Below are 57,671 nucleotides of genomic sequence, written 5' to 3' on the forward strand. Positions count from 1 at the left end.
TCGGCGTCAACGGCGAGAAATTCGAAGTGCGCCTGGGCGAAAACCAGGAACTCACCATCCGCAGCGGCGCCGGCAACGACACCATCAATGTCGCCTCCAACGTCACCGTCAACATCGTCGTCGACGGCGGCGCGGGCGACGACAAGATCGCCACCGGCGCGGGCAACGACCGCATCGACGGCGGTGTGGGCAACGACGAGATCACCAGCGGCGCCGGCCGCGACGACGTGTTCGGCAACAGCGGCGACGATCGCCTCGATGCCGGCGCCGGCGACGACGTGGTCTACGGCGGCGACGGTGCCGATCGACTGGCCGGCGGCGAAGGCGTGGATTTCCTCGAAGGCGGGCAGGGCAACGACACGCTCGAAGGCGGCGCCGGCAAGGACATGCTGTCGGGCGGCATCGGCGACGATACCTTGCGCGGCGGCGAAGGCGACGACGCGGTCTACACCGGCGCCGGCAAGGACAGCATCGACAATCAGTCCGGCAACGACACCGTGTACGCGCAGACCGCGAGCGACGTGATCAACGCCGCGACCGGCGCCAAGAACACTGTGATCAACGTCGAGATCAGCTCCAGCAAGGGCGTGACCATCGAAGGCTCCGACGCGTTCAAGCAGCGCGTCGGCGCCGAGATCGATTTCCTGCGCAGCTCGCCCAACGGCCAGCAGATGCTGACCCAGTTCGATCAGGCCGCCGCGCGCGGCAACAGCGTCACCATCAAGGAACTGGCCAACGAGCAGAACGGCTACGCCCAGACCTTCAGCAACGACGCCGACATCGTGAACGGCAAGCCCGGCGCCGGCGGCGACGTGCAGATCAGCTACAACCCCTCGTTCCACATGGACGCCTTCCCGGCCCCGGTGGTGGTGCTGTACCACGAGATGTCGCATGCCTATAACGGCGTGACCGGCACCTTCCAGCCCGGCACCTACCGCGGCACCGGCCCGGACAACGGTCAGGTCCCGAACGCCGAGCGTCAGGCGGTGGGCCTGGAAACCAGCGCGCCGGCCTACGACTTCGACGGCGACCCGAGCACGCCCAAGACCACCGCCAATCCGGATCATCTGACCGAGAATGGCCTGCGCGGCGAGCTGGGGTTGCCGGATCGGCCTAGTTATTCGTTGTAAGCGTTCCGGTCGGTTGCACGGCCTTCTTATATCGCCATGCATGAAGCGCACGGTGGCCGTCGTGGGTCAGCGTGCGTCTTTGTGGGCGGAAAGATCGCCGATCGGCCGGTTTGACACTGTTCCTGGGCTGGCGTATCACCTGTCCAGACTTGCATGCGCAGGAAGCCGTCATGTCCTCTGAAACGGAAACCCGCTCCGCCGCGGCCGCGGCCAGCGCCAGTGGCGCCTCTTCGGCGTCCGCCGGTACGACCGCAGGCGCGGCCCCGGCCGGCGCCGCGCCCAGCCCGCCGCCGGTGGCCATCAACGGTCTGGTCGCGCCCGCGGGCGCGGCGACCAGTTCGTGGACGACGCCGGACGGCAAACCGGTCAATTCGCAGGAGCTGTTCCGCGCCGGCGACGTGGCGATCAGCCGCGAGCGCACCATCGGCACCGACGGCAACGGCAACAACTACGTGACCCTGGACCAGGTGGTGCTGACCACCGGCAACGGCAACGACGACGTCCAGGCTACTCAGCGCAGCAACGGCCTGTTGGACGTGACCGTCAACGGTCAGAAGTACGAAATCAATCTGGGCCAGTACCAGTCGTCGCCGCCGGGACAGCCGCCGCAGGAGTTCGCGGTGCGCACCGGCGATGGCGACGACATCGTCAACGCGCCCAGCGTATCGGTGAACATGGCGGTCAAGGCCGGGGCCGGCAACGACCGCATCACCACCGGGTCGGGCCTGGACGGCGTCGATGGCGGCGCGGGCGACGATGTGATCGCCACCGGCGCCGGTCGCGACGACGTGTTCGGCGGCAGCGGCAACGATCGCATCGACGGCGGCGCGGGCGACGACGTGCTGTACGGCGGCGACGGCCGCGACAGCGTGATCGGCGGCGACGGCAACGATTATCTGGAAGGCGGCCGCGGCGACGACACGCTCGAAGGCCGCGCGGGCAACGACATCCTGTCCGGCGGCATGGACAACGACACCCTGCGCGGCGGCGCCGGCGACGATCGCGTCTACACCGGCGCGGGCCGCGACACGGTCGACAACACCGCCGGCCGCGACACGGTCTATGGCCAGGCCGCGACCGACACCCTCAGCGCCGCGACCGGCGCGCAGAACACCGTGGTCGAAACCGCGCCCAGGGCCGGCTGGAGCGTCAAGGTCGACGGCACGCCCGAATTCCGTCAGCGCGTGGAAGCCGACCTCGACCTGATGCGCAGTTCGCCACAGGGCCAGCAGTTGCTCGAGGCGCTGGACAAGGCGGCGACCGAGAAAGGCAACAGCGTCACCCTCACCGAACTGCGCAACGAGCAGAACGGCTACGCCGGTTTCCGCGACCCCGCCAGCGGCCAGGTCGTCGGTTTCGATCCGGCGAAGAACTACGCCACGCCCAGTGGCCCTGGCGCGGGCACCGACGCGGAAGTCGTGTACAACCCGTCGTTCCACAACGCGGAATTCCCGACCCCGGTCGGCGTGCTGCAGCACGAGCTCTCGCATGCCTACAACGCGGTCACCGGCACCTTGCAGCCCGGCATCTACATGGGCACCGGCCTGGATGCGCCGACCCTGGACGCGAGCGGCAACGTCATCGGCGGCATCAACAATCTCGAACGTCAGGCCGTGGGTCTGCCGACCACCGCGACCGCGGGCGTGGCCAATCCCGCCTACGCCACCGAGAACGCGCTGCGCCAGGAATTCGGCCAGCCCGACCGCCTGAGTTACGCGCTGCCGTCGTTCTCGGCCTCGCCCGGTTCGGCCGCGTCGCTGCAGTCCAATCCCAGTGCCTTCGTCGATCAGATGCTCGAAGCCTCGCGCTCGGGCGACCGCGAAGCGTTCAGCCGGCTGACCCAGCAGGCCGCCGGGGCCGAACCCGGCGTGCAGCTGCGCCGCGAAGCGAGCGAGACGGTGGATAAGCAGGAACGCGCGGCGGTGCCGCAGATGGCCGAACCGCCGCCGATGCAGGAACCGCACTCGGTCGTCGCACGCGGGCCGGGCAGATGAGCGAGCGCGACGTCATGAACCATGGATCCTCGCTTCACCTCGCGACCGGCGAACCGCATCGCGCGCGCGCGCGGCCAACGCGCGCGCTGCTCGCCGCCGCGACCGCCGTGATCGCGGTGGGATGCGCGCACGCCAAACCACAATCTTCACCGGAGCCGAGCATGAGTTCCCCCGTTTCCACCCAGACTGTTGCGAACCAGCCCGCTCCCATCCAGGCCGCCGACCTGGCCCGAACCACGGTGCGCGGCCAGGCCGCGACGGTCGAAGTCGAGATGGGCTTCGACGCCGCCACCGGTACGGTGGACGTGCGCTATCGGCTGCGCAATAACGACCCGGCCAAGCCATTGGCGGTGTTCGATCGCGGCAACCGTCATGAAGTAAGCATCGGCCGTCAGACCCTGGGCGCGATCGCGGCACCGACCTGGAAAGGCATGGGCGAAGAGGTCGAGCTGTTCCATGTGGCCGCGCCGCTGCCCAATCCCAGGCCGATCTCGCCACCGTCGCCGCTGGCGCTGGAAGTGGCGGCCGGCGGCGAGCTGCGCGGCGCGTTCAAGTTCGCGTTGCTCAGCGGCGCGCCCAAGCGCTTGCGCTGGTGCCTCGGGGTATTGCCGTGGCAGGCATCGTATTTCGATTCGCCGAGCTCGACCGACGCGGGAAAAATCTGGCGCGCATCGTTCGCCGTCGCGAACGAGCAGGAAACGCTGTGCACGCCCTGGTACGACGTGGCCAAGGGCGCGTTCGCGCCGTAACGGCGCGAGCGGGTGCGGGCCGCTGCGATTCGTTCGAAGCGGCCGCGTGATCTGGCGGGTCATCGGGCTTACGCGAACGCCGCGAGATTATTATTGGCGGCGTTTCAGCCTCGACATTCGAAGCGGCATGGCCCGCATGATTCGACATCGCGATCCAGAGCCGTCGTCGCCGACGTTCCGGTCGTTAGTGAACGTCTTTCGACGAGCCGCGAGGCTTACTTCAGCAAGCCCTCAAGCTCCGCTTCGCTGAAACCGATCGTCGTCTGCGCACCGGTGTCGGCGAGGATCTTCTTCGCGATCAGCTCGGTGGTCGGCGCCAGCACGCTGAAGTGATCCGCGCGCGGCACCACGAAGAATTGCGCCTTCGGGTTCTTGCTGCTCTCGCGCAGCAGTTCGACCTGGTCGGTGTTGGCGTCGTGATCGCCTTCGAACACGAACACCGGGCCGTGGATGGAACCGAGCCAGTAACCCGGCGAGCGCAGGCGGATTTCGCGTTCGTCGCTCAGCGACACCGGCAGCATGTCCTGGCCGTAGCCCGACACGTCGGCGACCGGTCCGAACGAGAACACGTCGCGGAAGCGCGGATCGATCTCCGCCACCAGCAGCACCAGGGTGCCGCCGGTGCTGTGGCCGCCCAGATAGATGCGTTGCGGGTCGACGTAATCGAGCTTGGCCAGGTGGTCGGCGGCGGCGAGGATGTCCTGCACTTCGCCGTAGAAACCTTCGCGCTCGCCCGGGTTGTCGTTGCCGCCGCGCAGCGAGGGATACATGGTCACGATGCCGGCGGCGCGGAACGCGGCCGCGCTCTGATCGTTCTCGCGCGGCTGCGGCGACCAGAAATCGCCGATGGTGTTGGAGTCGCCGCCGCTGATCCAGATGATCGCCGGATGCTTGCCCGGCGTGGCCGGTCGCGGCGTCAGGTAGGCGGCGAGCTTGCCGGCCGGCGCGTCGTAGTGGATGAGGTCGAGCACGCCGGATGGCGGCGCCGGTGGCGCTTCGCCGCCGCTGCTGTGGGTGATCAGCTTGGTCGCGACGCCGGTGCGGGCTTCGGCCAGGGTCTTGCCGGCGGCATCCGCGCTCGCTGCGGCCTGGGCGGCGTCGCCGGCCGGCCTCGAGCAGGCCGCGCAGGCCAGGGCGAGCGTCAACAGCGCGAGGTGTGTGCAACGGATCATGGCGAGGTCGTCCCTGAGTGGTCTGCGATGACGCTCAGCGTAACCGCTTGGCTTGCGCGATGCTGGGCGTCGGGTCTTCACGCGTAGGCCAGGCCGGCCGTCATGCATGCGAACGCGCTGGCTTCGCATCATTTCGGCGCGGTCCAGTTCTGCCAACCTGTGCTCTTCGCCCTTGCCGCCTCGGCGCGCTCGCATGCGGCGTAAGTTCTTTTTCGCCACGGCTTGGCGATCGCGTTGCAAGAAAGAGACGGCGCGGAAAACGAAGGCGCAAAAAAAACGGCGGCCGAAGCCGCCGTTTTTCATATTCGCGATCGTGTTTCGACCGCAACGGCGGCCGCGTCGCTGCCGGCGCGCTTACTCGACCGACACTTCCACCCGCCGCGCTTCCTCGGGCTTGCCGCCGCCTTCGGTCACCGCCGGTTTGTCCAGCACGATGCGATCGGCCACGATGCCTTGCGACTCGAACCACTGTTGCACGGCTTGCGCACGCTTTTTGGCCAGTTCGGCGTTGGTCGCGGCGCTGCCGGTTTCGTCGTGGAAGCCGGAGATGCGCGCCTTTTCGTCGGGCAATGACTTGAGCGTCGCGAGCACATTGGCCAGATCAACTGAGGCATTCGCCGGCAAGGCGGACGAGCCCACGTCGAAATACAACCTGGCATTCCGTGTGGTCGCTATTTCGGCCAGAGTGCCACCAGCCGCCGGTTCGGTCGCTTCCGTGGCGGCGGCGTCATCCTTCGATGTCCCGACCATGCCGGTCTCGGTCGGAGCCGCTTCCGGAGCACTCGACGCCACCATGGCGGTCGCGCCGGCGGCGTGAGCCGCGTTCGCCGTTTCGCTGGTCGCCGACACCGGCAACAACGGCACCAGCAACAAGGCGACGATGTTGATGATCTTGATCAGCGGATTGATCGCAGGACCCGCCGTGTCCTTGTACGGATCGCCGACGGTGTCGCCGGTGACCGCGGCCTTGTGCGCCTCGGAACCCTTGCCGCCGTGATGACCGTCCTCGATGTACTTCTTGGCGTTGTCCCAGGCGCCGCCGCCGGTGGTCATCGAGATCGCGACGAAGATGCCGGTGACGATGGTGCCGATCAGCAAGCCGCCCAGCGCCTTCGGCCCGAGCAGCAGGCCGACCACCACCGGTACCGCGACCGGCAGCAGCGAGGGCACGATCATTTCCTTGATCGCCGACTTGGTCAGCATGTCCACGGCTTTGTCGTACTGCGGCTTGCCGGTGCCGTCCATGATCCCGGGAATGTCGCGGAACTGACGGCGCACCTCCTCGACCACCGCGCCGGCGGCGCGGCCGACCGCTTCCATCGCCATCGCGCCGAACAGATACGGAATCAGGCCGCCGATCAACAGGCCGATGATGACCATGTGGTCGGACAGATCGAAGTTGAACAACACGCCCGGATGCGCGGCTTGCAGGTTATGCGTGTAGTCGGCGAACAGCACCAGCGCGGCCAGCGCGGCCGAACCGATCGCGTAGCCCTTGGTCACCGCCTTGGTGGTGTTGCCGACCGCGTCGAGCGGATCGGTGATCGCGCGGATTTCCGGCGGCAGCTCGGCCATCTCGGCGATGCCGCCGGCGTTGTCGGTGATCGGGCCGTAGGCGTCCAGCGCCACGATCATGCCGGCCATCGACAGCATCGAGGTCGCGGCGATCGCGATGCCGTACAAACCGGCCAGATAATGCGAACCCCAGATCGCGATGCACACCGCGATCACCGGCAGCGCGGTCGACTTCATCGACACGCCCAGGCCGGCGATGATGTTGGTGCCGTGACCGGTGGTCGAGGCCTGCGCCACGTGCTTGACCGGCGCGTACTGGGTACCGGTGTAGTACTCGGTGATCCACACGATCACGCCGGTCAGGATCAGGCCGATCAACGCGCAGCCGTACACGTTCAAGGCGCCGAAGCTGGCGTCGCGCATCAGTTGCGTGGTGATCGGGTAGAACGCGATCGCGGCGAGCACCGCCGAGACGATCACGCCCTTGTACAGCGCGCCCATGATCGAGCCGCCTTCCTTCACCTTGACGAAGAACGCGCCGATGATCGAGGCGATGATCGACACGCCGCCGAGCACCAGCGGATACAGCACGCCGTTGGCGCCGACCGTGCTGGCCATCAGGCCGCCGAGCAACATCGTCGCGATCACCGTGACCGCATAGGTTTCGAACAGGTCCGCGGCCATGCCGGCGCAGTCGCCGACGTTGTCGCCGACGTTGTCGGCGATCACCGCCGGGTTGCGCGGGTCGTCCTCGGGAATGCCGGCTTCGACCTTGCCGACCAGGTCGGCGCCGACGTCGGCGCCCTTGGTGAAGATGCCGCCGCCCAGTCGGGCGAAGATCGAAATCAGCGAGGAACCGAACGCCAGGCCGACCAGCGCGTGCAGGGCTTTCTCGCTGCTGACGCCTAGCTTGCCCAGCGCCAGCCAGTAACCGGCCACGCCGAGCAATCCCAGGCCGACCACCAGCATGCCGGTGATCGCGCCGCCGCGGAACGCCACGTCCATCGCCGGGCCCATGCCCTTGCGCGCGGCTTCGGCGGTGCGCACGTTGGCGCGCACCGACACGTTCATGCCGATGTAGCCGGCCGCGCCCGACAGCACCGCGCCGATCAGAAAGCCGATCGCGGTATGCCAGTTGAGGAAGATGCCGATCAGTACGAACAACACCGCGCCGGCGATGGCGATGGTGGTGTATTGACGATTGAGATAGGCGCGTGCGCCTTCCTGGATCGCGCCGGCGATCTCCTGCATGCGTGCGTTGCCGGCGGGTTGAGCGCTGATCCAGCGCGCGGACACGATGCCATACAGGATCGCGATGACGGCGCAGCCAAGCGCCATGATCAAACCGTACTTCTCCAGCATGAACCCCTCCCCAAGGTAGAAAGTGGACATCACAGGACAACGGATCGAGTTGTAAGTCGCGAGTCGTTCGTTGGCCGATGTGCCGCGGAATCGCGTCTGCGCGCTGCGTTGTGTTGCATTGCAGCGACGCCGTGGTGCGAGCACGGCGATGCGGCGACTATGGCATAGGCGCCGGGCCGGCGTCAGCGGCCGCGGCCGGGCTGCGACGCGCGTCCGCAGGCCGCGGCCGGGCTTGCGACCCAAGTCACGGATCGCATGCGGCGGGTTTCAGGATCGATACGTTTCGAGCCGGGCGAGTGGGGCGACGCCGCAAGCGCGATGCGTGGCTGAATACGCGTGTCGCGCTGACGATGCGTTCGCGCGCAGTGAGCGAGTGAGCCCGAGCGAGCGAACTCGAACGAGCGACCGGCGCTGGCGCGCCGGCGTCATGACCGGCATACCCGAGCGGCGCCGTCCGGGGTGAAGTGATGGTTCAGCCGATGCGTGCGAGTCTGCCCCGGCCTTGTAGTCAGGAGCCGACGATGCGAACCGTCCCCGTCTTGGCCTGCGCCTTGCTCGCGCTGGCCCCCATGCTGGCCTCGGCGGCCGCCGATCCGGTCCCCGAGATCAAGCGCGATGCCGCGATCGCCGCCCAGCCGGTCGGCGGCGTGCATACGCTGCGGCAGATTCCCGAAGCCTGCGCGCGCATCGAGGGCCAGTTCACCGGCCAGGCCGAACCGGCGTACAAATTCGCGGTCGTGCGTACCAGCCCGAACTGCCAGCCGCGCGCGCGCTTCGTCGATGCGGCCAAGGCCAAGCCGTCCGAAGCCGCCGGCTGGAAATTCAACGATCTGATCCGGGTGCCCAGCGCGGCCTGTCCGCAGCAGCAGGCGGTGGTGCGGATCTGGCGCAAGCCGGCCGCGGCCGCGGTGCCGCCGAGCCTGGACGCGCAGGGCAAATCGCGGCTGTACCTGCAGGACGAAAAGGAAAAGGCCGCGGCCAACAAGCTCGCGGCGATCCCGATGTTCGCCGCGGCCATGTCGGTCGAGGGCAAGCCCTGCGGCGGTTGAACCGCTGGGGGCGATCGATCCGCATCCGTGTTGGATAACGAGTCCGCCGGATAACGAAAAAGGGCCGCGATGCGGCCCTTTTTCTTGTCTCGCTGACGGCGAGTTGCGCGGCGATTACTTGGCCGCGCGGCAATCCTTGAGGATCACCAGACGCTCGGCGTCTTCGTAGTAATCGAAGGTGCCGGTGAGGTTGATGCGGTCGTTGGTGCGCAGCGACAGTGCATAACCCTTCTGGTCGGAGGCCAGCTTGCACATCACCCGGGTCTGATAGAGCAGGGTGCGGCTCTGGGTCAGGCCGGGAATCAGCGACGGGTTCATGTCGTAGAACACGCGCAGGATGCCGCCTTCGGTGGTCACGCCCTTGTTCACGCCCTTGAGCGTGTAGACGCGGCCCTTGTAACGGGTGTCGACGACGGCGACGTTTTCCTTGGCCTGCTGCTCGACCTCGGTGGCCAGCGCGGTGGCCGACATCGCGATCGGCTTGGCCGCCGCGGCCGCGGCGCGCGGCGGCGCGGTCTTGCCCGGCTTGAGCTGGGTCAGCATGCCGCACATGGCCTTCTTGATCTCGCCGGCGTTGCCGAACGAGCCCTTGCGGGTCTTGAGCACCATGCTGACTTCGCCGTCGGCGGTCGCGCTGATGCTGATCGGCAGCGGACGATGCACGGCGCTGGCCGGTTCCTCGACCAGCAGCGAGCCGCCCTGCAGGTCCTCGTCGAGGATCTGCATGCTGTTGCCGATGGCGATGTTGCGCATCTGGCCGATCGCGCTGGCGGTGCTCAGGCCGGCGACCTTCACCGAGGTGGAATACTCGCCGCCGGTGATGGGGTTGCCCTTCTTGGTGAAGTTGTCGTCGCATTGGTCGGCGAAGGCCGACAGCGACGGAACGAGCAGCAGCAGCGGTAAGAACTTGCCTTTCATCGAGCACTCCCTGAGTGATGAAACTTTGCGTCCGTGCGCCCCTGTGTCGCATGAACGCTTGCGGCGGCAGATTGCCGCAATCTCAGTGGCTATTCAATGTGTAGACGGTGACGCCGCGCGCGCAGCGGCACGATTACCGGACGCAGCGCACAGTGTGACGGGGTGCTCGGCCTGGGAGGTCGGCGATGCCGCGTCGGGAAAGACGGATTCGTCGCGCCAGCCGCGGCGGTTGCTGCGCGGTTTGCCGATCCGGTCGTGATCGATCCGCCGCGCCGGGTTCGACTCAGCAATCGGGATCTCGATCGTAACGGCGCTGCATTTCGTCCGGCTCGATTTTTTCGATGCTGTGGCCGATGTTCCAGCGATGGCCGAACGGGTCGATCACGGTGCCCGAGCGCTCGCCGTAGAAATGATCGCGCGGCGCCATCGCCAGTTGCGCGCCGGCGGCGACCGCGCGCGCGACCACGTCGTCGGCGTCGTCGACATGCAGGTGCAGGGTGTGGCTGTGGCCGCGCGCGGGTTCGGGGCGGCGGATATCGACCTCGGGGAATTCCTCGCACAGCATCAAGGTGGTGCCGCCCAGGTCGAGTTCGACATGGCCGATGCGGCCGCCGGGTTCGACCAGGCGGAACTTCTCGCTGGCATCGAACACCTTGCAGTAGAACTCGACCGCGGCCTGGGCGTCGGCGACGCACAGGTAGGAGAACAATTCGTGGACGGCCATGGCGGGGCTCGGTTGGGTTGTGGTGGTGAGTCTGCGTCGGCGATCAAACGCCGGATTGGACGGAATTTACCTGTGCTGCATCGGGAGCGCCGATGCTGTCAGGCCGGGCCCGTCACGATGCGCGGTTTAAGCCACCGGCAAATGATGCGCACTCGCCGCGGCGGCGGCCAGATACTCGCGCGGGCTCACTCCGGTGAACTCGCGGAATTCGCGGATCAGATGCGATTGATCGAAATAGCCCGCATCCAGCGCGAGTTGCGCCCAGCCCGGCCGCGGCGTCGCCGACAACGCCGTCAGCAGGCGCTTGAAACGCAGCACGCGCGCATAGCGCTTGGGCGCCAGACCGGCGACCTCGCGAAAGCGGGCGATGAAGTGACGATGGCTGCGGCCGCTGCCTTGCGCGAGCGCGGCGATGCCAGCGGCGCCGATCGGTTCGTGTTGCAGTCGGTGCAGGGCGTCGGCGATCTGCGGATCCAGCCCATGCAGGGGCCGCAGGCGCGCGCGCAGGAAACGTTCGAACACGGAGCGGCGTCGGACCGGGTCGGCGGTCGCGGCCAGACGTTCGTACAAATCATCGGCCTGCGCGCCGCACAGATCGCGCAGATCGGTATGCGCGCCTTCCAGTTCGGCCGCGGACACGCCGAACAAGGCCAGCGCGGCGCCCGGCCGCAACACCGCGCCAACCGAAGCGGCCGGCAAGGAAGTGTCCTTGATGCAATACGAAGCCCGCGCCCCGCCCACCACCGCAGGCGAATACACCCGCCCGACCCGATCGGCCGCATCCGCATACAAGCGCAGCGGCGGACCATCCAGCCGTATCGCCAGATGCATCGCGCCGCTGGGCAGCGAGTGCTCGCGCGCATGCGCGGGCGCCGCGGCCGGACGCGCGCTGACCCAGACCTGTTCGATCCAGGGCCGCAGTTCCGGCAGCGACGGCGCGTCGGCGGACATGGCCCGGGCTCAGCCCTCGAACGGCGGCAGCTTGGGCTTGACCGCGACGTTCTTGAGCGCGACGTACTTCGGCAGGCCATCGCGCCCGTACGGCGGCGGCGCCTCGCCGCGGATCAGCGGCTCCAGATAGCGCCGCGCGGCCGCGGTGATGCCGTAGCCGTCCTTGCGCAGAAACCCGGCCGGCATCTTCTTCTCGTGATTGGCCACCTTGTCCAGCGGCGCGGCCTCGATCTTCCAGCGATACGGCGAATCGGAGGTGCGCACGATCACCGGCATCACCGAGTTCATGCCCTTGAGCGCGTACTCGACCGCGGCCTTGCCGACCGCGCGCGCCTGTTCGACGTCGGTCTTGGAGGCGACGTGCCGGGCCGAACGCTGCAGATAATCGGGCAGCGCCCAATGCACCTTGTAGCCCAGCGCGTCCTTGACCCGCCCGGCCAGATGCGAGGCGACCCCGCCGAGTTGGGTATGGCCGAACGAATCCTTGCCGCCGCCGGCATCGGCGACGAAGCGGCCGTCGGTGGTCTGGATGCCCTCGCTGGCGACCACCACGCAGTAACCCACGCGTTCGACCGTGGCTTTGACCTTGGCGAAGAAATCGGCTTCGTTGTAAGGGCGCTCGGGAAACAGGATCAGGTGCGGCGCGGCGTCCGCGCCGTCGCCGGCCAGGCCGGCCGCGGCCGCGAGCCAGCCGGCATGGCGGCCCATCGCCTCGTAGACAAACACCTTGGTCGAGGTCTCGGCCATCGCCGCCACGTCCAGCGCGGCCTCGCGCACCGACACCGCGGTGTACTTGGCGGCCGAGCCGAAGCCCGGGCAGCAGTCGGTCACCGCCAGGTCGTTGTCGACCGTCTTGGGCACGCCGATGCAGGTCAGCGGATAGCCGAACTCGGCCGCCAGGCGCGACACCTTGAGCGCGGTGTCGGCCGAATCGTTGCCGCCGTTGTAGAGGAACCAGCGCACGTCGTGGGCCTTGAGCACGGCCAGCAGGCGCTCGTAGCGGGCGCGGTCGGCGTCCAGCGACTTCAGCTTGACCCGGCACGAGCCGAACGCGCCGCCGGGGGTGTGGCCCAGGGCCGCGATCGCCGCGGCCGACTCCTTGGAGGTGTCGATCAGCTCCTCGCGCAGCGCGCCGAGGATGCCGTTGCGGGCCGCCAATACCTTGATTCCGCGCGCCCGCGCGGTCTCGATCACCGCCGAGGCGGTGGCGTTGATGACGGCGGTCACACCGCCCGATTGCGCATACAGCAGGTTTCCAGCGGGTTTTGCGGAGGACTTCGCGGTCGGCATGGGGATTCCAGGATTTGCGCCGGTTTGCGGTAAGCTGACCGCACTATTCCCGGCGGGTGAATGGCGGCTGTGAGTGTAGCGCCGCCCCGCGGACGGGCCAGCGACGGGGTCGGCGATCGCCGATCCGGGGCGCGGCCCGGCGGGCCGCCCCGGCGCAGTGCGCGCGGGTGCGACGGTTTCATGTTGTCTCAGGAGCGATGTTGATGCGATTGGTATTACTGGGCGCGCCCGGTTCCGGCAAGGGCACGCAAGCCACGCGGCTCAAGGAGCATCTGCAGGTGCCGCATATTTCCACCGGCGATCTGTTGCGCGCCGAAGTGGCCGCCGGCAGCAAGCTGGGCCTGGAAGCCAAGGCGGTGATGGACGCCGGCAATCTGGTCAGCGACGAAATCCTGCTGGGCATGCTCGAGGACCGCTTCTCGCGTCCCGACACCGCCGGCGGTTTCATTCTCGACGGCTACCCGCGCAACCTGGCCCAGGCCGATGCGATGGACGCGCTGCTCAAGAAGATCGGCCAGCCGATGGACTTCGCCGTGCAGCTGGAAGTGCCGATCGAGCTGCTGGTCGAGCGCATCGCCGGCCGCGCCGCCGAGCAGGGCCGCAAGGACGACAGTCCCGAAGCCGTGCGCACCCGTCTGAAGGTGTACGACGAGGTCACCGCGCCGGTCATCGAGTACTACCGCCAGCACGGCCGCCTGACCGTGGTCGACGGCGTGGGTTCGCTGGACGAAGTGTTCACCCGCATCATCGAGGCGCTGGAGCCGGCGCCGACGGTGGGTTGAGTTATTCGTAGTGGTTTGTGCTCCCTCTCCCGCCTGCGGGAGAGGGCCGGGGTGAGGGCTCACACGCCCGTACTCCTGTCGTGAGCGGGGAATCTGAGGCTGTCGAGCAGGGCTTGTGCGCGGTTGCAACTGCCGTCGTTGACCGATCCTCGCGTGCCCTCACCCCAGCCCTCTCAGCTCTGCACTTCCTTCGGTCGCCGCAAGCGGAAGAGGGGGCGCTGGTGCCAGCGGGAGCCGCTTTGTTGAACACCCGCCTCCTCTTTCGGAATCTCGGATCTTGAAGCTCCATATCTTGGGCATCGCCGGCACCTTCATGGGCGGCGTCGCCGCGCTCGCGCGCGAACTCGGGCATGAGGTCGAAGGCAGCGACCAGGCGGTGTACCCGCCGATGTCGACCCAGCTCGAACAACTCGGCATCGCGCTGCAGCAAGGCTACAAGCCCGAACACATTTCCGCCGATTGCGATCAGATCGTGGTCGGCAACGCGCTCTCGCGCGGCAACGCCGCGGTCGAGCAGGTGCTCGACGACGGGCGCAAATACACCTCCGGCGCGCAGTGGTTGTCCGAACAGGTGTTGCCCGGGCGCGACACGCTCGCGGTCGCCGGCACCCACGGCAAGACCACGACCACTTCGATCCTGACCTGGCTGCTGCAGGCCGCCGGCCGCGAGCCCGGTTTTCTGATCGGTGGCGTCGCCGAGGATTTCGGCGTGTCCGCGCGCATCGGCGGCGGCCGCGAGTTCGTGGTCGAGGCCGACGAATACGACACCGCGTTCTTCGACAAGCGCAGCAAGTTCGTCCACTACCGGCCGCTGGTGGCGATCCTCAACAACCTCGAATACGACCACGCCGATATCTTCCCCGACGTGGCCGCGATCCAGCGCCAGTTCCACCACTTGGTGCGGACCGTGCCGCGCCGCGGCCGCCTGATCGTCAACGGCGAAGACGAGCGCCTGAGCGAAGTGCTGGCGATGGGCTGCTGGACGCCGGTCGAACGCTTCGGCCTGGAAGGCAAGGCCGGTTACGAATGGACCGCGCGGCTGCTGGCCGACGACGGCAGCGCGTTCGTGGTGATCCATCGCGGCCGCGACATCGGCGAAGTGCGCTGGCCCTTGCTTGGTCGCCACAACGTCATGAATGCATTGGCCGCGCTCGCCGCGGCCAACGCGGTCGGGGTCGACGTCGCTTCGGTGCTGCCGGCGCTGGCCGGGTTCCGCAGCGTCAAGCGCCGGCTCGAAGTGATCGGCGAAACCGGCGGGATCACCGTGTACGACGACTTCGCCCATCATCCGACCGCGATCGCGACCACGCTTGCCGGTTTGCGCGCGCGCGTGGGCGACGCGCGCATCGTGGTGGCGATGGAGCCGCGCAGCAATTCGATGCGGCTGGGCGCGCATTCCGACGCGCTCGCGCCGTCGCTCGACGGTGCCGATGTCGTCGTGTTCCTGCATCGGCCCGAACTGGCCTGGGACGCGGGCAAGGTCCTCGCCGGCCTGCGCGGCGAAGGCGTGACCGTGGCCGACGCCGATGGCTTGATCGCCGCGTTGCGCGAACGCGTGCGCGCCGGCGACCACGTCGTGTTCATGTCCAACGGCGGCTTCGATGGTGCGCCTCGGCGGTTTTTTGCTGAGGCCGGGATTGGGGATTCGTGATTCGGGATTGGCAAAAGCGGGATTGGTGAGGGCGGGATTTGCTTCGGCTTGGGTGATGCGTTGAAGCGTGGGGCGATGCGTTCAACGCCATCATGCGATCGCGATTTTGTTTATCGGCTTTATCGCCGTGCCGCTGGCGCGAGCCGAGCTCGCGTTTCTACAGCACCGATAAAGCGCTCGAAACACCGGCCTGGGGCCGGGTACACTGCGGCCATGTCGTCCGAGCCCGCCGTCGCCGAATCGCTGGGATTGTTCCCGCTGCACACCGTGCTGCTGCCGGGCGGCTCGCTGAGCCTGCGCGTATTCGAACGCCGTTATCTCGATCTGGTGCGCGAATGCGGCCGGGTCGGTCGCGGCTTCGGGGTCTGCCTGATCATCGATGGCGAAGAAGTCGGTGCGCCGGCCGCCGCAGCAGCGTTCGGCACCGAAGCGGTGATCGAGGATTTCGGCACCGGCGACGACGGCCTGTTGACCTTGCGGGTGCGCGGCGCGCGACGCTTCCACGCCGACCGCGTGCGGGTACGCGACAACGGCTTGCAGGTCGCGGACGTGCGTTGGTGCGAGCCCGATCCTGACGAAGTCGTGCGGCCCGAGCATTCGCTGCTGGTGACCTTGCTGGAGCGTTTGTTCGAACAGGCCGGCGGCGAGCACAGCAAGGCCGCGCATTCGCGTTTCGACGACGCGGCCTGGGTCGGTTGGCGGCTGGCCGAACTGTTGCCGTTGTCGTTATCGCAGCGGCAGATGCTGCTGCAACTGGACGATCCGCATGCGCGGCTGGATCAGGTGTTGGCGTTGTTGCCTTGAGTGGTTGGGGTTGGCGCTGCGGCTGCATCAAAAGCAAAGCAAAACAAAAGCAAAAGCGAATCCCCCCTGGCTCCCCTTTTCCAAAGGGGGGAACCCGTCTTGTGGTTTTTGGGGGACGGATGCGGCGAAGCTTCGAATAGAGGCTTATTCGAATGGGATGAGCCGCTAGGCGGTGACTCATGCCGGATCGATCGCAACGAACTCAATAGCCTGCAATTTCAAGCCTGCAATCGGCCGAACTGATCCGGCCGAGAGAGAGCGATCAAACCAACCCGACGCGGTGCCCCTTGCCCAAAGGTTTTCCCCCCTTTGGAAAAGGGGGGCAGGGGGGATTCGCTTTTACTCCACGCCCCAACGCATCCCGCATCCATTCACTGCCCCGACACAGCCCCCGGCCCCCGATACTGCGATTGCATCCGCAGCACCTCCACCCCGTTCTTCGGATGCGCCTGCTGGATCATGGTGAAACCGGTCAGCGCCCTGCGCACCTGCGCATGCGCATTGCCGTCGTCGGGCTGCGGCAACCACAGCGCGGCCGCGTCGAACGGCTTGTTGAGCTTCAAGGTCTGAGTCGTGCCGATCCACAGCGGCGTCCCGTCGGACAGCACCGCCGGCGCCGGCCACAGGCGCAGCGCGTACTGAACATCCGGGGTCGGCCCGTCGCGCAGCATCAGCAGGGTTTCGGCCTGCGCGTCGAGGGTCGCCGGCAGCACCACCTGATCGCGCGCCGCGGTGTCGTCGTCGAGCAAGGCGATCGTTGCCAGCCAGTCGGCCTGCGGTTGCACGCGCCAGCCATTGGCTTCCAGGGTCGCGCGCAACGGCGGCAAGGGCCCGGCGATCTGCAGGTCCAGCGGCCAGCGCCGGCGCGCATCGCTTTCGTTGCGTTGCGCGGGCAAGGTGGTCCAATCGTGTTTCCACCACGCATCGGCGTTCAACACCGTGGTCGGCGTGGCCGAGGCGAACTTGGCCAGCAGCGCATCGGCCGAGCGCGGCGCATGCCACAGCGCGGCGGCGACGAACACGCTGTAGAACAGCCACGCCAGCGGCCGCATCCAGAACGAACGCGCGACGTGGCGGCGATAGGCGATGCCCAGCACCAGCAGCCAGACGATGCCGAACAAGGTGCCGCCGACCAGATCGCTGGGCCAGTGCGCGCCCAGATACAACCGCGAAAATCCGACGAGGGTGGTGACCACGCCCGCCAGCAGGTACGGCCACACCCGCTGCCGTCCCGGCAATTCGCGCGCGATCAGCACCGCGAAGAAACCGAACACGATCGTGGTCATGGTGACCGCGACCGACGGGAAGCCGAAACCGGCCGGCGCGGTCGGCGGACGCGGCATGTCGATCGCCGCCTCCAGCAACGAGGTCAGCACCAGCCCGAACACGATCGCGCCGACCCAGTGCGCCGCGGCCATCCAGCGCCGACGCCAGGCCAGATACGCCAGCACCGCCAGCGAGGCCGGGGCCAGCACCTGCGCGTCGCCGAGGCAGGCCAGCGCGGCCATCAATCGGTCGGCGAGCGGATTGCGCAAGGTCCACATGAACTCGTGGATGGTGTGATCGATCTGCAGCGGCCCGCCGCTGGCGAGCAAGGTCGCCAGCAGGGTGAACCAGATCCAGCTGATCGCGAGCAGACACACCGCCAACATCACCAGCGAGGCCGATTCGGGGCGGTTGGGATCGATCAGCGCGCCGGCGTAGCGGCCCAGGTGCGGATGCGCGCGGGTCCAGCGCAGCGCGCGCGCGAGCAGGTTGTTGGCGTGCGAGGCGAACCAGCGCCAGGTGTAGAGCACCGTCGCCCAGACCAGCGCCACCGCGATCAGCAGCGCGCCGAGCACCAGCGCGAGCCGGTCGGCGACCGCCGCGACCGCGTCGTAGGACGCGCCCAGCACCCAGCCCGGCGCGAGGAACAACGCCGACCAGCCCACGCAGGCGACGAAGCTGGGCAAGGCGTAGCGGCGTATCGGCATGCGCAACATGCCGGCGATGGCCGGCACGAACGGCCGGATCGCGCCGACGAAGCGGGCGATCAGGATGCTCTTGCTGCCGTGGCGGTGGAAGATGGTTTCGCCGCGGTCGAGCCATTGCGGATAGCGCGCGAACGGCCAGCGTTGACGCAGCTGCGGCCCCCAGCGACGACCGATCCAATAGCTCAGGCCGTCGCCGGCGAACGCGCCGAGGGTCGAGCAGGCCAGCGCATACGGGCCGTTGATATGGCCCAGGCCGACCAGGGTGCCGACCGCGAACAGCAGCGGCAGCGCCGGCACCACGATGCCGAGGATGATGAGCGCGTCGCAGAAGGCGATCAGGAAGATCACCACGCCCGCGGCGATCGGATGGGCCGCGATCCATGCGGTCGCGCTTTCAAGCCAGGCTGAGTCCATCGGGCGATTATAGGCAGCGCTCTCTGTGGCGCGGGTGACTGGATGGTGCCGGGAATCGGGAATAGGGAGTCGGGAATAGTGGAAGCCGGATGCACCGGCTGGCTTGCGTCAACGAGCCCATGGGCTTTTGCTGTTCCCGATTCCCGATTCCCGATTCCCGATTCCCGATTCCCCGCGAAGTACACTTCCCCCAATGTCCCCCGAAGTTACCGAAGTGGCCGCGCTCAAGGCCGACAGTTTTGGCCGGATCGCGTTGATGCGCGACGGCGATGGCCTGTTCGTGCGCCGCGACCTGGCCCATGTGCCGTGGTGGTTACGCTTGCCGGCGTGGTGGCTGGCGCGGCGCGAGGCGCGCGCGCTGCAGCGCGTGGACGGGCTGGAGGCGACGCCGCAGCTGTTGCGCTGGGACGGTCGCCGGCTCGATCGCAGCTATCTCGACGGCGCGGCCATGTACCAGCGCCCGCCGCGCGGCGATCTGGCCTATTTCCGCCAGGCGCGGCGCCTGCTGCAGCGCCTGCATCGGCGCGGTCTGGCGCACAACGATCTGGCCAAGGAGGCCAACTGGCTGGTGCTGATCGATGGCACCCCGGCGATCATCGATTTCCAGCTCGCCACCCGCGGCGATCCGCGCTCGCGCTGGATGCGCCTGCTCGCGCGCGAAGACCTGCGTCACCTGCTCAAGCACAAGCGCACCTACTGCCCGCAGGCGCTGACCCCGGTCGAACGGCGCGTGCTCAAGCGCCACTCCTGGCTGCGCGAGGCCTGGTTCGCGACCGGCAAGCCGGTCTACCGCTTCGTGACCCGGCGCATCCTGCATTGGGAAGACAACGAGGGGCAGGGGCCGAAGCCTTGAGAGCCGGGAATGGGGAATCGGGAATCGTTGAAGAGGCGCTGCGATCTGGGGCGCGACGATTGGGATTAGGATTGGGTTTGTGCTTTTGCTTTTGCCGTACCGATTCCCTATTCCCGATTCCCCATTCACGGCCATGTCCATGACCAGCCTCTCAGGCAAGACCCTCTTCATCACCGGCGCTTCGCGCGGCATCGGCCGCGAGATCGCGCTGCGCGCCGCGCGCGACGGCGCCAACATCGCGATCGCGGCCAAGTCCTCGGTCGCCAATCCCAAGCTGCCGGGCACCATCCACAGCGTCGCGGCCGAAGTCGAAGCTGCCGGCGGCCGCGCGCTGGCGCTCAAGTGCGATATCCGCGAGGAAGACGAAGTCAAGGCCGCGGTCGCCGCGACCGTCGATGCGTTCGGTGGGCTCGACATCCTGGTCAACAACGCCAGCGCGATCTGGCTGCGCGGCGCGCTGGACACGCCGATGAAGCGGTTCGACCTGATGCAGCAGGTCAATGCGCGCGGCAGCTTCCTGTGCGCACAGGCCTGCCTGCCGTACCTGCAGCAGGCCGCCAACCCGCACATCCTGACCCTGGCGCCGCCGCCGAGCCTTGACGTGAAGTGGTGGGCGCCGCATACCGGTTACACCTTGGCGAAGATGGGCATGAGCTTCGTGACCCTGGGTCTGGCCGGCGAGTTCGGTCCGCGCGGGATCGCGGTCAATGCGTTGTGGCCGAAGACCATCATCGCCACCGACGCCTTGAATCTGATTCCGGGCGTTGCGCTGGATCGCTGCCGCAAGCCGGAAATCGTCGCCGATGCGGTGCATGCGGTGTTGGTGCGACCGGCGCAGGATTTTTATGGGCGCTTCCTGATCGACGAGGAAGTGTTGACGCAGGCGGGTGTCACGGACTTCAGCAAATACGCGGTCGATCCGAGCAAGTCGTTGTTGCCGGATTTGTTCCTGGGTTAAGTGGTCGGTCGTGATCGACTGGTAAAGCGCAGGACCCATGTCCTGTGGCGCGCCTGCATGAGCTGGCCTATGGCGCCGTAGCCCCCTGTAGGAGCGGCGCAAGCCGCGACCGCGCCACCGCAGCTACGCCGCAAGCTTCGTCGAATCCGTAATGTCGCGGTCGCGGCTTGCGCCGCTCCTACATCCAGGCCACGCCGCTTTTGCTTGCGCCGGAAGTCACGCAGTTCACCCAGCGCTGCGACGCTTGGAACTCGCGAGAACAACAGCACACCCGAAGGGCGGCGCACATGGATGTGCGCCGTGCGCCACCGGGACAGGATGTCCCGTGTGGCGCATGCCCGCGTCTGAACCGATCGCGCGGGCCCTTGATTCACAACAAAGCATTTTTCTTTGGTTACCTTTCTTTTGTTGCTTTAGACAAAAGAAAGTGACCCGCCGCTTCAGCGGCGGAACGCTTTTGATCCTGCTTGCAGCTTAAAAAGCTTCAAAGCTTTGAAGCTCTAGAGCTTTTGAAGCCAAAGGCAAGATCAACAGCTTTCGTCCGCAAGCGGCCGAGTTACTTTCTTTTGTCAAAAGCGACAAAAGAAAGGTAACCAAAGAAAAACGCTTTTCTTTGAATCAAGAGCCCGCAAGTGCGGTGCTGACGCAGGCACGCGCCACACGGGACATCCTTGTCCCGGTGGCGCGCGACGCGCATCCATGCGCGTCGCCCTTCGGGTGTCCTGTTGCTAACGCGAGTTACAGGCTTCGCAGCGCTGGATGAACTGCGTGGCTTCGGGCTCAAGCCAAGCTATGTGGCAACAGCAACAGCAACAGCAACGGCAACGGCAACGGCAACGGCACGAGTCAAGTCGAATCGGCAGGCCTCGGCGCAAGCCCGTCCCACTTTTGCGGCAGGAAGCTTCAACCTCCGCCGCGACGATCCAATAACCGCGCAAGCACCATCGGCCCGATCACTTGCCGGGCTGCTTCAACGCATCCGCCAACGAATACAACAGATCCACATAGAACCGTTCCCCTTCCTCCAACCCCGCCACCTTCGACCCCTTCAGCGGCTCCACCACCATGTACTCGTTAGGCGCATGCGCCCCGCTGCCATGCCCCAGGCCGCCGGCGATCATCGGCAGTCCCAGGGTCTGTGTGAACACGTAATACGGCGCGCTGCCGCCGATGCGCGGCGCCACCGGCGGGGTCTGTCCGTACTTGCGATATACGCCCAATGCCGCGCGCGTCAGCGGCGCGTCCACCGAGGTCTGCGCTGGCGGATAACCCGACAGCTTGCGTATCTCGATATCGTCGAAGCCCTTCGCATCGAGTTGTTTGCGGATCAAGGCCAGCGCCTGATCCGGAGTCTGGTCCGGCACCAGGCGCGAGTCGACCTTGGCCACCGCGCGATGCGGCAGGATGGTCTTGACGCCTTCGCCGGTGTAACCCGCCACCAGCCCGTCGATATTGAGCGTGGTGTCGAACAACTCCGCCGCGGCCGCGTCGCGGAAACCGCGACCGTTCTTCCAGCGCGCCGCGCCCAGCGATTCGAGTTGCTTGGCCTGCTCGCTCTCGCGGCCGCGCACGATGCCGTTGAACAGACGCTGCTCCTCCGCGTTCGGCGCGCGGATCGCATCGCGATAGCCAGGCACCGCGATCTCGCCGTCGGGCGTGGTCAAGGTCGCCAGCGCCTGCACCAGGCGCCAACTGGGCGAATCGAGCTTGGCGGCGAGCGAGCCATGCACTTCGGCGCGCTGCGGGCCGCCGCTCTTGGCATTGCCCTTGGCTTCCAGCTCCATGTAGAGGATGCCCTTGACCCCGAGGAACATCGACGCCTGTCCGTCGCGATCCTGGGTGTTCATCGGGAAGAACACGCCGTCGGCCTTGCGCAGTTGCGCCTCGTACTTGGCGACCACTTCCGGATAGTGCGGCGAGCCGAGTTCTTCCTCACCCTCGGCCAATACGATCAGATTCACCGGCGGTTTGCCGCGCACCTTGATGATCGCGTCGAGCGCGTTGAGGAACGCGCGCTGCGGTCCTTTCTGGTTGGTCGCGCCGCGCGCCATCAGCACCTTGCCGAGCGCGGGATCGTCGACCAGGGTGCCGGCGAAGGCGTCGACCTTCCAGCCGGTCGGCTCGATCGGCTGCACGTCGTACATCATGTAGACCACCAGCGTGTGCTCGGCGCCGGCATCGTAATAACCGTAGACGCCCGGATGGCCCGAGGTCGGCACCAGCGCGGTGTCTCGAAAGCCCAGGGTCTGCAGATCCGTGCGCAGCAGCTCGGCCATCTGCGCGATGCCCTGGTTCTGCGCGCTGATCGACGGCTGCCGTACCCAGCGCTGCAACTGGGCGAGGTCGGCGTCGCGGTGCTGGTGCAGGTATGCGTAGACGTCGGCGTAGTCGCCGGCGAAGGCCGCCACGCTGGAGGCGTCGAAGGCGGCGGTTTCGGTGATTTCGATCCTGGGCGGCGCGGCCGTCGCCGATGCGATCGGCAGCAGGATCAGGGCGAGCGCGGCGGACAACAGCGAAGCGGTGCGGCGACTGCGTGAACTCATGGCGTTTCCCTCGTCGTAGGCAAGCTTGAAACGGGCAAGGCGCGTAGCGCCGATGGGCCAGATCCGGCGGGTTCGTAGCGACCCGCGGCCCCGGCCATCGGCGTGGACCGATCATGACCGCAACCGCGGCGGCGCGGCGCGTCGTACTGCCCGCATCGCGCAGCGGCGGCGGACACTGCACGCGCCGCGGCGATCGGCGACAATGGCCGTTCCGCTCCCACTGCCGTTGCCGCCCCCATGGACACCGCCTCGCTGTACGCGCTTTCCGAGCGCTATTACCTGCCCGTCTACCGCCCGCGCCGGATCGTGCTCGATCACGGCAAGGGTTCGCGGATCTGGGATCTGGACGGCCGCGAGTACGTGGACTTCGGCGCCGGCATCGCGGTCAACGCGCTCGGCCACGCGCATCCGGTGCTGATCGCGGCGCTGACCGAACAGGCCGGCAAGCTGTGGCATACCAGCAACGTGTTCATCAGCGAACCGCCGCTGCGCCTGGCCGAACAACTGGTGTCGGCCTCGGGTTTCGCCGAGCGCGTGTTCCTGTGCAATTCCGGCGCCGAAGCCAACGAGGCGGCGATCAAGCTGGCGCGCAAATGGGCCACCGCGCAGGGGCGTGAGCCCGAGCGCCGGGCGATTCTGAGCTTCCGCGGCAGTTTCCACGGCCGCACCCTGGCCGCGGTCACCGCCACCGCGCAGCCCAAGTACCACGAAGGTTTCGAACCGCTGCCGCCGGGTTTTCGCTACAGCGATTTCAACGACCTGGTCGCGGCCGAAGCGGCGATGGCCGATGGCGCGGTCTGCGCGGTGCTGGTCGAGCCGGTGCAGGGCGAGGGCGGGGTGACTCCGGCCACCGATGCCTTCCTGCGCGGCCTGCGCGAGTTGTGCGATCGCCACGGCGCGCTGTTGATCCTCGATGAAATCCAATGCGGCATGGGCCGCACCGGCGAGTTGTTCGCCTGCCATGCCTATGGCGTGACGCCCGATGCGGTGACCCTGGCCAAGGCGTTGGGCAGCGGATTCCCGATCGGCGCGATGCTGGTCGGCCCCAAGGCCGCGCAGTCGATGCAGTTCGGCGCGCACGGCACCACCTTCGGCGGCAATCCGCTGGCGGCGGCGGTGGCTGGCGCGGCCTTGCGCGAATTGCGTTCGCCTGAGTTGATGGCCAACGTCGAGCGTCAGGCGCAGGCGATCCGCGTCGGCCTGGCCGCGCTGGACGCCGAATTGAACCTGTTCGTGGAAGTGCGCGGCCGCGGCCTGATGATCGGCGCGCAGTTGCGCGAAGAACATGCGGGCAAGGCCGGCGAAATTCTCGATCGCTGCGTCGAACACGGCCTGCTGACCCTGCAGGCCGGTCCGGACGTGCTGCGTTTCGTCCCCGCGCTCAATATCGGCGATGCCGATGTGGCCGAGGGGCTGGCGCGTCTGCGCGCGGCGTTGCTGCAGTTTCTCGGCCGCTGAGCGCGGCGCACGCGGCGGCACTGGCGATGAGCGAATGCGAGTGCGTGTTCTGCGACATCATCGCCGGCCGGGTGCCGGCGAGTTTCGTGTATCGCGACGATCGCGTCGCTGCGTTCATGGATCTGCGTCAGGCCGTGCCCGGCCACGTGTTGATCGTGCCGCTGCGGCATATTCCCGATCTGTACGCCCTCGATGAAGCGACGGCCGGGCATCTGATGGCGATCGCGGTGCGCGTCGCCAAGGCTCTGGCCGCCGATCAGCGACCGGCCGGACTGAACCTGTGGCAGTCCAATGGCGAGGCGGGCGGCCAGGAAGTTCCGCACGTGCATCTGCATGTGCAGCCGCGCCGCGTGGGCGACGGAATTCTGCATCTGTATCGCCACGGCTTGCCGGCGCCCAGCGATCGCCCGAGCCTGGACGCACTCGCCGAGCGTATCGCCGCGCGGCTTTGATCCGTGGCGGTTGAGGCGAGCGGCGCCTGAGACAAGCGACTTTCGCGATCACGGACAGGCCGGCAGCGTCGGCCCCGCATGCGGCGCTGCTGCCTTTCGACACCTTTTGAGTCGTTGCGCGACGCCCCGCATCGCCAACAGGGGCTTTACGCGGGCTTTTGGATCAAACGATAATAATTCTCGTTTGCTTCAACTTCGGAGTCCCCCCGCATGTCCCGCAGCCGCCCGCTACCGGCGCCCTTGGCCCTGGCCATCGCTTTTTCCCTGAGCGCGCCCGCGTGGGCGGCAGTCCCCGCCGAGGCCCCCGAGCCCCAGGCCACCACCCTCGATCACATCGTCGTCCAGGGCCAATCGATCGGTTACAAGGCCGACAATGCCACCACCGCGACCAAGACCGACACGCCGATTTCCGAAACCCCGCAGGCGATCACCGTGGTCACCGGCGAGCGCATACGCGATCAGGGCGCGCAGAATGTCCAGGACGCGCTCAACTACGCCGCCGGCGTGCGCTCGGATGCATACGGCCTGGACTCGCGCACCGACTCGGTGCTGATCCGCGGCAGTTCGCCGCAGGAATATCTCGACGGCCTGCGCAGCTCGTTCAACTACTACACCAGCACCGCGCGCACCGATCCTTTCATGCTCGAGCGCATCGAAGTGCTGCGCGGCCCGGCGTCGATGCTGTTCGGCCAAGGCAGCACCGCCGGCGTGGTCAATCTGGTCAGCAAGCGCCCGCAGGCGCAGACGCGGCGCGAGATCGGCGTGCAGCTCGGCAGCTTCGACCGCCGCCAGGTCAACGCCGATTTCACCGGTGCGCTGAGCGAGGACGGCACTTGGCTATACCGCGTCGTCGGCGTTTACCGCGACAGCGAAACCCAGGTCGATCACGTCGACGACGACCGCCGCCTGATCGCGCCCTCGCTGACCTGGAAGCCGAGCGAAGACACCTCGCTGACGCTGCAACTGCGCTGGCAGCAGGACCGCACCGGCTCGACCTCGCAGTTCTTCGGCTGGAGCGGTTCGATCGCGTCCAATCCGAACGGCCGCGTCCCGTCCCATCGCTTCATCGGCAACCCGGGCGACCACTACGACACCGACCGCACCACTGCGGGCTGGCTGTTCGAGCATCGCTTCAACGAAAACTGGACGATTCGCCAGTCCTTCCGCGCCGCGCGCAACAAGGTCGACTACGCCAGCGCGTATGGCGACCCCTTCACCGATCCGTTGAATCCCTTCGTCGATCCGCAGCAGCGGCTCATCCGCCGCGAAGGCTGGTACGCCAACACCGATGTGCGGATGCAGAACATCGACCAGCACGTCGAGGGCCACTTCAACACCGGCGCGGTCTCGCATCAGATGCTGCTGGGCCTGGATGCGGCGCGCTTCAAGCAAGAGGAGCAGCAACTGTTCGAGAGCGCGGAAGACCGCGGCGGCACCATGCCGGCGATCGATATCTTCAACCCGGTCTATCTGTCGCACACGCCGCCGCCGTTCGGTCCGGCGGTCAAGAGCAGCCAGCGTCAGGTCGGCGTGTATCTGCAGGATCAAATGCACATCGGCGAGCATTGGATCGTCGTTGCCGGTCTGCGCCACGATCGCGCCAAGAACGGTCTGGTCGGCGCCGGCAGCGAAGATTCCAGCGCCACCACCAAGCGTCTGGGCGTGATGTTCCACGACTGGGCCGGCTGGTCGCCGTACCTGAGCTACAGCGAATCCTTCACTCCGGTGACCGGCACCCACGCGATCACCGGCGCGCGTTACAGGCCGCAGAAAGGCGAGCAGATCGAAGCCGGTGTCAAGTTCGAACCGGCCGCGCGCGATTTGAGCTTCACCGCGGCGACCTACGAGCTGCGCGAAGAAAACCGCCTGGTGTCCGACCCGGACCATCCCAACACCAATATCCAGGCCGGCAAGACCAAGGTCAGCGGTTTCGAGTTGGAGTTGACCGGCAAGCTGACCTCCAGCTTCGACCTCACCGCGCACTACAACTATCTCGACAACGACAAGCAACTGGAAAGCACCCCGCGGCATCAGGCCGCGGTGTGGGGCAAGCAACGCTTCAGCATCGGCGGCCGCGACGGTTTCGCCGCCGGCTTGGGCGTGCGTTACATGAGCGCGTTCGACAGCCTGCCGGCGCCGACCACGCCGTCGGTGACCCTGGCCGATGCGATGATGTCCTACGACACCGGCGCCTGGCGTTGGGCGCTCAACGTCAACAATCTGACCGACAAGCGCTATTTCAGCATCTGCATGGGGCGCGGCGACTGCTGGTTCGGCTCGCGGCGCACCGTCGGCTTGAGCGCTACGTTCACGTTCTGATCGCGCCTGGATCGAAACGCACAGGGCCGGCGAATTCGCCGGCCCTTTCGTTTGCGCGATCGCGATAACGCGACCGAATTGCTTACAGGGTGGCGAAGGTCGCCCGCGCCGCCTCGATGGTCTGGGCGATCTCGGCCTCGCCATGCGCGCTCGACATGAACCCGGCCTCGAACGCCGACGGCGCCAGATACACGCCGCGTTCGAGCATGCCGTGGAAGAAACGATTGAAGCGCTGCGTATCCGAGCCCATCGCATCGGCGAAGCTTTCCACTGGCCCGTCGCGGAAGTACAAGCCGAACATGCCCGGCGCCCGAGTGGTGTGGAACGCGATGCCGGCTTCGCGCGCGGCCGCTTCCAGGCCGTCGCACAAGGCATGCGTGCTGCGTTCCAGCGCATCGTGGAAACCGGGTTGCTGGATCAGCTCCAGCGTCGCCAATCCCGCGGCCATCGCCACCGGATTGCCGCTGAGCGTGCCGGCCTGATAGATCGGCCCGCTTGGCGCGACCTGGCTCATCAGATCGCGCCGGCCACCGTACGCGCCGACCGGCATGCCGCCGCCGATGATCTTGCCGAACGTGCTCAGGTCCGGGGTTATGCCATAACGCTGCTGCGCGCCGCCGAGCGCGACCCGGAACCCGGTCATCACTTCGTCGAAGATCAGCAGCACGCCGTGCTTCGTGCACAGCGCGCGCAGATGCTGCAGATAACCGTCCTTCGGCAGGATGCAGTTGGCGTTGCCGACGATCGGTTCGATGATCAGGCCGGCGATCTCGCTGCCGGCTTCGTCGAACAACCCAGTTGCCGCGTCGAAATCGTTGTAGGGCAGGGTCAGGGTCAGGTCGGCCAGCGCCGCCGGCACGCCCGGCGAATTGGGAAGGCCCAGAGTCAGCGCGCCGCTGCCGGCCTTGACCAGAAAACTGTCGCCGTGGCCGTGGTAGCAGCCCTCGAACTTGACGATGCGGCTGCGCCCGGTCGCGCCGCGCGCCACCCGGATCGCCGACAAGGTCGCTTCGGTGCCCGAATTGACCATGCGCACCATCTCGCAGCTCGGCACGATCCGGGTGATCGCTTCGGCCATCGTCACTTCTAGCGCGTTGGGCACGCCGAAGCTCAGACCGTTGCGCATGGTCTTCTCGACCGCGTCCAGCACTTGCGGATGCGCATGGCCGGCGATCATCGGGCCCCACGAGCCTACGTAATCGATATAGCCATGACCGTCGACGTCGTACAGATAAGCGCCTTGCGCGCGCTGCGCGAAGAACGGCTCGCCGCCGACCGACTTGAACGCGCGCACCGGCGAATTGACGCCGCCGGGCAACAGTTCGCTGGCGCGGGTGAAGAGTTCGTGGGAGCGGGGGTTATTCATTGGGAAATTCTTCGGATCGGGCTTCATCGAAGCAGGAGAGGTAGGCGCGCACCGCGGCGGCCGGATCGGGCGCATCGAACACGCCGCTGATCACGGCCAGCAGATCGGCGCCGGCGTCGACCAGCGAGCGCGCATTGTCCGGGGTGATTCCGCCGATCGCCACCCGCGGCAGGCGCAGGATCGCCGATTGCTGCAGCAGTTCCGGCGTGGCGCGGCGCGCATTGGGTTTGGTCGGCGAAGCGAAGAACGCGCCGAAAGCGACATAACTGGCGCCGGTCGCGGCCGCCGCGCGGGCCAGATCGAAGCGGTCGTAGCACGATGCGCCGATCAGGGCGCGATCGCCCATCGCCGCGCGCGCCGCGGCCAGTTCGCCGTCGTCTTCGCCCAGATGCGCGCCGTCGGCGCCGATCTGCGCGGCCAGACGCCAGTCGTCGTTGACGATCAGCGGCACGCCGTGGCGGCGGCAGATCGGCAACAACGCCAGCGCCTGCTCGCGGCGCAGATGCGGATCGGCCGCCTTGTTGCGGTACTGCAGCCATTGGGCGCCGGCGACCAGCACCGTTTCGACTCGCGCCATCAGGCGCAAGGTGTCGGTGTCGTCGGGCGTTATCACGTACAGGCCGCGCCGCGGCCATGGTGAATTCATGCGTCTGCTTCCGTCGGAGAGGGCGGGATGGGACAATGCCGTCCCGCAAAACCATTATCCGCCCATGTCCGAGATCGCCGCGACCACCGCTTACCGCACCTGGATGTGCGTCGTGTGCGGCTTTATTTACGACGAAGCCCTGGGGCTGCCGGAAGAGGGCTTGGCCCCGGGCACCCGCTGGGCGGACGTCCCGGACACTTGGACCTGCCCGGACTGCGGCGTGACCAAGGACGACTTCGAGATGATGGAAGTCTGAAGCGGATGAGGGCCGCCGTGGCCCGAGTGGCCGCGGCGGACCTGTATGGAACCACGGACCGGCATTGCCCGTCCGCTCACTCGATCCCGGGCCCGAACTTCAGTTCCGCCCCATCCTTGAGCTTCAACCTGGCCGCCTGGCCGGCATTGAGCTCCAGCACGTACTTCGCCGGCGCATCGCTGGGATAGGGCGGACAGCCGTTGCCGCCCGAGCACGGCGGGACGTCGCGCTGTTGCGACACCAGCCGGCGCTTGCCGTCGAAGTAGAGGATGTCCAGCGGGATATGGGTGTTCTTCATCCAATAGGCCTGCGGCTCCTCGCGCTCATGCACGAACACCATGCCGTGGTCGGCCGCCATTTCGTCGCGGAACATCAGCCCGCGCGCCCGCGATTCGTCGTCCTTGGCCACTTCCACCGTATAACGCTGGCCGCCGATCTCGACCCAGGCCTCGTTGCCTGACCCGCAGCCGGACAAGGCCAAGCCGCAACCCAGGATCAGCACGCGCAGCTTCGACATGGAGCGGTTCCTTGGAGAGCCGGACAAAGAGCTTGCGAACATCCGACAGCGTCCCCGCATCGTCAAGGCCGAAGCGCGCGAAATTATTTTCGGTCACCCCTTCCCAAGCCCTATTCAGATCTGCATAATGCGCGGCCCCGCTGACCGGTTGATTGGCCGGCGGGGACGCGCAAAAGCAGCGGTTTCGGCAGGTGTTGACGGTCTGAAACATTGCTGTAAGATGCGCGGCCCGCTGACCGGTTTGTAGGTTGGCGGGACGCGCGGAAAGCGGCGGTTTCGACAAGTGTTGACGAGTCGAAAACATGCTGTAAGATGCGCGGCCCGGTGAGGTGGAATGCTTCGGAAACGAAGGGTTTCGGCGAGTTGGGAAGCAGCAAGAAGTTCGCGGACAGGTGTTGACGTTCACGAAAACTGCTGTATAGTGTGCGGCTCCCTCGGGCACTTCGGTGACGAGACGGAACAAGGCGCTGAGGCCGGTTCCTAAAGATCTTTGACAGTGTGCGCAGGTGACTTGTGCGGGCGTCTGGCGGGTGGATAGTTGTCCATCTTGCAGACGTTCGTAACAGAGTCCAACGATTTAAGAAGCATGCAAATGCAATTGAGTAATTGGCCTGGAACGAAGTCTGCACTCAAAGCATTGATGAAGGCCGCAAGGCTGGAATCGAAACATTTAAGTGAAGAGTTTGATCCTGGCTCAGAGTGAACGCTGGCGGCAGGCCTAACACATGCAAGTCGAACGGCAGCACAGAGGAGCTTGCTCCTTGGGTGGCGAGTGGCGGACGGGTGAGGAATACGTCGGAATCTGCCTATTTGTGGGGGATAACGTAGGGAAACTTACGCTAATACCGCATACGACCTACGGGTGAAAGCGGAGGACCTTCGGGCTTCGCGCAGATAGATGAGCCGACGTCGGATTAGCTAGTTGGCGGGGTAAAGGCCCACCAAGGCGACGATCCGTAGCTGGTCTGAGAGGATGATCAGCCACACTGGAACTGAGACACGGTCCAGACTCCTACGGGAGGCAGCAGTGGGGAATATTGGACAATGGGCGCAAGCCTGATCCAGCCATGCCGCGTGTGTGAAGAAGGCCTTCGGGTTGTAAAGCACTTTTGTCCGGAAAGAAAAGCCTTGGGTTAATACCCTGAGGTCATGACGGTACCGGAAGAATAAGCACCGGCTAACTTCGTGCCAGCAGCCGCGGTAATACGAAGGGTGCAAGCGTTACTCGGAATTACTGGGCGTAAAGCGTGCGTAGGTGGTTTGTTAAGTCTGATGTGAAAGCCCTGGGCTCAACCTGGGAATGGCATTGGAAACTGGCTGACTAGAGTGCGGTAGAGGGTAGTGGAATTCCCGGTGTAGCAGTGAAATGCGTAGATATCGGGAGGAACATCTGTGGCGAAGGCGACTACCTGGACCAGCACTGACACTGAGGCACGAAAGCGTGGGGAGCAAACAGGATTAGATACCCTGGTAGTCCACGCCCTAAACGATGCGAACTGGATGTTGGGAGCAACTTGGCTCTCAGTATCGAAGCTAACGCGTTAAGTTCGCCGCCTGGGAAGTACGGTCGCAAGACTGAAACTCAAAGGAATTGACGGGGGCCCGCACAAGCGGTGGAGTATGTGGTTTAATTCGATGCAACGCGAAGAACCTTACCTGGCCTTGACATCCACGGAACTTTCTAGAGATAGATTGGTGCCTTCGGGAACCGTGAGACAGGTGCTGCATGGCTGTCGTCAGCTCGTGTCGTGAGATGTTGGGTTAAGTCCCGCAACGAGCGCAACCCTTGTCCTTAGTTGCCAGCACGTAATGGTGGGAACTCTAAGGAGACCGCCGGTGACAAACCGGAGGAAGGTGGGGATGACGTCAAGTCATCATGGCCCTTACGGCCAGGGCTACACACGTACTACAATGGTAGGGACAGAGGGCTGCAAACCCGCGAGGGCAAGCCAATCCCAGAAACCCTATCTCAGTCCGGATCGGAGTCTGCAACTCGACTCCGTGAAGTCGGAATCGCTAGTAATCGCAGATCAGCATTGCTGCGGTGAATACGTTCCCGGGCCTTGTACACACCGCCCGTCACACCATGGGAGTTTGTTGCACCAGAAGCAGGTAGCTTAACCTTCGGGAGGGCGCTTGCCACGGTGTGGCCGATGACTGGGGTGAAGTCGTAACAAGGTAGCCGTATCGGAAGGTGCGGCTGGATCACCTCCTTTAGAGACATAAAGACAGCCAATTGCCTGTCCAGACGTCCGCACAAGTGACCTGCATTCAGAGTTCCCGATCGCCACAGGGCGATTGAGGAGTCGTCCCGTTTCGATGGGGCTTTAGCTCAGCTGGGAGAGCACCTGCTTTGCAAGCAGGGGGTCGTCGGTTCGATCCCGACAAGCTCCACCACCTAGCCAGTAGCAGTTTTGGGTCTGTAGCTCAGGTGGTTAGAGCGCGCCCCTGATAAGGGCGAGGCCGGTGGTTCGAGTCCTCCCAGACCCACCACCCTGGTGAAGAGTTAAGGCAAACGACAAGACTTCTGAATTGCGCACACACATAAAGATTTGAAACTGGAAAGGCGCTGAAGCCTTTCAAGTGTTCTTTGAAAAACTGGAATGTAGCGAGCGTTTTGAGACGGAATGTCCATGACGTGTCGTGAGGCTAAGGCGAGTGTCGAAAGACACTTTATTAATTGAGTCGTTATATTCGAGTCCGGGCTTTGTACCCCTGGACCCGTGTAATTCCGAGGCAACTTGGGGTTATATGGTCAAGCGAATAAGCGCACACGGTGGATGCCTTGGCGGTCAGAGGCGATGAAGGACGTGATAGCCTGCGAAAAGCGCGGGGGAGCTGGCAATAAGCTTTGATCCCGTGATGTCCGAATGGGGAAACCCACCTAGCAATAGGTATCCTGCAGTGAATACATAGCTGCTGGAAGCGAACCCGGAGAACTGAAATATCTAAGTACCCGGAGGAAAAGAAATCAACCGAGATTCCCTAAGTAGTGACGAGCGAACGGGGACTAGCCCTTAAGTTGCATCAGCTTCAGCAAAACGAGTTGGAAAGCTCGGCCATAGAAGGTGACAGCCCTGTATGTGAAGGGGCTGATGCGATGAAATCGAGTAGGGCGGGGCACGAGAAACCCTGTCTGAACATGGGGGGACCATCCTCCAAGGCTAAATACTCCTGACCGACCGATAGTGAACCAGTACCGTGAGGGAAAGGCGAAAAGAACCCTGGTGAAGGGAGTGAAATAGACCCTGAAACCGTGTGCGTACAAGCAGTAGGAGCTCGCAAGAGTGACTGCGTACCTTTTGTATAATGGGTCAGCGACTTACTGTTCGTGGCAAGCTTAACCGTATAGGGGAGGCGAAGGGAAACCGAGTCTGATAAGGGCGCATAGTCGCGGGCAGTAGACCCGAAACCGGGTGATCTAGTCATGCCCAGGGTGAAGGTTGAGTAACATCAACTGGAGGCCCGAACCCACGTCTGTTGCAAAAGACGGGGATGAGGTGTGATTAGGAGTGAAAAGCTAATCGAACCCGGAGATAGCTGGTTCTCCTCGAAAGCTATTTAGGTAGCGCCTCGGACGAATACTGCTGGGGGTAGAGCACTGTTATGGCTAGGGGGTCATTGCGACTTACCAAACCATGGCAAACTCCGAATACCAGCACGTACTATCCGGGAGACACACGGCGGGTGCTAACGTCCGTCGTGAAAAGGGAAACAACCCAGACCCACAGCTAAGGTCCCAAATTTATCGCTAAGTGGTGAACGATGTGGAAAGGCACAGACAGCCAGGAGGTTGGCTTAGAAGCAGCCACCCTTTAAAGAAAGCGTAATAGCTCACTGGTCGAGTCGGTCTGCGCGGAAGATTTAACGGGGCTAAGCGATAAACCGAAGCTTGGGGTGCATCACTTTGTGATGCGCGGTAGAGGAGCGTTCCGTAAGCCGTTGAAGGTGGATTGAGAAGTCTGCTGGAGGTATCGGAAGTGCGAATGCTGACATGAGTAACGATAATGCGGGTGAAAAGCCCGCACGCCGAAAGCCCAAGGTTTCCTTGCGCAACGTTAATCGACGCAGGGTGAGTCGGCCCCTAAGGCGAGGCTGAAAAGCGTAGTCGATGGGAAGCAGGTTAATATTCCTGCACCTCGCGTAAGTGCGATGGAGGGACGGAGAAGGTTAGGCAGGCCAGGCGTTGGTTGTCCTGGTGAGAGAGTTGAGGCGGTTCCCTTTGGCAAATCCGGGGGAGCAACGTTGAGACTAAGGACCGGCCCATTCGGGCTAGGCTGCCGATATCACGCTTCCAGGAAAAGCTCCTAAGCTTCAGCTTACGCAGACCGTACCGTAAACCGACACAGGTGGGCAGGATGAGAATTCTAAGGCGCTTGAGAGAACTCGGGTGAAGGAACTAGGCAAAATAGCACCGTAACTTCGGGAGAAGGTGCGCCCTCCACGGTTAATAGCTGAGGGGGGCCGCAGTGACCAGGCCGCTGCGACTGTTTATCAAAAACACAGCACTCTGCAAACACGAAAGTGGACGTATAGGGTGTGACGCCTGCCCGGTGCTGGAAGGTTAATTGATGGGGTCAGCCGCAAGGCGAAGCTCTTGATCGAAGCCCCAGTAAACGGCGGCCGTAACTATAACGGTCCTAAGGTAGCGAAATTCCTTGTCGGGTAAGTTCCGACCTGCACGAATGGCGTAACGACAGCGGCGCTGTCTCCACCCGAGACTCAGTGAAATTGAAATCGCTGTGAAGATGCAGCGTTCCCGCGGCAAGACGGAAAGACCCCGTGAACCTTTACTATAGCTTTACACTGAACGTTGAGTTCGTCTGTGTAGGATAGGTGGGAGGCTATGAAACCATGGCGCTAGCTGTGGTGGAGCCATCCTTGAAATACCACCCTGTCGTGCTTGACGTTCTAACCTAGGCCCGTTATCCGGGTCAGGGACCGTGTATGGTGGGTAGTTTGACTGGGGCGGTCTCCTCCCAAAGTGTAACGGAGGAGCACGAAGGTACGCTCAGCGCGGTCGGACATCGCGCACTGTGTGCAAAGGCATAAGCGTGCTTGACTGCAAGATCGACGGATCAAGCAGGTACGAAAGTAGGTCTTAGTGATCCGGTGGTTCTGTATGGAAGGGCCATCGCTCAACGGATAAAAGGTACTCCGGGGATAACAGGCTGATACCGCCCAAGAGTTCATATCGACGGCGGTGTTTGGCACCTCGATGTCGGCTCATCACATCCTGGGGCTGTAGTCGGTCCCAAGGGTATGGCTGTTCGCCATTTAAAGTGGTACGCGAGCTGGGTTCAGAACGTCGTGAGACAGTTCGGTCCCTATCTGTCGTGGGCGTTGGAGATTTGAGAGGGGCTGCTCCTAGTACGAGAGGACCGGAGTGGACGAACCTCTGGTGTTCCGGTTGTCACGCCAGTGGCACTGCCGGGTAGCTATGTTCGGAAGCGATAACCGCTGAAAGCATCTAAGCGGGAAGCGCGCCTCAAGATGAGATCTCCCGGGACTTTAAGTCCCCTAAAGGAACCATCAAGACTAGGTGGTTGATAGGCAGGGTGTGTAAGTGCGGCAACGCATTGAGCTAACCTGTACTAATGATCCGTGTGGCTTGACCATATAACCTCAAGTTGCCTTGGCTTCATTGACACGTTAAGACGTTCCATCCAAAATACTGTTCGCTACATTCCAACTTATTCGCCGACAACGGGGTCCATTCCGTTGAAAGCACACCCACGTGAGCGTGAGCGCAACTTCAATCCACCGAAGCCTGCGACCCTCCACCCTCTCCCTGGTGATAATAGCTGTGTGGCACCACCCGATCCCATCCCGAACTCGGAAGTGAAACGCACATGCGCCGATGGTAGTGTGGCCTAAGCCATGCAAGAGTAGGTCATCGCCAGGGGCTTTACCCTAAAACGCCGCAACCACTGGTTGCGGCGTTTTTCTTTGCGCCAAACAAAAGCATGCCAGGCCCGCGGCTGGATTGCGAAGTTAATGCGCTGATAATCGATCGACGTGTCGTTCGGATAATCGATGCCGCCACGGCCCCGACCTGTAGGAGCGGCGCGAGCCGCGACCTGAATACCCACATCCGACGTAAGCGGGGCCTGCGGTCGCCGTTTGCGAAACGCCTACTGCGAGCGGATGCCGGAACGACGCAGACGGCCAGCTGCGCAATACATCCGCTTGGACAGATAACCGGTGTGCGACCACCGGGACGGCTTTGCCGAGACTGGCGATTTCCGGCTCGCATCAAATGCGCGGTCGCGCGGTCGCGGCGTGCGACGCGCCTACTAGGGCTACCGAGGCTGCGCGCCCATTGGCGCGTGGCGCTGATCAGGTCTGGCGGACAACCGATATCTGCTCGCTGGCGCCAAAAAATCTATGCGGAAAACAAGTTGCCGCATGATCTCTGGCAAGGCCTGGACCGGTCGCCGCCGCGTTGACAACGGGCCGGCCACCGCCGGAACGGCGCAATCGATGCGATAGCGCGCTGACAAAATCCAGGCGATGTCCGGTCACCAGTCCGGATCAGGCCAGTGAGCAAGGAATAGCCATGGAAGATATCTCGTTGCAAAGGCGCATGCCCCTGACGTTTCTGGAGGCATGCATGTTCACCCTCATCATCGGTCTGTGTCCGGCGGCATCGGCCCGGGCCGCGGAAGCGCAGCCACTGGTGACCTTGGCTTCGCTGGATTGCATGGCTTATGGATTGACGCCGCCGAACGCGCAAAATCAGCTGGCGCCGTCCCTGCCGTTCTATCAGCCTCGCGTTCCCAGGGCGCAGATCGACAGCGTAGTGAGCAAACCGATCGCCTCGCCGACCGGAAATTCGAAATTCCCGCAGTTCAACCACTTCAAGCTGTGGAGCATCTGGTTCGAACCGGAGGAGCAGGCGGCGGCGTTGCGACCGGTGATGTCGTGGAATATCGGCGAATACACCGGGTTCAACCCGTCCGGTCCGTTAAGCCAGGTCCAACGGGGCTTCATCGACAGCTACGGCCGTTCGGGGTTGCAGCTCGACGATGGACGTCTGGGCATGTGGATGAACTCGCTCGATCCGGATTTTCGTCGCTTCAGCGGTACCCCCGCGAATGTAAACGACGGGCACGGCTCGATGAACGCCGGTTGCTGGTATTACCCGCCCTCTCCGCTTGCCAAGTTGTTTCCCACCGTGGCGCACCAGTTCGATGTGGCATTCGATGTCGGTGTTCACCATGACGGATCGAGCAAGAACGACTGGCTCCCGAACGGAACGATCACCGATGGATCCGCGCAAGCCTACTTCCAGCTGATTGCCAGGAATCGGCAGCCTTACTATTGCGAGCCGCCGCCGCCGCGTGCGCCCGGTGAGCCTGTCCCACCGCCGAAGGTGTGCGACTTCTCGATGACGGTGGAGTTCTATACGCGCGATCCGCAGTACGCAACCAAACAATACGTGCATGGCGACACTTCGGGAACGCTGACGCATCCGATCGCGCAGACCGGTCTGATGGAGCCCAAGGATCAAGCGCACTGGATCCGGCGCATGGACAACTCCATGGTCTACAAAACCAGCGCACCGTTTCATTCGCGCGTGCATTTCCGAATGTCGTCGAGCCAGTTCCGTGCAGTCCTCGAAGCGGTCGCGAGTCATCGCGCCGACCCCAACGATCGGTTGCCGGAAATATCGCTGAACCCGCTCGATTACGACATCACCCTGTTGAACGTGAACGGCGAAATCCACGACAGCAACGCTGTACCGGGCCACGCTCAGCTCGGCATGAGCGTGAGCAATATTCGTATCACCTCGGTACTGGACCATTCGGCGGCGGGCGCGCCGGCCGGTTACATCGGCGATGGTTCGGCCGTGGTGTTTCGCAATAGCGACAATTCGATTCAGCTGTTCCAGGGCGAGATCGGTCAGGGCGCGGCCGACAAGGTCGTGCTTTCAGCGGGGCCGGCGCTCGGCGAGCCGGTGGGTTACTTCGCCGCCGCGGCGCCACGCGTGGTCTATCGCGATACCCATCGCGCGATCCGCGAGATCTTTCGCCACAATGGCCAGTGGACCGAGTGGAATCTATCGGCCGCGCTCGGCGCCGCGGACGCGTATTCCGATCCGCGCACGTTCGTCGACAGTGCGAACATGCCGCATGTGGTGTATCGCGACATGGCCGGCGATATCCACGAACTGTATATGGATGCCGGCGGCTGGCATCGCGCGAACCTCTCCACCGAGAGCGTGCCGGCGCGTCCGCGGCCGGCCTTGGGCGCGATGGCTTACGTCGCCAGCGGTTCGCCGCGGATCGTGTTCCACACGGTCGATAACGGCATCGGCGAGCTGTATTACTGGAACGGCGAGTGGCGGCAATGGGACATGACGCCGCTGGCCGGGCCGGGAGCGAGCGTGCGCTCCGACCCACAGGGGTTCGCCGATACCAATGGTCTGCCGCGTGTGGTCTATCTGGATTCGGCCGGAGATCTTCACGAGTTGCGGATCAACAACGGCGCGTGGACCCATACCGATCTGTCGCTGCTGACCGGCGCACCGAAAGGGCTCGGCAACCCGATGGGATTCGTCGCCGGCAACGCGGCGCGTGTGGTGTACCGAGGCGAAGACGGACGCATCCTTGAGCTGGTCGACTGGAACGGCCAATGGCTGCTCAACGACTTGAGCGCCACGCGCGGCGCGTTGAAAGCGAATGCCGATCCGATGGGCTTCGTCGACGCGAATGGAGTGGCGCGGATCGTATATCGCGGCGACGAGGACATGCAGGCACAGGCGAGCGACGACAACATGCTGCATGAGCTGTTCTACAGCGGCGGGCAATGGTTGCATCGCGACCTGTAAGCGCAGTTCGAAACGCGCAGCGGGCGCCGATCCATATCTGGCGGCGCCCGGATTTGCGATATCGCGACGATCCACCGACTTTGGTCGGATGCAGCGAGCCCGCGACGCGGTTACACTCGCCATCGGTCGCGCATGGCGACCCGCGCGGTCGGGCGATTGCTCCCCGGCCGACCGATCCGAGATCGCAAGGAGAGGTCCAGATGAAGTTCACAACCATCGGCAAGGTTCAGCACTAAGTCCGATTCCGCGGTCCAGGGCGATGCCCGGGCCGTGTCAGGCAGGTCGTTCGTGTCTGGGGTCTGTTATGGCCCTGGATAGCGCGCATTCGCCCGCCGCCTCTCTCTCCCGATTCGTTGATCCGGCGCATTGCTGCGCCCGTTCGCTCTCGTGCGTCATCGCATGCGCCTTGCCGGCGCGCGCGGATGGCTCGCGCCGCGGGAGTTTCCAAGTTCAAACAAGGCTGATCGCCATGATGATTTTTCGTTGGTTCGAATCGTTGATCGACCCGTTCCGGCCCGCGCCGGACACCATGCCGCCGCGTTCGGTGGCGGCGTTCTATTGGCATTTCATCCGCCAAGCGTGGCCGGTGTTCGTGGTCCTGACCGTGGTCGGGTTCTTCGTCGCCATCGTCGAGGTGGTGATGTTCGACTACCTGGGCAAGGTCGTGGATCTGGTCAACACCACGCCGGCGCAGGCGCTGTTTGCCCGGCACGGCAGCGAGCTGCTGTGGATGGCGGCGGTGATGCTGATCGCGCGTCCGATCTGCCTGGGGCTGCACGACCTGCTGCTCAATCAGGCCGTGCATCCCAGCATGACCAACCTGGTGCGATGGCAGACGCATCGCTACATGCTCAAGCAGAGTCTGAGCTTCTTCCAGAACGACTTCGCCGGCCGGGTCGCGAACCGGATCATGCAGACCGGTCCGTCGTTGCGCGAATCCACCACCCAGGCGTTCGACGCGATCTGGTACGTGATCGTGTACTCGGCGTCGGCGGTGTATCTGTTCGCTCAGGCCGATGCCTGGCTGATGGTGCCGTTGCTGGTGTGGATCGTGTTGTTCATCGGCTTGATGCGTTACTTCGTGCCGCGGGTCAAGGAACGTTCGTGGCGCGCATCGGATGCGCGTTCCAAGCTGATGGGACGCATCGTCGACGGCTACAGCAACATCACCACGTTGAAGTTGTTCGCGCACTCGCGGCGCGAAGAGCAATACGTGGCCGAAGCGATGGTCGAACAGACCCAGCGTTCGCGCGACATGACCCGCATGACCACGTCGATGGGCGTCAGCATCAGCGTGCTCAACGGCTTGTTGATCGTCGGCACCTGCGGCCTGTCGTTGTGGTTGTGGCATCGCGGCGCGATCACGGTCGGCGCGATCGCCTTGGCGACCGGCCTGGTGATTCGCATCCACAACATGTCGGGTTGGATCATGTGGACGGTGAACGGCATCTTCGAGGACATCGGCACGGTGCAGGACGGCATCGAAACGATTTCGCGGCCGTTGACCGTGACCGATCGCGTCGATGCGCAGCCGTTGCAGGTCGAACGCGGCAGCGTGCGCTTTGAGAACGTGCATTTCCATTACGGCCAGGACAGCGGCCTGATCGCGGATCTGGATCTGGAGGTGAAGCCGGGCGAGAAGATCGGCCTGGTCGGGCCGTCGGGCGCGGGCAAGTCGACGCTGATGAATATCCTGCTGCGGCTGTACGATCTGGAAAGCGGTCGCATCCTGGTCGATGGGCAGGACATCGCCGGCGTCACTCAGGAAAGCCTGCGTTCGCAGATCGGCGTGGTCACTCAGGATACCTCGCTGCTGCACCGCTCGATCCGCGACAACCTGCTGTACGGCCGGCCGGAGGCCAGCGATGCGGAGATGTTCGAGGCCGTGCGCAAGGCGCGTGCGGATGAGTTCATTCCGCGCCTGGTCGATGGCGAAGGCCGGGTGGGTTATGACGCGCTGGTCGGCGAACGCGGGGTCAAGTTGTCGGGCGGCCAGAGGCAGCGCATCGCGATCGCGCGGGTGCTGTTGAAGAACGCGCCGATCCTGATCCTGGATGAGGCGACCTCGGCGCTGGATTCGGAAGCCGAGGCGGCGATCCAGGAGAGTCTGGAAACGCTGATGGCCGGCAAGACGGTTATTGCGATCGCGCATCGCTTGTCGACCATCGCGCGGATGGACCGATTGGTGGTGATGGATCGCGGCCACATCATCGAGACCGGGACGCATGAGCAGTTGATCGCGCGCGATGGGTTGTATGCGCGGCTGTGGAAGCGGCAGACGGGGGGATTTGTCGCCGTGGATGCGTAAGAGATTGTGTTGAAGAAAGCGGGCGGGGCTTTGGCCTCGCCCGTTTTTTTGTGAACGAGTCGGTGTGATGTTGGTTGTTGAGTAATCGCGATGGCGGGATTGCGTCGTCGGTTTGAATTCGCGGTCGCGGCTCGCGCCGCTCCTACAGGGGGCGAATGTTGGTGCGCGGTGGTTAGAACAGCGAGCCGGTGGTGCCGCGGCCGTCGGGATCGGCTTGGTCGCGGCGTTTGCGGACCCACCCGCCTACGCCGGAAGGTTGGTGCGAAGGTGTCGCCGGTTTGGGTTTCGGCGCGCTGCGTTCGCGCGCCTGACGATGCGCGGTTTCGGCCATCGCCTTGAACTGGCGTTCGCGCTGCAGCCACAGTTCGTCCATGCTCGGGTCGGCGTGCGCGGGGTCGCCGACGTCGGCTTCGGTGGCTTGATCGGGAATGTGCTGGAACGGAATGCGCATCGGCGCGGCGCCTTGCTCGAGCGCGTGCTGCATGGTGCCGAAGTACAGGCGGTTGTGGCCGTAGCGTTGATTGACCTGATCGAGCACGCGGGTCAGCGCTTGATTGCGGTGACGATCGGGAAACAGTGACGCGGTGTCGGCGGTGCTCGGCTGCAGGTCGGTCAGCGAGACGGCCACCGACAGCGGCGGGTAGCGGTGTACCTGCCAGCGGCCGTCGGCGGCGCGCATCAAGGGTTCGATCGCGTCGGCCATCAGTTGCAGCAGGGTCGGGGTGTCGTCGAGCGGCGCGAACGACAGGTCGCGGCTGAAGCGTTGCTCCTTGCCGACGAAACGGATGTGCAGGCTCATGCCGCGCGCCTGGCAACGCTCGCCGCGCAGCCGCATCGCGGCCTTGGCGAGCAGCTTGAACATCACCGAACGCATGCCTTGCGCGCTGCGCATCTGCGGGTCGAGCACGTGCGAGTGGCCGACCGAGGCCACTGTCTTGCGCTGCCGCGACGGCGGTTCGATGCCGCGCAGCTGCGCCCAGAAACGCTCGCCTTCGATGCCGCCCCAGATCGCGCGCAGATGCTCGCGCGGCGCGGCGGCCAGTTTCGCGACTGTGTCGATGCCGGCGTCGATCAACCGTTGCAGCATCGACGGGCCGATCCCGCACAGGTCGTGCAATTGCAGGCCGTGCAGCGCGTGCGGCAGGTCGGAAAGCTCGATCACGGTCAGGCCGTCGACTTTCTGGATGTCGGAGGCGGTCTTGGCCAGGAAGGTGTTGGGCGCGATGCCGATCGAACACAGGATCGGGCTGAGCTCGCGATCGACCAGGGTCTGCTTGATCTTGCGCGCGATCGCGATGGCCTGATCGCGCTGACGTTCGCGGCCGATCAGGCGGCAGGCGACTTCATCGATCGACAGCGGCTTGCCGTCGATCGGGATGCAGTCCTCGATCGCGGCGATCAGCCGGTGATGCAGTTCGACGTAACGCGCCGGCCGCGCCTGCACGATCATGATGTCGGGGCAGCGCTCGAGCGCTTCGTGCACCGGCGTGCCGGTCTTGACGCCGACGCGCTTGGCTTCGGGGCTGGCGGCGATGCAGCAGGTCGTCGCCGCCATCACCGGCACCACGCCGACCGGGCGGCCGCGCAACTCCTTGTGGTCGAATTGCTCGACCGAGGCGAAGTAGGAGTTGAAGTCGACGAACAGGCAGCGCAGGGTCATGGCGGCGGGCCACGCATGGGGACTCAGTATCGCGCCGCGCGATCGCGGGCGGGTGAACCGGCGCCTGAACTGATCCTGGAACCGATCCGCCGAGCCTGCCGGCGGATCGTCGCGTCGACTGAGATCGCGTGTCGCCTCGGTCGCTTACAGCACGATCGGCGGTTCGCCGCCGACGATCACGATGTCGGCCGGGCGGCGCGCGAACAGGCCGACGCTGACCACGCCGGGGATCTGGTTGATCGCCGATTCCATCGTCACCGGATCGACGATGGCGAGGTTGTGGATGTCGAGGATGTAGTTGCCGTTGTCGGTGACCACGCCGGCGCCGTTGGCGTCCTGGCGCCACACCGGCTGGCCGCGGGTCATGCCGAGGATCTCGCGCGCGACCAGGCTGCGCGCCATCGGCACGACTTCCACCGGCAGCGGAAACTTGCCGAGCACGTCGACGCGCTTGGCCGGATCGACGATGCACACGAACTTGGCGCTGGCCTCGGCGATGATCTTCTCGCGGGTCAGCGCGGCGCCGCCGCCCTTGATCAGGCGCTTGTGCGGATCGCATTCGTCGGCGCCGTCGACGTACAGCGCCAGCGGACCGGTGGCGTTGAGGTCGAGCACTTCGATGCCGAGCGCCTGCAGGCGCGCGCTGCTCTGTTCGGAGCTGGACACCGCGCCCTTGATGCGATGTTTCACCCGGCCCAGCGCCTCGATGAAGAACGCGACGGTGGAACCGGTACCGACGCCGACGATCATGCCGTCTTCGATGTAATCGATGGCTTTTTCGCCGGCCAGGCGTTTGGCTTCAGTCATTGGGGCGGGAATCGGGAATTGGGAATGGGGAATCGGTAAGAGCGAGAAGCGGTAAAAGCAAAAGCGGGTGTGGGATCTGAGTGAGATTGGGATGGAGCGCAGGCCGCTTTTAACGATTCCCGATTCTCCATTCCCGATTCCCGGCCCCACCGGCTATTCCATCGCCAACAACACCTTCCACTGCGCCGCCGAGACCGGCAGCACCGACAGGCGGTTGCCGCGGCGGGTCAGGGCGAAGTCTTCGCCTAGCTGCTCGCTGCGGGCCTTGATTTCGTCGAGCGAAATCGTGCGCTTGAGTTTGCGTTCGAAGGCGACGTCGACCAGCAGCCAGCGCGGTTCTTCGCGGGTGCTCTTGGGGTCGTGGTAGTCGGACTTGGGATCGAACTGGGTCGGGTCGGGATAGGCTTCGCTGGAAATCGTGGCGATGCCGACAATGCCGGGCACGGCGGTGTTGGAGTGATAGAACAGCACGCCATCGCCGGTCTTCATGCCGTCGCGCATGTAGTTGCGCGCTTGGTAGTTGCGCACGCCGTTCCACGGTTCGACGCCGACGCGCTGCAGGTCGTCGATGGAGAAGGTGTCCGGTTCGGACTTCATCAGCCAGTAGCGGCGGCGTGCGGTCATGCGGGACTCTGTGGGAACGTGGAGAGGATCAGGCGAACACGGCGGAGCGGCAGTCCAGGGTGTCGGCCTCGGTGCAGACCGCGTCCAGGGCGACGTCCCAGTCGGCGGCGTCGAGGCGATCCACGCGCTGGGTCTCGAACCCGGCGCCGACCAGCCACGGCGGCGCGGCGCGCTGCTGGCGGAATGCGAAGCTGCGATCGTACCAGCCGCCGCCCATGCCGAGCCGGTGGCCGCGGCTATCAAAACCTACCAGCGGCAGGACGATCAGGCTCAGCTGTTCGGGTTCGAGCAACGAGGTTTCCGCCAGCGCGGGTTCGGGAATGCCGAATTTGTTGGGGATCAGCGCGTCGCCCGGCCGCCACGGCGCGAACCGCAACCGCTGGTCTTCGTGCAGCACCGGCAGGCAGTAGATGCAGTCCTTGGGCAGGCGCAATTGCCAGGCGTGCAGCGCGATTTCGCCGTCCATCGCCCAGTAACCGGCCACGTAGCCCTCGCTCGGCGCGAACGGCAGCGCCAGCAGGCGCGCGGCGATGGCCTCGGCGCCGGCGATCCGCGCGGGCGCGCCGAGATTGCGGCGGCGGGCGCGCAGTTCGCGGCGCAGCGTCTTGCGATCGTCGGTCATGGGCGGGTCCTGGAGGGGCGGATCGGGGAAGGCCGGGTTTGGCTGGGTCGGCGATGGGGACCGATGTGCGGCGTCGGCGTGGTGCGTCGGGATTCCGCGGCGGCGCGAGCGGCTTCGGCCGATTTTACCGGGATCCGTGCATGGGCGTCGCCGAGGTCGGCGCGGCGCGCGGGCCTGTCGCGCGGGCATAAGGAAACGGGCGCGAGTTCACCTGGGGTGATCTCGCGCCCGTTCCGGGAAAAGTAGTCCTCCGCCAATGACGATGCTTGCGAAACGACCTTGAACCCTGGGTTCAAGTGGGGACGCTTGGGGATCTTCGGGCTTCCCGCTACGAGGCGGACTTGCACTCCGGATTCCGGTTGCGTCCCCGGTGTCGTTATTAAGGGACAAGGCGAATGTTTGGCAGGCCGTCGCGCACAGCAGAGGACGTGGGCGGGAGTATAGCGCCTGCGTTCGCATAGGTCAGTCCGCTCGTCGGCGATGCAGCGTTGCGGTTCATGCGCTTGTGTTATGCGGATACGCATGAACGGGGACTTGCGTGATGACGGTCGCGCGCAGTCGCAAGGATGGGGACGATGCGGTGGCATGCGTGGATGCGCGGCTTGGTTGCGCGGTGTCGCGTGTGCGCCGAGATGCGGCGATGTCGTGGTGGTCCGAGGACGGTGTGCGCCGGTGCGCGGCGTGCGTGCGGGAACTGGCGGATTCGTCGCAGTGAAGCCCTGGATCCCCGCCTTCGCGGGGATGACGGCCTTGAAGTGCCGGCGTTCTTGGAGTGCCGATGTCGCCGGGTAGATCGCCGCGGGGCGATCGATGTTCTGCAGCGGCCGGTATTCAGCGATAGCCGCCGCGCCGCAGGCGCGTCGGCGCACAGCCGCGGGCGTTCAGCGAATCGCGGCGTCGAACAGGCTGTCGAGCTTGCGGTGCAATTCGTCGAGGGTGCGCGCGAGCTCGCGGTCGCGGCTGTTGCCGTCGCCGCGCAGTTGCTGCAGTTCGTGGGCGAAATTGAGCGCGGCCAGCACGGCGACGCGGTCGAGCGCGGCCATGCGGTTGCCGCCGCGGATTTCGCGCATCTTGCTGTCGAGCATGCGCGCGGCGGCGAGCAGGTCGTCGCGCTCGTTGGGCTCGCAGCCCACGGTGTATTCGCGGTCGAGCAGGCTGATGCTGACGGCTTCGCTGGTCATGCGCTCAGGCTCATCCGAACGGGTTCATCGAAAGGGGGATCACGTGTGCTGCTCCAGCGACTTGAGTCGCGCGATCATGGCCTCGACGCGGGTGCGCGCCTGCTCATTCTTGGCCAGCAGGGCCGAGCGTTCGCCGACCAGTTGTTCCTGCTGCTGGCGGAGGCTGCGGTTCTCGTCGCTGAGTTTGCGCACGCGGTCGCCGAGCTCGTCGACGCGGGCAAGCAGCGACTGCAATTCGGCGAGTAGTTCGGCGCGTTCCATCCCGGCACGATGGCAGGCCGGGGCGGGGGCGGTCAAGGCGGCTGTGGGGGTGGTTGGGGGATGGTTACGGTGGTGGGGGGCAGGTGAGGCCGGTGATGCGCGTGGCGGTCGTACGCGCCATCGGGCCGGCGTGGTGATCGGAAGGGGCGCGGTCGCGGCTCGCGCCGCTCCTACAGTCGGACGTCGGACCGCACGCCGAGACCATTCCCGATTCCCGATTCCCGATTCCCGACTTTCAAACCGCCGGGCGCAGGCTCTCCGGCGGCTGCCATTCCTGGATGAACTTCAGGCACACGTCGGCTTCGAGCGGGCGAGCCAGCCAGTAGCCCTGGATTTCGTCGCAGCCGTGCGCGCGCAGGAACTCCATCTGCTCTTCCAGTTCCACGCCCTCGGCGACCACGTTCAGGCCCAGCGAATGGGCCATGGTGATGACGGTGCTGGTGATCGCTTCGTCGTCGGGGTCGCGGGTCAGGTCGCTGATGAATTCCTTGTCGATCTTCAGCGTGTTGATCGGCAGGCGCTTGAGATAGGCCAGCGAGGAATAACCGGTGCCGAAATCGTCCACCGCCAGCGCCACGCCGAGTTCGCGCAGCGCCTGCATGGTGTTGGAGGTGTGCGCGGCGTTGGACATGACCACGCTCTCGGTCAGTTCCAGTTCCAGCCGCCAAGGCGGGATCCCGCTTTCGCTGAGCGCGCGGGCGACCATCTTGGGCAGGTCGCCGCGCAGCAGCTGGATCGCCGACACGTTGACCGACACCGATAGCTGATCGAGCCCCTGCTGACGCCACTGGCGCAGGCGGTTGCAGGCCTCGCGCATCGCCCATTCGCCGATTTCCAGGATCAGCCCGCTTTCCTCGGCGAGCGGAATGAATTCCGACGGCGGGATGTTGCCGTGCTCCGGGCTGTTCCAGCGCAGCAGCGCTTCCACGCCGTTGATGCGCGCCTCGGGCAGCGACAGGCGCGGCTGATAGACCAGGCGCAGTTCGCCGCGGTCGAGCACCTTGCGCAGCGCGGCGGAGATGGTCGCGCGCTGGCGGATCTCCACGTCCATCGCCTCGGTGTAGCGCATGAAGGTGCGCCGGCCGGCGGCCTTGGCCTGGTACATCGCGGTGTCGGCGTGCTTGAGCAGGTCGGTCGGGACCTGGGCGTGATCGGGGTAGACGCTGATGCCGATCGACGGCGAGATCGCCACGTCGTGGCGTTCGTCGAAATCCAGCGGCGCTTCGAACGCCTTGATCAGGCGCCGCGCCACGTCCTCGGCCTGCTCGGGCGTGTCGAGGTTTTCCAGGACCACGGTGAATTCGTCGCCGCCCAGGCGGGCGACGGTGTGCTCGGCGCCGACGGTTTCCTGCAGGCGCACCGCGGCGGCGCGCAGGATGCGGTCGCCGGCGGCGTGGCCGAGCGAGTCGTTGATGTCCTTGAACCGGTCCAGATCCAGGAACAACAGCGCGATGCGATGGCCGTGGCGGCGCGCGCGCACGATCGCCCGCGACAGCCGCTCCGACAGCAGGGTGCGGTTGGGCAGGCTGGTCAGGGTGTCGTAATTGGCCAGGTAGCGCAGTTCCTGTTCGGCGCGCTTCTGGTCGGTGATGTCGGTCAGCACCGCGACGTAGTGGCCGCGCTGGCCGCTGCTGTCGAGCACGATCGAGGCCTGCAGCCAGCACAGGAATTCGTTGCCGTCCTTGCGCTGCTGCCAGATCTCGCCCGACCAGCGGCCGCTGCGCTGCAGTTCGGCGCGCATGTCCGAGTAGAACTCCGGGTCGTGCTGGCGGCTGTCGAGCAGGCCGGTGGTCTGGCCGATGACTTCGTTCTCGGGATAGCCGGTCATGCGCGAGAACGCCGGGTTGATCGAGACGAACACGAAGTCGCGGTCGAACACCGCCACGGCTTCGGCCATCGAACGCAGCACTTCGCTGGAAATGCGCCGTTCGCGTTCGGCGCTGCGGATCGCGGTGACGTCGCGGCCGGTGCCGGCCACGCGCACCGGATGGCCCTCGGCGTCGCGTTCGACCACCCGGCCGCGGGCGCGCACCCAGCCCCACTCGCCCTTGGGCGTGCGCATGCGGTGTTCGGACAGGAACAGCGCGGCGTCGCCCTTGAGGTGCTTGCGCAGCAGTTCGGTGACCCGCGACAGATCGTCGGGATGGATCTCGTGATCGTCGGCGATGTCGGCCTGCACGCCGATGTCGGGCGACTGCGGGTTGTGATCGTCGACGCGCATGCGGTGCAGCTCGCGCCGTTGCAGGTCGTAGTCCCAGAACTGTTCGCCCGAGGCCCACAGCGCCAGTTTCAGGCGCTCTTCGCGTTCGCGGATCTGGGTGAAATAGCCGCGCTCGCGCTGGCGGGCGACGTGCCAGCGCCAGCCGAAACTCAGCAGCAGGCCCAGCGCGGCCAGCGCCGCGGCGGCGATCGCCAGGGGATGCCGCCACAGCGGCGGATCGACGCTGACCGGGATGCGCAGTTCCTGGGTGTTCCACACCCCGTCGCGGTTGGTCGACTGGGCGCGGAACAGATAGCGGCCCGGCGGCAGGCGGGTGTAGGTGATGTCCTGGCGCGGGCCGTTGTCGATCCAGTCGCGGTCGAACCCGTCCATGCGGTAGCGATAGCGGATGCCGGAGTTGGGGCCGAAATCCAGCGCGCCGATGCGCAGGCGCAGGATGCCGGCGCCGTCAGGCACCTCGAGCTTGGCCGACTGCCACAGCGCGCTGGCGCCGGCGCTGGTGTCCGAGCCGATCCAGGCGCCGAGCAGGCGTACCGGCGGGGTGTAGCGCGAATCGGCGATGCGGGTGGGATCGAACAGGTTCAGCCCGCGCACGCCGCCGAAGGCGAGCCGGCCGTCGGCCAGGGTGGCGACCGCGCCGGCGTTGAATTCCAGGTCCTGCAGACCGTCGGCCAGGCCGTAGCGGCGCACCAGCGAGGCGCCCGAATCGAAGCGCAGGATGCCCGCGTCGGTGCCCAGCCACAGCCGCCCGGCCGGACGCTCGGCGATGGTGAACACCACCGGCACCGGATGATCGCCCAGCACCTGCGCGAGCGGGTGTTCGAAGCGGATGCGGCCGTCGCCGAATTCGATCACCCGGCTCAGCCCGGCCTGGGTGCCGACCCAGATCGTGCCGTCGGCGGCCTGGTGCAGGGCCAGCACCAGATTGCCCGGCAGGCTGTCGGCCTGATCGGTGACGTGGCGGTAGTGGCGCAGGTAGCCGGTGTCGGGATCGAGCAGGTCCAGGCCGTCGCCGGTGCCGAGCCAGACCCGGCCCTTGCGATCTTCCAAGATCGCGTTGACGCGCGGATGGCTCAGGCCCTTGGGATCGCCTTCGCGGTAGGCGTAGCGGACCAGCGCGCCGGAGTCGGGCAGGTAGTGCAGCGCGCCGATGTCTTCGCCGCCCAGCCACAGGCTGCCGTCGCGGGCGAATTGCAGGGTGCGCAGCGGGGCGTCGCGGTAGCCGCGCAGGTCGATGGTCTCGACCCGCTGGGTGCCCGGTTCCAGCCGCAACAGGCCGGCGCGGGTCGCCAGCCACAGGCGGCCGGGCGTGGGTTTGTGCGGCGAGCGGGCCTCGGCCGCACTGGTGCCGGGCGCGGCGGCGACGTCGGGTTCGCGCGCGATCGCGCCGATCGGGCCTTGCCGCGCCGCCGCCGGCAGCAAGCCGGTGAGGTCCTGGAAGCGATCGCCGGACAGGTCGTAGCGGCGCAGGCGCGCGCTGTCGGTGCCGATCCAGATCGCGCCGCTGTCGTCCTGGGCCAGGCTGCGCACGCTGGCGTCGGAGGCCGAACCGCGGCCGCGGTCGTCGTCCAGGTCGAGCACGTAGCTGAAACGGGTGCCGCGTGGATCGGCGACGGCGGCGCCGCGGAACTGGCCGCCGGCCCACAGCAGGCCGCCGTGATCGACCATCAGCGCGTTGATGGTGTCCTCCGGCAAGGTCGCCTCGACCCCGGACTCGGCGTGCACGCGCTGGGTGTGACCGCTGTCGGGGTCGTGCCGGTACAGACCGTTGCCGTAGCCGGAAATCCAGATCCGCCGGTCCGGCGCTTCGACGATGGCGCGCGCGTCGCGCAGCGCCGACAGCGCTTCATCCTCGACCTTGACCAGGATGCCGGTGTGGCCGTCGAGCCGGTACAGGCCGTCGGCGCCGCCGGCCCAGAGCCGGCCGCGGCGGTCGATCATCACGCTGCGCAGGGCGATCGCCGCGCCGATCCGTTCGACCTTGCCGCTGGGCAGGATCCGATGCAGACCGGCGGCGCTGGCCAGCCAGGCGCTGCCGTCGCGGGCCTGGGCCAGCGCCTGCCACGGCGACTGCCGGCTGGCTTCGCCGGGCAGGGCCAACAGCAGTTCGCGCGTGCCGGTCTGCGGGTCCAGCCGTTCCAGGCCGGCGAGGGTGCCGATCAGCAGCGACTCGCGCCACGGCATCAGCGCGACGACTTGCCGCCCGGCCTGCGAATCGGGCGCGCCGTAGCGATGGATGCTGCCGCTGGCCAGGTCCAGGCGGGCCAGGTATTCGGAATGGGTGCCGATCCACAACGCGCGCTGGCCGTCGAGCGCGAGCGCGGTGACGTAGCTGTCGGGCAGGCTGGCCGGGTCGCGCGGATCGTGGCGATACGGCAGGTAGCGCTGGCCGTCGTAACGGTGCAGGCCGCCCTGGGTGCCGACCCAGACGAAGCCGTGCACGTCCTGGGTGAAGGCGGTGACCGAGTTCTGGCTGAGGCCTTGTTCGCTGCCCCGGCGCGAGAAATAGAAATCGCGCGTCGCCGCCTCGGCGGGCTGCGGCCACGCCGTCGCCCACAGCAGCAAGGCGGTGAGACCGGCGGTCAGCAGGGCGGCGGGGGATAAGGAACGCACGGACACCGTGGCGCAAGGCACAAGAGCCGCAGTGTAGGCAAGCGGTCGTGGCAGCAACAAGCTCTGAAGCTATCTTTTCCGGCACGCTGTCGGTTCGAGCGGGGTTCGCCGTCGCGGCGCGCCGCGGCGCCGTCGCCGCGAACCCCATGAATGTCCGCAGGGCGGACTTCCCGCACAGGCCGCGATGCGCCGCGCATTGCTAAACTGCCCCATCCCCCTCGATCCCATGCCTGTGGCCGCGACCGAATTGCCTTTGTTGTCCGATGTCGATGCCGAGAGCCGCAGCCTCTCGCTCGGTGCTTCGCCTTCCGAATTGCACGGCGCGCTGTGCGGCTGGCTCGCCGGAGGCGGCGCGTCGGTCAACGACTGGCCGGCGCGCGTGCTCGCCGATCCCGGCACCGCGACCCCGGCCGCCGACGGCGCGCTGGATCGCCTGCGCCTGACCAGCGCCGCGCAACTGGCCGACCGCAGCTTCGGCTTCGACCTGCTGCTGCCCGACGCCGATGCCTCGCTGAGCGAGCGCAGCGGCGCCCTGTTCGACTGGTGCCGCGGTTTCCTCGGCGGCTTCGGCCTGGCCGCGGGCGCCGCGCCTAATCTGTCGGAGGAAAGCAGCGAGGCGCTCGGCGATCTCGCCCGCCTGGCCGCGGCCGCGCCGCAGGACGACGGCGACGAGGAGGACGAAGAGGCCTTCACCGAGATCGAGGAATTCGTCCGCATCGTCGCCCTGCTGCTGCACGGCGACGTGGCGATGGCGGCGCAGCACAGGCAGCGGCTGAACTGACATGCACACCGCGCTGACCATGCCGGCCAAGGCGTACGCGCGCCGGCGCAAGCAGCTGATGGACATGGCCGGCGGCGACGCGATCGTGATCGTGCCCTCGGCGCACGAGCTGATCCGCAGCCGCGACACCCATTACCCGTTCCGCCAGGACTCGGACCTGAGCTACCTGACCGGTTTCCCCGAGCCCGACTCGGTGCTGGTGCTGGTGCCGGGCCGCAAGCATGGCGAGACCCTGCTGTTCTGCCGCGAGCGCGACGCCGAGCGCGAAGCCTGGGACGGCCCGCGCTACGGCCCGGAAAACGCGGTCGATGCGTTCGGCCTGGACGATGCGTACCCGATCACCGATCTGGACGACATCCTGCCGGGCCTGCTCGAAGGCCGCACCCGGGTTTACTACCACTTCGGCCGCGACACCGACTTCGACCTCAAGCTGATCGGCTGGGTCAACCGGGTGCGCGAGATGGTCCGCCAGGGCGCGCAGCCGCCGCACGAGTTTCTGGTGCTCGGCCATCTGCTCGACGAACTGCGCCTGTTCAAGGACCGCGACGAACTACGCTTCATGCAGCGCGCCGCCGACATCAGCGTGCTCGCCCACGAAGCGGCGATGCGCGCGGCGCGGCCGGGCATGCGCGAGTACGAACTGCAGGCCGAGGTCGAGGCGGTGTTCCGCCGGTTCGATGCCGAGCCCGCCTACGGCAGCATCGTCGGCGCCGGCAGCAATGCCTGCGTGCTGCATTACCGCGCCAACAACGCCGCCTCGCGCGACGGCGACCTGGTCCTGATCGACGCCGGCGCCGAATACCGCGGCTACGCCGCCGACATCACCCGCACCTTCCCGATCAACGGCCGGTTCAGCCCGGCGCAGCGCGCGCTGCACGATCTGGTCGGCGCCGCCCAGGCCGCGGCATTGGCGCAGGCGCGGCCGGGCCTGCCGTACGAAGCCGGGCATCTGGCCGCGGTGGAAACCCTGACCGAAGGCCTGCTGCGGCTGGGCCTGCTCAAGGGCAAGCTCGAACGCAACCTCGCCGACGGCAGTTACCGGCGGTTCTACCGGCACAAGACCGGCCACTGGCTCGGCCTGGACGTGCACGACGTCGGCGAATACCGCATCGACGGCGAATCGCGCCTGCTCGAACCGGGCATGGTGTTCACCATCGAACCGGGGCTGTACGTCTCCGCCGACGACACCACGGTCGAACCGAAGTGGCGCGGCATCGGGATTCGCACCGAGGACGATGTGGTGATCGGCAAGGAGGGCTGCGAGGTGCTGACCGACAAGCTGGCGCGCAGCGCGGATGAGATCGAGGCGTTGATGGGGCAGCGGCGGGCGGCTTGAGCTTGGGTGGTTTGGGGCGATCGTTTTGATTCGCTTTAACTGGCTTTAAAACTGGCTTTAACGGGCTCTAACGGGGCTCTAACGGGCTTCGGCTCGGCCGAGCGCTGCACAGCGCGACTGGCGTCGCTTCGGCGCGATTCGACGTGTTTCGATCAGACGCGGCTGGCTTCGTTTTTATCTGGCTTCGTCTAGTTCCTTCTCTTCCCATTTCGTCTCGTCTCGTGGCCGATGCGTCCGCCACAAATTCTTCCAGCGAGCCGCCTTTGCTTTTCCCCCCTTTGTAAAAGGGGGGCAGGGGGGATTCGCTTTTGCCGTTGCTCTGCGCTGTTGTCGTTCAAAAGCAAAAAGCAAAAGCAAAAGCAAATCCCCCCTGGCCCCCTTTTACAAAGGGGGGACCCTTCGTTGTGGGGGCGTGATTGTTGGGGATGCTCGGCTGACGTCTTGCGCTAAAGCCGCAACGTCGTGAAGGCGCAGAGTCGTGAATGCACGAAAGTGCTCAGTAGAAACGTCAATAGAAACCCCAGTGCAGCACGAAACTCATCGCCGCTCGCGCCAACCGCCCACTCAACGCTCCGGCCCCACACCCCCCGGCCCCATCCGCTCCAACACCAGCTCCACAAACCGACGCAGCTTGGGCAACGGCTGCCGATCGCGCGGATACAGCAGATGCACCGGCCGCGGCGGCGGCAATTCGTTTTCGAACAACGCGACCAGACGGCCCGCGGCGATGTCCTGCGCCAGCAGCACTTCGGGTTGCAGCACGATGCCGCAACCGGCCAGCGCCGCGCGCCGCAAGGCTTCGCCATGATTGGAGGCGAAGCGTCCGCTCACGCGCAGCGGCTCGGCCGAAAGCCGATCGAAGCGCCAGCCGGCGTCGCGATTCCACAGCAGATGACTCAGGCAGCTGTGATCGACCAGTTCGCGCGGATCGGTCGGGGTGCCGCGCGTGCGCAGGTACTCGGGCGAGGCGGCGACGATCATGCGGTAGGGCCGCAGCGGCCGCGCCACCAGGTGATCGGAATCGGCGAGCGGGCCGATCCGGATCGCCGCATCGAAGGCTTCGGCGATCACATCGGACATGCGGTCGGAGAGCACCAGATCGACCGAAACCTCGGCATGGCGCTGCAGGAATTCGGCCACCACGTCGGCCACCGCGCCGCCGCCCAGGGTGAACGGCGCGGTCACCCGCAACCGCCCGCGCGGCCGGTCGTCGTCGCGCATGCGCTCGGCGACCGATTCGGCGTGGCGGACCTGCTCAAGGATCCGCCGGCAATCCTCGACAAACGCCGCGCCGACTTCGGTCAGATGCTGCTTGCGCGTGTCGCGCTGGAGCAGGCGCGCGCCCAGGTGCTCTTCCAGTTGCTTGATGTGCTTGCCGACCATCACTGCCGACAGATTTTCGGCCTGGGCCGCGGCGGCGAAACTGCCGGTCTCGGCCACCGCCACGAACACGGCCATGCTGCGCAGCTTGTCCATGGGCTAACCGCCAGTTAGGGGAGCGCGAAATCCTAGCGCATTCACCGTCGACGTCCCGGCGCGCAGACTGGCGTCCTGTCTCCCCACCCGGAATCCCCGTCATGAAGATCCTGCTCGTCGGCGCCAGCGGCACCCTCGGCCGCGCCATCGCCGATACCCTCAAACATCACGAGATCCTCGCCGCCGGCCGCAGCAGCGCCGACTACCCGGTCGACATCACCGACGACGCCAGCGTCGAAGCCTTGTTCGCGCGCACCGGCAAGCTCGATGCGATCGTGTCGGCGGCCGGCGTGCTGCATTTCGGCCCGCTGGAATCGATGAAGCCGTCGGACTTCGCGATCGGCCTCAACGACAAGTTGCTGGGGCAGGTGCGGCTGGCGCTGCTCGGCCAGCATCATCTCAACGACGGCGGTTCGATCACCCTGACCACCGGCATCGTCTCGGAAGAGCCGATCCGCGCCGGCGCCAACGCCAGCGCGGTCAATCGCGCGATCGAGGGCTTTGTGCAGGGCGCCGCGTTCGAACTCAAGCGCGGGCTGCGCATCAATGCGGTCAGCCCGAACGTGCTGAGCGAATCGTGGGCGGACTACGGCCCGTTCTTCCCGGGTTTCGAACCGGTCACCGCCGCGCGCGCGGCGCTGGCGTATCAGCGCAGCGTCGAAGGCATCCAGAGCGGACGGGTGTTCAAGGTCTGGTGATTGTGTGCGGCGTGCCGTGCGCCGATTACAGATGCCGCGGCACCCGCGCCTGCAGCAATGCCACCAACGCAGGCGCCATGTAGTCGTAGTTGTCGGGAATATCCAGGCAGACCACGCGCTTGCCGCGTAGCTGCGGCTGGAACTTGTGTTGCAGCTTGCTGCGCTGGGCTTTTTCCATCACGAAGATCAACTGCGCCCATTCGATCAACTCGGCGCCGAGCGGTTGCTCGGCGTCGTGATTGAGTCCGGCCGAGGCCACTTCCAGATCGTCGCGGCCGCCGAACACCTGCTCGGCGGTCGGGCTGCGCAGCTTGTTCTGACTGCAGACGAACAAGATGCGCTGCATGCGCGGCTCAGGCGCTCGCGGCGAATTCGTCGCGGGTGAGGTTGAGCGGCGCGGCGTCGGTGCAGACCACGTCGTCCTCGATGCGGATGCCGCCGAACGGACGGAACTGCTCGATGCGGTTCCAGTCGACGCTGTCGGCGTGTTCGCCCTTGCGCAAACCGTCGAGCAGCAGGTCGACAAAGTACAAACCCGGCTCGATCGTCACCGCCATGCCGGGTTCCAGCACCCGGGTCAGACGCAGATACGGATGACCGGCGGGCTTGTCGATGCGGCCGCCGCGATCGGACGCGGCGAAACCGGCCACTTCGTGCACCTGCAGGCCGATGCCGTGGCCGATGCCGTGCGGGAAGAACACGCCGCTCACGCCGGTTTCCACCGCCGCTTCCGCGCTGATCCTGAGCACGCCGAAATCCTTGAGGATGCCGGCCAGCGCCAGATGCGCGTCGAGGTGGATGCGCTTGTAGTCGGTGCCGGCGCGGACCTGATCGCACATGACCCGTTGCGCCGCATCGACCGCGTCGATCAGCGCCTGGAACTCGCTGCCGGCGTCGCTGGCGTAGCTGCGGGTGATGTCGCAGGCATAGCCGTGATGGCTGGCGCCGGCATCGATCAGGAAGCTGCGCGACTGCGCCGGCGGCTCGCGGTCGAGTTCCATGTAGTGCAGCACCGCGCCGTTCTGGTTGAGGGCGACGATGTTGTTGTACGGCAATTCGTTGCTGTCCTGGCGCGCGGCGGCGCAGTAGGCCAGGTGGATGTCGAACTCGCTGCGGCCGGCGCGGAACGCGGCCTCGGCGGCGCGGTGCGCGCGCACGCCCTTGCGGGTCGCCTCGCGCATCATCGCCACTTCGTAGGGCGTCTTGAAGGCGCGGTGGTATTCGAGATAGTCGATCACCGGCTGCGGGTTGTTCGGCGCGAACTCGCCGAGTTTGCTCAGCGGCTCGCCGAGGATGGCGCAGCGCGCCGGGTCCTTGGGCAGATGGGCGAGCGCTTCCTCGGCGGTGCGGATCACGATCACGTCGAAATGCTCGACCCACCAGCCGCTGGGCGCCTGCGGCACGACATGCCAGTAGTCGAACGGCTGCAGGTAGATCAGCTTGGGTGTCTGCCCGGGCGTGGCGACCAGCCAGCTGCCCGGGTTGCGGGTCAGCGGCACCCAGGCCTTGAACTGCGGGTTCGCCGCGTACGGGTAGTCGCGGTCGTCGAACACCTGGTAATGCAGGGTGCCGCTGGGGACGACCAGATGATCGAAGCCGCCGCGCGCCAGCGCCTGCTCGGTGCGGCGTTGCAGTTCGGCGAAGTGTTGCGCGTACAGCTCGGCGATGGAGCGGGACGCGGACGGATCGGCGGTGCGGGCGGGGGCGGTCATTGCGGGGCTTCGGCTGGGGAAACGCGGCTATTTTGCCGGATTGCGCGTCGGGCTGGATTTGCCGCATGCGCTAAGCCCCTCTCCCGCAAAGCGGGAGAGGGGTTGGGGTGAGGGCCGCTGGCCGACTGCGTCGCGCTGCGATTCGCGCGCGCCCTCATCCGCCCTTCGGGCACCTTCTCCCGCTTGCGGGAGAAGGGATAAGCACAAGCTCCCGCTTGCGGGAGAAGGGCGCTGCGTTACTCGTAACTCGCCCCGGGCGAATCCAGCCACTCGGCGGTGCGGGCGGGGGCGGTCATTGCGGGGCTTCGGCTGGGGAAACGCGGCTATTTTGCCGGATTGCGCGTCGGGCTGGATTTGCCGCGTGCGCTAAACCCCTCTCCCGCAAAGCGGGAGAGGGGTTGGGGTGAGGGCTGCTGGCCGACTGCGTCGCGCTGCGATTCGCGCGCGCCCTCATCCGCCCTTCGGGCACCTTCTCCCGCTTGCGGGAGAAGGGATAAGCACAAGCTCCCGCTTGCGGGAGAAGGGCGCTGCGTTACTCGTAACTCGCCCCGGGCGAATCCAGCCACTGGCGCAAATGCTGCATGCCGTCCTCCGGCATGGCGATGAAGCGAAAACCGGTCCAGGTCTGGCCCGGGACGCTGGCGCGGTCCTGCCACAGCAGGTGCGCGCCGACTTCGATCGGCGAGGCGTGC

General features: G+C 65.9%; 40 protein-coding genes, 2 tRNA genes, 3 rRNA genes, 1 other RNA gene and 1 pseudogene (2 of these 47 cut by a window edge). 23 read left to right on the forward strand and 24 right to left on the reverse strand.

Annotation, left to right across the window (positions count from 1 at the left end):
- The 3 genes from IEQ11_RS04235 to IEQ11_RS04245 all read left to right on the forward strand — a co-directional run.
- On the forward strand, positions 1–1,130 hold the 3' portion of the coding sequence (locus IEQ11_RS04235; RefSeq protein ID WP_191821686.1) for a M91 family zinc metallopeptidase. Its footprint begins 406 nt before the window's first position; the window shows 1,130 of its 1,536 coding nt (coding positions 407–1,536); its start codon lies off the left edge, out of view; it ends in the stop codon at positions 1,128–1,130.
- A gap of 170 nt (positions 1,131–1,300) precedes the next feature.
- Positions 1,301–3,124: a M91 family zinc metallopeptidase gene (locus tag IEQ11_RS04240; RefSeq protein WP_191821685.1), complete on the forward strand. Its 1,824-nt coding sequence runs from the start codon at positions 1,301–1,303 to the stop codon at positions 3,122–3,124.
- A gap of 161 nt (positions 3,125–3,285) precedes the next feature.
- Positions 3,286–3,873 carry a hypothetical protein gene (locus tag IEQ11_RS04245; RefSeq protein WP_191821684.1) on the forward strand — a complete coding sequence of 196 codons (588 nt, stop codon included), beginning with the start codon at positions 3,286–3,288 and terminating at the stop codon, positions 3,871–3,873.
- Positions 3,874–4,088: 215 nt separating this feature from the next.
- On the opposite strand, the gene IEQ11_RS04250 is transcribed toward IEQ11_RS04245, so the two are convergent.
- The 3 genes and pseudogenes from IEQ11_RS04250 to IEQ11_RS04260 all read right to left on the reverse strand — a co-directional run.
- Positions 4,089–5,045 carry an alpha/beta hydrolase family protein gene (locus IEQ11_RS04250; RefSeq protein WP_191821683.1) on the reverse strand — a complete coding sequence of 319 codons (957 nt, stop codon included), beginning with the start codon at positions 5,043–5,045 and terminating at the stop codon, positions 4,089–4,091.
- Positions 5,046–5,399: 354 nt separating this feature from the next.
- On the reverse strand, positions 5,400–5,840 hold the full coding sequence (locus tag IEQ11_RS04255) for an OmpA family protein (protein WP_343226540.1): 441 nt from the start codon (positions 5,838–5,840) through the stop codon (positions 5,400–5,402).
- Positions 5,841–5,897: 57 nt separating this feature from the next.
- Positions 5,898–7,922, reverse strand: a pseudogene (locus IEQ11_RS04260) (sodium-translocating pyrophosphatase); the annotation flags it as partial.
- Between the two features lie 521 nt (positions 7,923–8,443).
- On the opposite strand from IEQ11_RS04260, the gene IEQ11_RS04265 reads away from it, so the two are divergent.
- Positions 8,444–8,971, forward strand: a complete 528-nt coding sequence (locus IEQ11_RS04265; protein ID WP_228464583.1) for a hypothetical protein — start codon at positions 8,444–8,446, stop codon at positions 8,969–8,971.
- A gap of 114 nt (positions 8,972–9,085) precedes the next feature.
- Here the strand turns inward: IEQ11_RS04265 and IEQ11_RS04270 are convergent, their stop codons facing one another.
- The 4 genes from IEQ11_RS04270 to IEQ11_RS04285 all read right to left on the reverse strand — a co-directional run bounded on the left by IEQ11_RS04270 (position 9,086) and on the right by IEQ11_RS04285 (position 12,854).
- Complete coding sequence (locus IEQ11_RS04270; RefSeq protein WP_036111202.1) at positions 9,086–9,889, reverse strand: hypothetical protein; 804 nt, start codon at positions 9,887–9,889, stop codon at positions 9,086–9,088.
- Between the two features lie 283 nt (positions 9,890–10,172).
- Positions 10,173–10,613, reverse strand: a complete 441-nt coding sequence (locus IEQ11_RS04275) for a VOC family protein (RefSeq protein WP_036111199.1) — start codon at positions 10,611–10,613, stop codon at positions 10,173–10,175.
- Positions 10,614–10,739: 126 nt separating this feature from the next.
- A complete protein-coding gene (locus IEQ11_RS04280) occupies positions 10,740–11,564 on the reverse strand; it encodes an AraC family transcriptional regulator (protein WP_191821681.1) in 825 nt (274 codons plus the stop codon).
- A 9-nt stretch (positions 11,565–11,573) separates the two neighbouring features.
- Positions 11,574–12,854 (reverse strand): 6-phosphofructokinase, encoded by a 1,281-nt coding sequence (locus IEQ11_RS04285; protein WP_191821680.1) that lies wholly within the window; start codon positions 12,852–12,854, stop codon positions 11,574–11,576.
- A gap of 203 nt (positions 12,855–13,057) precedes the next feature.
- Here IEQ11_RS04285 and IEQ11_RS04290 point away from each other — a divergent pair, with 203 nt between their 5' ends.
- From IEQ11_RS04290 to IEQ11_RS04300, 3 genes are all read left to right on the forward strand, one after another.
- The gene (locus IEQ11_RS04290) at positions 13,058–13,636 is read left to right on the forward strand and encodes an adenylate kinase (RefSeq protein ID WP_036111396.1); all 579 of its coding nucleotides are present in this window, start codon (positions 13,058–13,060) and stop codon (positions 13,634–13,636) included.
- A 274-nt stretch (positions 13,637–13,910) separates the two neighbouring features.
- Positions 13,911–15,287: a UDP-N-acetylmuramate:L-alanyl-gamma-D-glutamyl-meso-diaminopimelate ligase gene (mpl, locus tag IEQ11_RS04295; protein WP_191821747.1), complete on the forward strand. Its 1,377-nt coding sequence runs from the start codon at positions 13,911–13,913 to the stop codon at positions 15,285–15,287.
- 213 nt (positions 15,288–15,500) lie between these two features.
- Entirely contained in the window at positions 15,501–16,091 is a 591-nt protein-coding gene (locus IEQ11_RS04300) for an LON peptidase substrate-binding domain-containing protein (RefSeq protein ID WP_036111186.1), read from the forward strand.
- A gap of 371 nt (positions 16,092–16,462) precedes the next feature.
- Here IEQ11_RS04300 and IEQ11_RS04305 read toward each other — a convergent pair whose 3' ends face one another.
- Positions 16,463–18,478, reverse strand: coding sequence for a bifunctional DedA family/phosphatase PAP2 family protein (locus IEQ11_RS04305; RefSeq protein ID WP_191821679.1), 2,016 nt, complete (start codon positions 18,476–18,478; stop codon positions 16,463–16,465).
- 193 nt (positions 18,479–18,671) lie between these two features.
- Here IEQ11_RS04305 and IEQ11_RS04310 point away from each other — a divergent pair, with 193 nt between their 5' ends.
- On the forward strand, positions 18,672–19,331 hold the full coding sequence (locus IEQ11_RS04310; RefSeq protein WP_036111181.1) for a protein kinase family protein: 660 nt from the start codon (positions 18,672–18,674) through the stop codon (positions 19,329–19,331).
- A 139-nt stretch (positions 19,332–19,470) separates the two neighbouring features.
- Positions 19,471–20,289, forward strand: coding sequence for an SDR family oxidoreductase (locus IEQ11_RS04315; RefSeq protein WP_046660169.1), 819 nt, complete (start codon positions 19,471–19,473; stop codon positions 20,287–20,289).
- Positions 20,290–21,242: 953 nt separating this feature from the next.
- Here the strand turns inward: IEQ11_RS04315 and IEQ11_RS04320 are convergent.
- Positions 21,243–22,832 (reverse strand): M20/M25/M40 family metallo-hydrolase, encoded by a 1,590-nt coding sequence (locus tag IEQ11_RS04320; RefSeq protein WP_191823877.1) that lies wholly within the window; start codon positions 22,830–22,832, stop codon positions 21,243–21,245.
- A 237-nt stretch (positions 22,833–23,069) separates the two neighbouring features.
- Between IEQ11_RS04320 and IEQ11_RS04325 the strand changes: the two genes are divergently transcribed.
- From IEQ11_RS04325 to IEQ11_RS04335, 3 genes are all read left to right on the forward strand, one after another.
- Positions 23,070–24,290, forward strand: a complete 1,221-nt coding sequence (locus IEQ11_RS04325; RefSeq protein WP_191823876.1) for an acetylornithine/succinyldiaminopimelate transaminase — start codon at positions 23,070–23,072, stop codon at positions 24,288–24,290.
- 26 nt (positions 24,291–24,316) lie between these two features.
- Positions 24,317–24,742 carry an HIT family protein gene (locus IEQ11_RS04330; protein WP_191823875.1) on the forward strand — a complete coding sequence of 142 codons (426 nt, stop codon included), beginning with the start codon at positions 24,317–24,319 and terminating at the stop codon, positions 24,740–24,742.
- A 210-nt stretch (positions 24,743–24,952) separates the two neighbouring features.
- Positions 24,953–27,061, forward strand: coding sequence for a TonB-dependent siderophore receptor (locus IEQ11_RS04335; RefSeq protein WP_191823874.1), 2,109 nt, complete (start codon positions 24,953–24,955; stop codon positions 27,059–27,061).
- Between the two features lie 82 nt (positions 27,062–27,143).
- Here IEQ11_RS04335 and hemL read toward each other — a convergent pair whose 3' ends face one another.
- Together hemL and thiE are read right to left on the reverse strand one after the other, a co-directional pair.
- On the reverse strand, positions 27,144–28,427 hold the full coding sequence (gene hemL / locus IEQ11_RS04340) for a glutamate-1-semialdehyde 2,1-aminomutase (protein ID WP_191823873.1): 1,284 nt from the start codon (positions 28,425–28,427) through the stop codon (positions 27,144–27,146).
- A complete protein-coding gene (thiE, locus tag IEQ11_RS04345) occupies positions 28,420–29,073 on the reverse strand; it encodes a thiamine phosphate synthase (RefSeq protein ID WP_191823872.1) in 654 nt (217 codons plus the stop codon). Before thiE ends, hemL begins: the two co-directional genes overlap by 8 nt.
- A 64-nt stretch (positions 29,074–29,137) precedes the next feature.
- On the opposite strand from thiE, the gene IEQ11_RS04350 reads away from it, so the two are divergent.
- Entirely contained in the window at positions 29,138–29,329 is a 192-nt protein-coding gene (locus IEQ11_RS04350; protein ID WP_036115753.1) for a rubredoxin, read from the forward strand.
- Positions 29,330–29,405: 76 nt separating this feature from the next.
- On the opposite strand, the gene IEQ11_RS04355 is transcribed toward IEQ11_RS04350, so the two are convergent.
- Positions 29,406–29,846 carry a DUF192 domain-containing protein gene (locus tag IEQ11_RS04355; RefSeq protein WP_096413192.1) on the reverse strand — a complete coding sequence of 147 codons (441 nt, stop codon included), beginning with the start codon at positions 29,844–29,846 and terminating at the stop codon, positions 29,406–29,408.
- 671 nt (positions 29,847–30,517) lie between these two features.
- Here IEQ11_RS04355 and IEQ11_RS04360 point away from each other — a divergent pair.
- From IEQ11_RS04360 to IEQ11_RS04390, 7 genes are all read left to right on the forward strand, one after another.
- Positions 30,518–32,062, forward strand: a 16S ribosomal RNA gene (locus tag IEQ11_RS04360).
- Positions 32,063–32,167: 105 nt separating this feature from the next.
- Positions 32,168–32,243: transfer RNA gene (locus IEQ11_RS04365), tRNA-Ala, on the forward strand.
- A gap of 19 nt (positions 32,244–32,262) precedes the next feature.
- Positions 32,263–32,339: transfer RNA gene (locus IEQ11_RS04370), tRNA-Ile, on the forward strand.
- Positions 32,340–32,599: 260 nt separating this feature from the next.
- Positions 32,600–35,465, forward strand: a 23S ribosomal RNA gene (locus IEQ11_RS04375).
- A gap of 171 nt (positions 35,466–35,636) precedes the next feature.
- Positions 35,637–35,751: ribosomal RNA gene (rrf, locus tag IEQ11_RS04380) — 5S ribosomal RNA — on the forward strand.
- Together the 16S, 23S and 5S rRNA genes with 2 tRNA genes alongside form the textbook arrangement of a ribosomal RNA operon.
- 708 nt (positions 35,752–36,459) lie before the next feature.
- Positions 36,460–38,679, forward strand: a complete 2,220-nt coding sequence (locus IEQ11_RS04385) for a hypothetical protein (protein ID WP_247024723.1) — start codon at positions 36,460–36,462, stop codon at positions 38,677–38,679.
- A gap of 475 nt (positions 38,680–39,154) precedes the next feature.
- The gene (locus IEQ11_RS04390; RefSeq protein WP_191821977.1) at positions 39,155–40,987 is read left to right on the forward strand and encodes an ABC transporter ATP-binding protein; all 1,833 of its coding nucleotides are present in this window, start codon (positions 39,155–39,157) and stop codon (positions 40,985–40,987) included.
- A gap of 172 nt (positions 40,988–41,159) precedes the next feature.
- Here IEQ11_RS04390 and IEQ11_RS04395 read toward each other — a convergent pair whose 3' ends face one another.
- From IEQ11_RS04395 to IEQ11_RS04430, 8 genes are all read right to left on the reverse strand, one after another.
- Complete coding sequence (locus IEQ11_RS04395; RefSeq protein ID WP_191821973.1) at positions 41,160–42,647, reverse strand: Y-family DNA polymerase; 1,488 nt, start codon at positions 42,645–42,647, stop codon at positions 41,160–41,162.
- Between the two features lie 144 nt (positions 42,648–42,791).
- Positions 42,792–43,454: a ribose-5-phosphate isomerase RpiA gene (gene rpiA / locus IEQ11_RS04400; RefSeq protein ID WP_191821972.1), complete on the reverse strand. Its 663-nt coding sequence runs from the start codon at positions 43,452–43,454 to the stop codon at positions 42,792–42,794.
- Positions 43,455–43,607: 153 nt separating this feature from the next.
- Positions 43,608–44,078: an EVE domain-containing protein gene (locus IEQ11_RS04405; RefSeq protein ID WP_046655506.1), complete on the reverse strand. Its 471-nt coding sequence runs from the start codon at positions 44,076–44,078 to the stop codon at positions 43,608–43,610.
- Between the two features lie 28 nt (positions 44,079–44,106).
- Positions 44,107–44,700 carry a 5-formyltetrahydrofolate cyclo-ligase gene (locus IEQ11_RS04410; protein ID WP_046655509.1) on the reverse strand — a complete coding sequence of 198 codons (594 nt, stop codon included), beginning with the start codon at positions 44,698–44,700 and terminating at the stop codon, positions 44,107–44,109.
- Between the two features lie 243 nt (positions 44,701–44,943).
- A non-coding RNA gene (gene ssrS / locus IEQ11_RS04415) (6S RNA) lies at positions 44,944–45,129 on the reverse strand.
- Positions 45,130–45,581: 452 nt separating this feature from the next.
- On the reverse strand, positions 45,582–45,881 hold the full coding sequence (locus IEQ11_RS04420; RefSeq protein ID WP_191821971.1) for a cell division protein ZapA: 300 nt from the start codon (positions 45,879–45,881) through the stop codon (positions 45,582–45,584).
- Between the two features lie 39 nt (positions 45,882–45,920).
- Positions 45,921–46,142 carry a TIGR02449 family protein gene (locus IEQ11_RS04425; RefSeq protein WP_036108784.1) on the reverse strand — a complete coding sequence of 74 codons (222 nt, stop codon included), beginning with the start codon at positions 46,140–46,142 and terminating at the stop codon, positions 45,921–45,923.
- Between the two features lie 235 nt (positions 46,143–46,377).
- The gene (locus tag IEQ11_RS04430) at positions 46,378–50,976 is read right to left on the reverse strand and encodes an EAL domain-containing protein (protein WP_191821970.1); all 4,599 of its coding nucleotides are present in this window, start codon (positions 50,974–50,976) and stop codon (positions 46,378–46,380) included.
- A gap of 226 nt (positions 50,977–51,202) precedes the next feature.
- On the opposite strand from IEQ11_RS04430, the gene IEQ11_RS04435 reads away from it, so the two are divergent.
- Together IEQ11_RS04435 and IEQ11_RS04440 are read left to right on the forward strand one after the other, a co-directional pair.
- Positions 51,203–51,757, forward strand: a complete 555-nt coding sequence (locus tag IEQ11_RS04435) for a UPF0149 family protein (protein WP_036108782.1) — start codon at positions 51,203–51,205, stop codon at positions 51,755–51,757.
- 1 nt (position 51,758) lies between these two features.
- A complete protein-coding gene (locus tag IEQ11_RS04440; protein WP_057920777.1) occupies positions 51,759–53,093 on the forward strand; it encodes an aminopeptidase P N-terminal domain-containing protein in 1,335 nt (444 codons plus the stop codon).
- Positions 53,094–53,657: 564 nt separating this feature from the next.
- On the opposite strand, the gene IEQ11_RS04445 is transcribed toward IEQ11_RS04440, so the two are convergent.
- Positions 53,658–54,569, reverse strand: coding sequence for a LysR family transcriptional regulator (locus tag IEQ11_RS04445; protein ID WP_191821969.1), 912 nt, complete (start codon positions 54,567–54,569; stop codon positions 53,658–53,660).
- Between the two features lie 101 nt (positions 54,570–54,670).
- Between IEQ11_RS04445 and IEQ11_RS04450 the strand changes: the two genes are divergently transcribed.
- Positions 54,671–55,267 (forward strand): short chain dehydrogenase, encoded by a 597-nt coding sequence (locus IEQ11_RS04450; RefSeq protein WP_046655518.1) that lies wholly within the window; start codon positions 54,671–54,673, stop codon positions 55,265–55,267.
- A gap of 25 nt (positions 55,268–55,292) precedes the next feature.
- Here the strand turns inward: IEQ11_RS04450 and IEQ11_RS04455 are convergent, their stop codons facing one another.
- The 3 genes from IEQ11_RS04455 to IEQ11_RS04465 form a co-directional block, all read right to left on the reverse strand.
- Positions 55,293–55,613: a low molecular weight protein tyrosine phosphatase family protein gene (locus tag IEQ11_RS04455; protein ID WP_191821968.1), complete on the reverse strand. Its 321-nt coding sequence runs from the start codon at positions 55,611–55,613 to the stop codon at positions 55,293–55,295.
- A gap of 7 nt (positions 55,614–55,620) precedes the next feature.
- Complete coding sequence (gene pepQ / locus IEQ11_RS04460) at positions 55,621–56,979, reverse strand: Xaa-Pro dipeptidase (protein ID WP_191821967.1); 1,359 nt, start codon at positions 56,977–56,979, stop codon at positions 55,621–55,623.
- A 532-nt stretch (positions 56,980–57,511) separates the two neighbouring features.
- Positions 57,512–57,671: the end of a PilZ domain-containing protein gene (locus IEQ11_RS04465; protein WP_036108773.1), read on the reverse strand. Its footprint extends 191 nt past the window's final position; the window shows 160 of its 351 coding nt (coding positions 192–351); the start codon falls outside the window, past its right edge — the gene reads right to left on this strand; it ends in the stop codon at positions 57,512–57,514.

Origin of the sequence: Lysobacter capsici (assembly GCF_014779555.2) — a bacterium.
GTDB classification, from domain to species: Bacteria; Pseudomonadota; Gammaproteobacteria; order Xanthomonadales; family Xanthomonadaceae; genus Lysobacter; species Lysobacter capsici.

Coding starts and splice junctions, on each gene's coding strand:
- IEQ11_RS04240 (WP_191821685.1), top strand. CDS start 1,301: ATGTCCTCTGAAACGGAAACCCGCTCCGCCGCGGCCGCGGCCAGCGCC.
- IEQ11_RS04245 (WP_191821684.1), top strand. CDS start 3,286: ATGAGTTCCCCCGTTTCCACCCAGACTGTTGCGAACCAGCCCGCTCCC.
- IEQ11_RS04250 (WP_191821683.1), bottom strand. CDS start 5,045: ATGATCCGTTGCACACACCTCGCGCTGTTGACGCTCGCCCTGGCCTGC.
- IEQ11_RS04255 (WP_343226540.1), bottom strand. CDS start 5,840: ATGGTGGCGTCGAGTGCTCCGGAAGCGGCTCCGACCGAGACCGGCATG.
- IEQ11_RS04265 (WP_228464583.1), top strand. CDS start 8,444: ATGCGAACCGTCCCCGTCTTGGCCTGCGCCTTGCTCGCGCTGGCCCCC.
- IEQ11_RS04270 (WP_036111202.1), bottom strand. CDS start 9,889: ATGAAAGGCAAGTTCTTACCGCTGCTGCTGCTCGTTCCGTCGCTGTCG.
- IEQ11_RS04275 (WP_036111199.1), bottom strand. CDS start 10,613: ATGGCCGTCCACGAATTGTTCTCCTACCTGTGCGTCGCCGACGCCCAG.
- IEQ11_RS04280 (WP_191821681.1), bottom strand. CDS start 11,564: ATGTCCGCCGACGCGCCGTCGCTGCCGGAACTGCGGCCCTGGATCGAA.
- IEQ11_RS04285 (WP_191821680.1), bottom strand. CDS start 12,854: ATGCCGACCGCGAAGTCCTCCGCAAAACCCGCTGGAAACCTGCTGTAT.
- IEQ11_RS04290 (WP_036111396.1), top strand. CDS start 13,058: ATGCGATTGGTATTACTGGGCGCGCCCGGTTCCGGCAAGGGCACGCAA.
- IEQ11_RS04300 (WP_036111186.1), top strand. CDS start 15,501: ATGTCGTCCGAGCCCGCCGTCGCCGAATCGCTGGGATTGTTCCCGCTG.
- IEQ11_RS04305 (WP_191821679.1), bottom strand. CDS start 18,478: ATGGACTCAGCCTGGCTTGAAAGCGCGACCGCATGGATCGCGGCCCAT.
- IEQ11_RS04310 (WP_036111181.1), top strand. CDS start 18,672: ATGTCCCCCGAAGTTACCGAAGTGGCCGCGCTCAAGGCCGACAGTTTT.
- IEQ11_RS04315 (WP_046660169.1), top strand. CDS start 19,471: ATGACCAGCCTCTCAGGCAAGACCCTCTTCATCACCGGCGCTTCGCGC.
- IEQ11_RS04320 (WP_191823877.1), bottom strand. CDS start 22,832: ATGAGTTCACGCAGTCGCCGCACCGCTTCGCTGTTGTCCGCCGCGCTC.
- IEQ11_RS04325 (WP_191823876.1), top strand. CDS start 23,070: ATGGACACCGCCTCGCTGTACGCGCTTTCCGAGCGCTATTACCTGCCC.
- IEQ11_RS04330 (WP_191823875.1), top strand. CDS start 24,317: ATGAGCGAATGCGAGTGCGTGTTCTGCGACATCATCGCCGGCCGGGTG.
- IEQ11_RS04335 (WP_191823874.1), top strand. CDS start 24,953: ATGTCCCGCAGCCGCCCGCTACCGGCGCCCTTGGCCCTGGCCATCGCT.
- hemL (WP_191823873.1), bottom strand. CDS start 28,427: ATGAATAACCCCCGCTCCCACGAACTCTTCACCCGCGCCAGCGAACTG.
- thiE (WP_191823872.1), bottom strand. CDS start 29,073: ATGAATTCACCATGGCCGCGGCGCGGCCTGTACGTGATAACGCCCGAC.
- IEQ11_RS04350 (WP_036115753.1), top strand. CDS start 29,138: ATGTCCGAGATCGCCGCGACCACCGCTTACCGCACCTGGATGTGCGTC.
- IEQ11_RS04355 (WP_096413192.1), bottom strand. CDS start 29,846: ATGTCGAAGCTGCGCGTGCTGATCCTGGGTTGCGGCTTGGCCTTGTCC.
- IEQ11_RS04385 (WP_247024723.1), top strand. CDS start 36,460: ATGTTCACCCTCATCATCGGTCTGTGTCCGGCGGCATCGGCCCGGGCC.
- IEQ11_RS04395 (WP_191821973.1), bottom strand. CDS start 42,647: ATGACCCTGCGCTGCCTGTTCGTCGACTTCAACTCCTACTTCGCCTCG.
- rpiA (WP_191821972.1), bottom strand. CDS start 43,454: ATGACTGAAGCCAAACGCCTGGCCGGCGAAAAAGCCATCGATTACATC.
- IEQ11_RS04405 (WP_046655506.1), bottom strand. CDS start 44,078: ATGACCGCACGCCGCCGCTACTGGCTGATGAAGTCCGAACCGGACACC.
- IEQ11_RS04410 (WP_046655509.1), bottom strand. CDS start 44,700: ATGACCGACGATCGCAAGACGCTGCGCCGCGAACTGCGCGCCCGCCGC.
- IEQ11_RS04420 (WP_191821971.1), bottom strand. CDS start 45,881: ATGACCAGCGAAGCCGTCAGCATCAGCCTGCTCGACCGCGAATACACC.
- IEQ11_RS04425 (WP_036108784.1), bottom strand. CDS start 46,142: ATGGAACGCGCCGAACTACTCGCCGAATTGCAGTCGCTGCTTGCCCGC.
- IEQ11_RS04435 (WP_036108782.1), top strand. CDS start 51,203: ATGCCTGTGGCCGCGACCGAATTGCCTTTGTTGTCCGATGTCGATGCC.
- IEQ11_RS04440 (WP_057920777.1), top strand. CDS start 51,759: ATGCACACCGCGCTGACCATGCCGGCCAAGGCGTACGCGCGCCGGCGC.
- IEQ11_RS04445 (WP_191821969.1), bottom strand. CDS start 54,569: ATGGACAAGCTGCGCAGCATGGCCGTGTTCGTGGCGGTGGCCGAGACC.
- IEQ11_RS04450 (WP_046655518.1), top strand. CDS start 54,671: ATGAAGATCCTGCTCGTCGGCGCCAGCGGCACCCTCGGCCGCGCCATC.
- IEQ11_RS04455 (WP_191821968.1), bottom strand. CDS start 55,613: ATGCAGCGCATCTTGTTCGTCTGCAGTCAGAACAAGCTGCGCAGCCCG.
- pepQ (WP_191821967.1), bottom strand. CDS start 56,979: ATGACCGCCCCCGCCCGCACCGCCGATCCGTCCGCGTCCCGCTCCATC.